This window comes from Curtobacterium sp. Arg-1, from assembly GCF_025643395.1.
Classification (GTDB): Bacteria; Actinomycetota; Actinomycetes; order Actinomycetales; family Microbacteriaceae; genus Curtobacterium; species Curtobacterium poinsettiae.
On the sequence record NZ_CP095731.1, the window covers coordinates 1706372 to 1764042 of the forward strand.

44 protein-coding genes (2 of these 44 running past the window's edge) are annotated in these 57671 nt (G+C 70.2%); 22 read left to right on the top strand and 22 right to left on the bottom strand.

Annotated features, from left to right (window positions below):
* From MXD64_RS08250 to MXD64_RS08265, 4 genes are all read left to right on the top strand, one after another.
* A protein-coding gene (locus MXD64_RS08250; RefSeq protein WP_263137396.1) for a bifunctional [glutamine synthetase] adenylyltransferase/[glutamine synthetase]-adenylyl-L-tyrosine phosphorylase crosses the window boundary here: on the top strand, window positions 1-2576 show its 3' portion. Its footprint begins 376 nt before the window's first position; 2576 of the gene's 2952 nt are visible here — the last part of the coding sequence; its start codon lies beyond the left edge, outside the window; it ends in the stop codon at window positions 2574-2576.
* Window positions 2577-3078: 502 nt separating this feature from the next.
* Complete coding sequence (locus MXD64_RS08255; RefSeq protein WP_263137397.1) at window positions 3079-4725, top strand: glycosyltransferase family 2 protein; 1647 nt, start codon at window positions 3079-3081, stop codon at window positions 4723-4725.
* Window positions 4718-6280, top strand: coding sequence for a glycosyl hydrolase (locus MXD64_RS08260; RefSeq protein WP_017886080.1), 1563 nt, complete (start codon window positions 4718-4720; stop codon window positions 6278-6280). The genes MXD64_RS08255 and MXD64_RS08260 overlap by 8 nt, the downstream gene beginning before the upstream one ends.
* Entirely contained in the window at window positions 6277-7704 is a 1428-nt protein-coding gene (locus MXD64_RS08265; RefSeq protein WP_017886081.1) for a UDP-glucose dehydrogenase family protein, read from the top strand. The genes MXD64_RS08260 and MXD64_RS08265 overlap by 4 nt, the downstream gene beginning before the upstream one ends.
* A 342-nt stretch (window positions 7705-8046) precedes the next feature.
* Here the strand turns inward: MXD64_RS08265 and glnA are convergent, their stop codons facing one another.
* The gene (gene glnA, locus MXD64_RS08270) at window positions 8047-9471 is read right to left on the bottom strand and encodes a type I glutamate--ammonia ligase (protein ID WP_017886082.1); all 1425 of its coding nucleotides are present in this window, start codon (window positions 9469-9471) and stop codon (window positions 8047-8049) included.
* A gap of 142 nt (window positions 9472-9613) precedes the next feature.
* On the opposite strand from glnA, the gene MXD64_RS08275 reads away from it, so the two are divergent.
* Window positions 9614-10069 (top strand): RDD family protein, encoded by a 456-nt coding sequence (locus MXD64_RS08275; protein WP_017886083.1) that lies wholly within the window; start codon window positions 9614-9616, stop codon window positions 10067-10069.
* A 528-nt stretch (window positions 10070-10597) separates the two neighbouring features.
* Here the strand turns inward: MXD64_RS08275 and MXD64_RS08280 are convergent.
* On the bottom strand, window positions 10598-11314 hold the full coding sequence (locus MXD64_RS08280) for a DUF4191 domain-containing protein (RefSeq protein WP_263137398.1): 717 nt from the start codon (window positions 11312-11314) through the stop codon (window positions 10598-10600).
* 128 nt (window positions 11315-11442) lie between these two features.
* Between MXD64_RS08280 and MXD64_RS08285 the strand changes: the two genes are divergently transcribed.
* Window positions 11443-12285, top strand: coding sequence for a hypothetical protein (locus tag MXD64_RS08285; protein ID WP_263137399.1), 843 nt, complete (start codon window positions 11443-11445; stop codon window positions 12283-12285).
* An 87-nt stretch (window positions 12286-12372) separates the two neighbouring features.
* Here the strand turns inward: MXD64_RS08285 and sucB are convergent, their stop codons facing one another.
* The 3 genes from sucB to MXD64_RS08300 all read right to left on the bottom strand — a co-directional run bounded on the left by sucB (window position 12373) and on the right by MXD64_RS08300 (window position 16969).
* Window positions 12373-13875 (bottom strand): 2-oxoglutarate dehydrogenase, E2 component, dihydrolipoamide succinyltransferase, encoded by a 1503-nt coding sequence (gene sucB / locus MXD64_RS08290; RefSeq protein ID WP_263137400.1) that lies wholly within the window; start codon window positions 13873-13875, stop codon window positions 12373-12375.
* A gap of 73 nt (window positions 13876-13948) precedes the next feature.
* Complete coding sequence (gene lpdA, locus MXD64_RS08295) at window positions 13949-15322, bottom strand: dihydrolipoyl dehydrogenase (protein WP_017886086.1); 1374 nt, start codon at window positions 15320-15322, stop codon at window positions 13949-13951.
* A 156-nt stretch (window positions 15323-15478) separates the two neighbouring features.
* On the bottom strand, window positions 15479-16969 hold the full coding sequence (locus MXD64_RS08300) for a leucyl aminopeptidase (protein WP_017886087.1): 1491 nt from the start codon (window positions 16967-16969) through the stop codon (window positions 15479-15481).
* A gap of 76 nt (window positions 16970-17045) precedes the next feature.
* On the opposite strand from MXD64_RS08300, the gene MXD64_RS08305 reads away from it, so the two are divergent.
* The 5 genes from MXD64_RS08305 (at window position 17046) to MXD64_RS08325 (ending at window position 22958) form a co-directional block, all read left to right on the top strand.
* Window positions 17046-17975: a proteasome assembly chaperone family protein gene (locus MXD64_RS08305; protein WP_259495904.1), complete on the top strand. Its 930-nt coding sequence runs from the start codon at window positions 17046-17048 to the stop codon at window positions 17973-17975.
* 159 nt (window positions 17976-18134) lie between these two features.
* Window positions 18135-19454, top strand: a complete 1320-nt coding sequence (locus MXD64_RS08310) for an MFS transporter (protein ID WP_042537033.1) — start codon at window positions 18135-18137, stop codon at window positions 19452-19454.
* A gap of 193 nt (window positions 19455-19647) precedes the next feature.
* Window positions 19648-20922, top strand: coding sequence for an RNA polymerase sigma factor (locus MXD64_RS08315; protein ID WP_017886090.1), 1275 nt, complete (start codon window positions 19648-19650; stop codon window positions 20920-20922).
* A gap of 6 nt (window positions 20923-20928) precedes the next feature.
* Window positions 20929-22188, top strand: a complete 1260-nt coding sequence (locus MXD64_RS08320) for a MurT ligase domain-containing protein (protein ID WP_263137401.1) — start codon at window positions 20929-20931, stop codon at window positions 22186-22188.
* A complete protein-coding gene (locus MXD64_RS08325; protein ID WP_263137402.1) occupies window positions 22185-22958 on the top strand; it encodes a type 1 glutamine amidotransferase in 774 nt (257 codons plus the stop codon). The genes MXD64_RS08320 and MXD64_RS08325 overlap by 4 nt, the downstream gene beginning before the upstream one ends.
* A 133-nt stretch (window positions 22959-23091) precedes the next feature.
* On the opposite strand, the gene MXD64_RS08330 is transcribed toward MXD64_RS08325, so the two are convergent.
* On the bottom strand, window positions 23092-23316 hold the full coding sequence (locus MXD64_RS08330) for a DUF7455 domain-containing protein (RefSeq protein WP_017886093.1): 225 nt from the start codon (window positions 23314-23316) through the stop codon (window positions 23092-23094).
* A 167-nt stretch (window positions 23317-23483) separates the two neighbouring features.
* Here MXD64_RS08330 and MXD64_RS08335 point away from each other — a divergent pair, with 167 nt between their 5' ends.
* Complete coding sequence (locus MXD64_RS08335; protein ID WP_071244557.1) at window positions 23484-25610, top strand: DNA gyrase/topoisomerase IV subunit B; 2127 nt, start codon at window positions 23484-23486, stop codon at window positions 25608-25610.
* Between the two features lie 160 nt (window positions 25611-25770).
* On the opposite strand, the gene MXD64_RS08340 is transcribed toward MXD64_RS08335, so the two are convergent.
* Complete coding sequence (locus MXD64_RS08340) at window positions 25771-28257, bottom strand: DNA gyrase/topoisomerase IV subunit A (protein ID WP_056068470.1); 2487 nt, start codon at window positions 28255-28257, stop codon at window positions 25771-25773.
* Window positions 28258-28300: 43 nt separating this feature from the next.
* Between MXD64_RS08340 and MXD64_RS08345 the strand changes: the two genes are divergently transcribed.
* Entirely contained in the window at window positions 28301-29467 is a 1167-nt protein-coding gene (locus tag MXD64_RS08345; RefSeq protein ID WP_052481613.1) for an alkaline phosphatase family protein, read from the top strand.
* A gap of 31 nt (window positions 29468-29498) precedes the next feature.
* On the opposite strand, the gene sepH is transcribed toward MXD64_RS08345, so the two are convergent.
* Window positions 29499-30527 carry a septation protein SepH gene (sepH, locus tag MXD64_RS08350; RefSeq protein ID WP_263137403.1) on the bottom strand — a complete coding sequence of 343 codons (1029 nt, stop codon included), beginning with the start codon at window positions 30525-30527 and terminating at the stop codon, window positions 29499-29501.
* A 297-nt stretch (window positions 30528-30824) separates the two neighbouring features.
* Between sepH and MXD64_RS08355 the strand changes: the two genes are divergently transcribed.
* The gene (locus MXD64_RS08355) at window positions 30825-31124 is read left to right on the top strand and encodes a DUF4193 domain-containing protein (RefSeq protein WP_017886098.1); all 300 of its coding nucleotides are present in this window, start codon (window positions 30825-30827) and stop codon (window positions 31122-31124) included.
* A 129-nt stretch (window positions 31125-31253) separates the two neighbouring features.
* Here MXD64_RS08355 and MXD64_RS08360 read toward each other — a convergent pair whose 3' ends face one another.
* Window positions 31254-31685, bottom strand: a complete 432-nt coding sequence (locus MXD64_RS08360) for a DUF3093 domain-containing protein (RefSeq protein WP_042537043.1) — start codon at window positions 31683-31685, stop codon at window positions 31254-31256.
* Between the two features lie 63 nt (window positions 31686-31748).
* Here MXD64_RS08360 and dut point away from each other — a divergent pair, with 63 nt between their 5' ends.
* From dut to dxs, 5 genes are all read left to right on the top strand, one after another.
* Window positions 31749-32240 (top strand): dUTP diphosphatase, encoded by a 492-nt coding sequence (dut, locus tag MXD64_RS08365; RefSeq protein WP_017886100.1) that lies wholly within the window; start codon window positions 31749-31751, stop codon window positions 32238-32240.
* Window positions 32237-32959, top strand: coding sequence for a DUF3710 domain-containing protein (locus MXD64_RS08370; RefSeq protein ID WP_017886101.1), 723 nt, complete (start codon window positions 32237-32239; stop codon window positions 32957-32959). The genes dut and MXD64_RS08370 overlap by 4 nt, the downstream gene beginning before the upstream one ends.
* A gap of 32 nt (window positions 32960-32991) precedes the next feature.
* Window positions 32992-33771 (top strand): DUF3159 domain-containing protein, encoded by a 780-nt coding sequence (locus MXD64_RS08375; RefSeq protein WP_259552472.1) that lies wholly within the window; start codon window positions 32992-32994, stop codon window positions 33769-33771.
* Between the two features lie 128 nt (window positions 33772-33899).
* A complete protein-coding gene (locus MXD64_RS08380) occupies window positions 33900-36737 on the top strand; it encodes an aconitate hydratase (protein WP_214532372.1) in 2838 nt (945 codons plus the stop codon).
* Between the two features lie 109 nt (window positions 36738-36846).
* Window positions 36847-38784, top strand: coding sequence for a 1-deoxy-D-xylulose-5-phosphate synthase (gene dxs, locus MXD64_RS08385; RefSeq protein ID WP_159556378.1), 1938 nt, complete (start codon window positions 36847-36849; stop codon window positions 38782-38784).
* A gap of 151 nt (window positions 38785-38935) precedes the next feature.
* Here the strand turns inward: dxs and MXD64_RS08390 are convergent, their stop codons facing one another.
* The 4 genes from MXD64_RS08390 to MXD64_RS08405 form a co-directional block, all read right to left on the bottom strand.
* On the bottom strand, window positions 38936-41074 hold the full coding sequence (locus tag MXD64_RS08390; protein ID WP_259552474.1) for a 3-hydroxyacyl-CoA dehydrogenase NAD-binding domain-containing protein: 2139 nt from the start codon (window positions 41072-41074) through the stop codon (window positions 38936-38938).
* A 2-nt stretch (window positions 41075-41076) separates the two neighbouring features.
* Entirely contained in the window at window positions 41077-42297 is a 1221-nt protein-coding gene (locus tag MXD64_RS08395) for a thiolase family protein (RefSeq protein WP_259552475.1), read from the bottom strand.
* 128 nt (window positions 42298-42425) lie between these two features.
* Window positions 42426-43742, bottom strand: coding sequence for an HRDC domain-containing protein (locus MXD64_RS08400; RefSeq protein WP_371830567.1), 1317 nt, complete (start codon window positions 43740-43742; stop codon window positions 42426-42428).
* Window positions 43739-44320 carry a DUF3000 domain-containing protein gene (locus MXD64_RS08405; protein ID WP_017886108.1) on the bottom strand — a complete coding sequence of 194 codons (582 nt, stop codon included), beginning with the start codon at window positions 44318-44320 and terminating at the stop codon, window positions 43739-43741. The genes MXD64_RS08400 and MXD64_RS08405 overlap by 4 nt, the downstream gene beginning before the upstream one ends.
* Before the next feature lie 23 nt (window positions 44321-44343).
* Between MXD64_RS08405 and MXD64_RS08410 the strand changes: the two genes are divergently transcribed.
* Complete coding sequence (locus MXD64_RS08410; RefSeq protein WP_017886109.1) at window positions 44344-45567, top strand: alpha/beta fold hydrolase; 1224 nt, start codon at window positions 44344-44346, stop codon at window positions 45565-45567.
* Between the two features lie 227 nt (window positions 45568-45794).
* Here MXD64_RS08410 and MXD64_RS08415 read toward each other — a convergent pair whose 3' ends face one another.
* The 9 genes from MXD64_RS08415 to MXD64_RS08455 all read right to left on the bottom strand — a co-directional run bounded on the left by MXD64_RS08415 (window position 45795) and on the right by MXD64_RS08455 (window position 55692).
* Complete coding sequence (locus tag MXD64_RS08415) at window positions 45795-46166, bottom strand: hypothetical protein (RefSeq protein WP_259552476.1); 372 nt, start codon at window positions 46164-46166, stop codon at window positions 45795-45797.
* Between the two features lie 436 nt (window positions 46167-46602).
* Window positions 46603-47319, bottom strand: a complete 717-nt coding sequence (locus tag MXD64_RS08420; RefSeq protein ID WP_263137404.1) for a hypothetical protein — start codon at window positions 47317-47319, stop codon at window positions 46603-46605.
* 5 nt (window positions 47320-47324) lie between these two features.
* Window positions 47325-47741 carry a DUF6188 family protein gene (locus MXD64_RS08425; RefSeq protein WP_017886112.1) on the bottom strand — a complete coding sequence of 139 codons (417 nt, stop codon included), beginning with the start codon at window positions 47739-47741 and terminating at the stop codon, window positions 47325-47327.
* Entirely contained in the window at window positions 47738-48154 is a 417-nt protein-coding gene (locus tag MXD64_RS08430) for a DUF6188 family protein (RefSeq protein WP_259495874.1), read from the bottom strand. The genes MXD64_RS08425 and MXD64_RS08430 overlap by 4 nt, the downstream gene beginning before the upstream one ends.
* A 6-nt stretch (window positions 48155-48160) precedes the next feature.
* Window positions 48161-48313 carry a hypothetical protein gene (locus tag MXD64_RS08435; RefSeq protein WP_263137405.1) on the bottom strand — a complete coding sequence of 51 codons (153 nt, stop codon included), beginning with the start codon at window positions 48311-48313 and terminating at the stop codon, window positions 48161-48163.
* A 6-nt stretch (window positions 48314-48319) separates the two neighbouring features.
* The gene (locus MXD64_RS08440; protein ID WP_017886115.1) at window positions 48320-48844 is read right to left on the bottom strand and encodes an Imm26 family immunity protein; all 525 of its coding nucleotides are present in this window, start codon (window positions 48842-48844) and stop codon (window positions 48320-48322) included.
* Window positions 48841-54189 (bottom strand): DUF6531 domain-containing protein, encoded by a 5349-nt coding sequence (locus tag MXD64_RS08445; RefSeq protein ID WP_263137406.1) that lies wholly within the window; start codon window positions 54187-54189, stop codon window positions 48841-48843. Before MXD64_RS08445 ends, MXD64_RS08440 begins: the two co-directional genes overlap by 4 nt.
* Before the next feature lie 136 nt (window positions 54190-54325).
* Window positions 54326-54784, bottom strand: a complete 459-nt coding sequence (locus MXD64_RS08450) for a SufE family protein (RefSeq protein WP_056068489.1) — start codon at window positions 54782-54784, stop codon at window positions 54326-54328.
* A complete protein-coding gene (locus MXD64_RS08455) occupies window positions 54781-55692 on the bottom strand; it encodes a sulfurtransferase (RefSeq protein ID WP_263137407.1) in 912 nt (303 codons plus the stop codon). Before MXD64_RS08455 ends, MXD64_RS08450 begins: the two co-directional genes overlap by 4 nt.
* Window positions 55693-55832: 140 nt before the next feature.
* Here MXD64_RS08455 and zapE point away from each other — a divergent pair, with 140 nt between their 5' ends.
* Together zapE and MXD64_RS08465 are read left to right on the top strand one after the other, a co-directional pair.
* Entirely contained in the window at window positions 55833-56855 is a 1023-nt protein-coding gene (gene zapE / locus MXD64_RS08460) for a cell division protein ZapE (RefSeq protein WP_411512258.1), read from the top strand.
* Between the two features lie 241 nt (window positions 56856-57096).
* Window positions 57097-57671: the start of an ammonium transporter gene (locus MXD64_RS08465; RefSeq protein WP_017886119.1), read on the top strand. The gene runs 670 nt beyond the window's last position; the window shows 575 of its 1245 coding nt (coding positions 1-575); its start codon is at window positions 57097-57099; its stop codon lies off the right edge, out of view.

Sequence of the window (57671 nt, forward strand, 5' to 3'; positions counted from 1 at the left end):
CGCTGACCGAGGCGGTCGACGGCGCCACGGGTGAGGACGCCCGGATGCGCCTGCGCGTGCGGTACCGCCGGCACCTGGCCCAGATCGCGCTGTTCGACGTGCTGCACGACGTGCCGACCGATGCGTTCCCCGCCGTGGCGGCGGGCCTCGCCGACCTGGCCGGCGCCACCCTCGACGCTGCCGTCGACATCGCCCGGCGCGAGGTGCCGTTCCCCGCGGCCGACGTCGCGGCCACCCCGCTCGCGGTGATCGCGATGGGCAAGGCCGGGGCGCGCGAACTCAACTACGTCAGCGACGTCGACGTCATCTTCGTCACCGAGTCGACCGACGACATCGCCGTCGACCGCGCCGTCCTCGTCTCCACGCGCATCGCGATCGCCGCCATGCACGCGATCACCGACCTCGCCGCCGAACCCGCCCTGTGGGAGGTCGACGCGAACCTGCGCCCCGAGGGCAAGGACGGAGCACTCGTCCGCACCCTCGACTCGCACGTGGCGTACTACGAGCGCTGGGCGAAGGGGTGGGAGTTCCAGGCGCTGCTGAAGGCCCGTCCGATCGCCGGCTCCGCCGACCTGGGCGCCCGCTACGCCGAGGCCGTCGCGTCGTTCGTGTGGAACTCCGCGACCCGGCCGGGGTTCGTCGAGTCGGTGCAGCGGATGCGCGAGCGTGTGACGGAGCACATCCCGGACGCCGACGTCGACCGGCAGCTCAAGCTCGGCCCCGGCGGCCTGCGTGACGTCGAGTTCACGGTGCAGCTCCTGCAGCTCGTGCACGGCCGCGACGACCCGTCCGTCCGGGTCCGGTCGACGCTCGAGGCCATGGACGCGCTGACCGACGCCGGGTACGTCGGCCGTGCCGAGGCCGCGCGGTTCGGGCCGGACTACGCCCTGCTCCGCGTGCTCGAACACCGGATCCAGCTCCGCCGCCTGCAGCGGACGCACCTGATGCCCTCCGACGAGGAGGAGCTGCGGGTGCTCGCCCGGTCGAGCGGTGTCGCGGCATCGGCGCCGGCGCTCGAGGCCCGCTGGCGTGCTGTGAAGCTCGAGGTCCGTGGGCTGCACGAGCGCCTGTTCTACCGTCCGCTGCTGTCCGCCGTGGCTTCGACCGAGGACGAGATCGTCCTGACCAACGACCAGGTCGTCGACCGCCTGGCAGGCGTCGGTTTCGTCGATCCCACCGGCGCGGTCGGTCACATCCGCGCACTCACCCAGGGCACGAGCCGGCGTGCGGCGATCCAGCGGAACCTGCTCCCGGTGCTCCTGCGGTGGATGGCCGAGGGACCGGCACCGGACCGCGCCCTGCTCGCCTTCCGGCGGCTGAGCGACGGCCTGGGGGAGTCGAGCTGGTTCCTCCGGATGCTGCGGGACTCCTCCGGTGCCGCGCACTCGCTCACCACCGTGCTGTCCGAGTCGGCGTTCCTGTCCGGGCTGCTCGAGCGGTTCCCCGAGGCCGTGGCCTGGCTCGACGAACCCGAGGCGCTGCTGCGTCCACGACCGATGGACTCGCTGCTCGCCGAGATGACCGCGACCACCGCCCGGCACGGCAACGACGTCGACGGCGCCGCGGCCCTGCTGCGGTCGGCCCGCCGCCGCGAGACCCTGCGGCTCGGCATGGCCGCCGTCCTCGGCTCGCTCGACGTCGACGGTCTCGGCCCGGCCCTGACCGACGTCACCGAGGCCACCCTCGCCGGAGCCCTCGCACTCGCCCGCCGCGACGCCCCCGAGGGCTTCGAGTTCGGCATCATCGCGATGGGCCGGTACGGCGGACGGGAGCTCGGCTTCGGGTCCGACGCCGACGTGCTGTACGTGTACCGGGCACCCGACCTTGCACCCGAGGTCGCGTCCCGGACCGCCCAGACGATCGTGCGCGAGCTCAACCGGCTCACCGAGGACACGATCCACCCGCTCGACCTGGACATCGACCTGCGGCCCGAGGGCAAGAACGGCCCCGTCGTACGGACCCTCGAGTCGTACGGCGCCTACTACGCCCGCTGGTCGCTCACGTGGGAGGCCCAGGCGCTCCTCCGCGCACGGGGCGCCGTCGGCGACGCGCAGCTCCTCCGCGACTTCGAGCACCTCGCCGACCGCACCCGGTACCCGGAACAGATCGACGACCACCAGGTGCGCGAGGTCCGCCGCATCAAGGCCCGGGTGGAGTCCGAGCGGCTGCCCCGCGGCGCGGACCCGGCCAGGCACCTCAAGCTCGGGCGCGGGTCGCTCAGCGACGTGGAGTGGTTCGTGCAACTCCTGCAGCTGCAGCACGCGCTCGAGATCCCCTCGCTCCGGACCACGTCCACGCTCGAGGCCCTCGACGCCGCGGTCGACGCCGGACTGGTCGGTGCCGAGGACGGCGAGCGGCTCGGAGCCGCCTGGCGTTTCGCGTCGCGCACCCGCAGCGCTCTCGTGCTGTGGTCGGGGAAGACCACCGACGTCCTGCCCGTCGATCGCGTCCAGCTCGAGGGTGTCGCTCGTCTGATGGAGTACCCGCCGGGCTCCGCGAGCCGTCTCGAGGACGACTACCTCGGCATCACGCGGCGAGCCCGACAGGTGTTCGAGCGCGAGTTCTACGGCGCCTGACCCGCCCGCGACACGCCCGGATGTCTTCTGACGGACCCGACCTGAGCACCCGTCGAAGGTGAATTCTCCGCGTCGCGCTGCGTCCCCCGACGACCCGTCCTTCGTACCCCTGCCCGGAGTGCTGTCGGAGCCGTTACCGGGCCGTGACCGAACTCCCACCGGACCGCCAGGGGACCTTTTCCGACGTCCCCCGACACGCCCGGTGACCTCCTGCTGACCTGGGCTTTCCGTCGGAGTCGGCCCGTGCCTCCAGGCCGCACCTGTTGCCCATCCGGACGACGGTCGTCGGAACAGCGGTCCGCAGGAGTGCTGTCAGCACGACGGGGGACTGCTCCGACCGGCCGAGAGGGGGACCGGTGTGTACCCCGTAACACGCCCGTAACGCCCCCGGACGGGGGTCGCGTTGCGGCGGCCCCCAGGTTCTGCATCAATGGCATCACCCGAACCGCCCTGATTCCCCGATGAAGCGGAATCTCCACCTCGAACGTTGAAGCAGGGATCAGTGTTCACCTTCATTCTGCAGATCAGGCAGATGGTCGAAGGCCACCCCGAGTTCTACCTGTTCGCCGTGTACTCCGCGGTGATCTGGTTGCTCTGGTTGCTCAAGGTCGTCATCTCCGCCCGTTACCGCCCCTTCACCGGCACCTTCGTCGGTACCACCAGCGTCGTCGTCCCCGTCGTGGACGAACCGCTCGACCTGTTCCGTGACGTCATCGGCCGCATGGTCGAACAGCGGCCCGGCGAGATCATCGTCGTCATCAACGGAGCCCGCAACGAGGCGCTCGAAGAGGTCTGCGACGAGTTCGCCCCGCTCGTCCGCTGGACCCACACGCCCATCCCGGGCAAGCGGAACGCCGTCAAGGTCGGCACCGAGATGTCCAACGGCGACATCACCGTGCTGGTCGACTCCGACACCGTCTGGACCCCCGGCGCGCTCGAGGAACTCCTCCGGCCGTTCGCCGACGAGTCCGTCGGCGGTGTGACGACCCGCCAGCGCATCCTCGAGCCGGAGCGCAGCTGGATCACCCGCTGGGCCGACTGGCTCGAGAACTCGCGGGCGCTCTACTCGATGCCGGCACAGAGTGTCCTCGGGCAGATCGGCTGCCTGCCCGGGCGCACCATCGCGTTCCGCCGGAGCATCCTCATGCGGGTCATGGACCGGTTCATGCACGAGAAGTTCATGGGCGTGTTCCTCGAGGTCTCCGATGACCGCACGCTGACGAACCTCACGCTCAAGGAGGGGTACCGCACCGTCTACCAGTACACGTCGCTGGTCTACACGGACGCCCCGCTGCAGGTGAAGAAGCTGTTCAAGCAGCAGCTCCGCTGGGCACGTGGATCGCAGTACAACACGCTGCGGATGCTGCCGTGGATGCTCGGCCACGCCCCGATCCTGGCGGCGTTCTTCATCACCGACATCATCCTGCCGTTCATGCTCTTCGGCGTGATCGCGGGCTGGATCTACCGCGCCTTCACCGGCCAGGGCGAGAACCTGTACCAGGGCATCCTGTCGCAGTACGGGTTCTCGACCGGCTTCGTCTACGTCGCGGCGCTCATGGTGATCTCGAGCGTGCTGAGCATGGCCATCCGCCAGATGCGGCACCTGTCCGAGAAGCCGAGCGACTTCTTCCGCCTGCCGATGTTCATCATCGTGTCGACGTTCTTCCTCATGCCGATCCGGCTCATCGGCTTCTTCCGCCTGGCGCACGCGTCCGGCTGGGGGACCCGTGCCGGTGCCTACGCCGGTGGTCCGATGCAAGAGGAGCCTGTGGACGCCGCCCAGCCGCTCTCGTCCACCACGCAGGTGCCGGTCAGCCCGATCGACGCGGAACGTGCCCGGATGGCCGGGGCGGGCGCAGGACCGGCCGGCTCGGGCTCGGGCTCGGGTTCGCCGTCCCCGCTCGAGACCGTCGACCAGGTGGCCGTCGACCGTGCGTTCGACGAGCTCTTCGGCGCCGACGCGGCGACCAACTCCACCACCACCGTGCTCGCCACCCGTCGCGAGGCCGCAGCCGCGGTCGCGCAGCAGGAGGCCCAGCGAGCAGCTGCGCCGGCTCCCGCCCGAGCCCGCCGCTACAACCCGTACGCAGCGATCCCGTACGTGATCGGCATCGCGATCTTCGCCCTGGAGGCGTTCCTCATTGTCTGACTTCATCCGTTCCTCGAGTGCTTGGTGGGCGCAGTCCAGCAAGCACGCCCGCCGGACGGCCATCGGCACGACGGCCATCGTGCTCGCCCTCGGCCTCATCACCTGGTCGGTGTGGATCTCGCCCTCCGGCCCCGTCTCCACCGCCGTGCACCAGGCGCTCGGCGTCGAGGCGCCGAAGGCCAAGAAGGTGTCCGCCGCCGAGCTGCAGACGCAGCTCGACGCCGCCCAGGAGCGCATCTGGTCGCTCGAGGGCAAGCTCGACTCCCGCACGGCTCAGGCCGGGTCGCGCGGTGACCAGATCACGGAGCTCAAGGCGCAGATCGCGTCGCTCCAGTCCCAGCTCGGTGCCGCGAAGAGCTCGGGAGGCTCGTCCAAGGTCGACGCCGCGGGTTCCGGCAACAACGGGTCGGGCTCCGGCGGATCCGGCGCGGGTTCCGCCGGCGGGTCCGGGTCGGGTCCGTCCGACAACGGGTCCGGCAGCGGTTCCGGATCCGGCAACGGATCCGGCTCGGGCAGCGGTTCCAAGCCGAACCCCGGCCCCTCGACCGATCCGGGGGCCACCCCGGTCGTGACGCCGACGAAGGCCGAGATCCTCGGGCAGCAGTCGCGCTGGTACGGCCTCTACACCGCGCAGTCGCCGTTCAACTGGGCCGAGTACGACGAGGTCTCCCAGCAGGTCGGCACCGCGTCGAACATGACCGGCTTCTTCCAGGGCTTCGACCAGGAGTTCAACGCCACCGCGGTGCAGCGCTCCTGGGCCAACGGCCGCGTGCCCCTGATGACGTGGGAGACGGTGCCGGCGCAGACCAGCAACGATCAGAAGTACGTCCCCGGGTACACCAACGAGGACATCTCCGGCGGATCGTTCGACGCCTACCTGACGAAGTACGCCAAGGCGCTGAAGGCCAACGGACAGCCGATGGTCATCCGTCTCGACCACGAGATGAACGGCTCCTGGTACAACTGGTCCGAGGGCGACGCGCAGAAGAACCCGGCCGGCTCCTACGTCAAGATGTGGCAGCACGTGCACGACGTCTTCCAGGCGAACGGTGCGAACAAGTACGTCATCTGGGACTGGTCCCCGAGCCGCATCGACAAGCTCGGCAACCCGAAGTACCAGACGCTCGACTACATGCGGCAGTACTACCCGGGCTCGGACTACGTGGACTGGGTCGGCATGAGCGGCTACTACCGCGACGCCGACGAGCAGCCGTCCTTCGCGAACACGTTCGGAGCGACGCTCGCGCAGCTCCGCCAGATCGCGCCGGGCAAGGGCATCATGCTCAACGAGATCGGGGCGACCGAGACCGGCACCAGCGTCGCGAACCCGCAGAAGACGCAGTGGATCGACTCGCTCTTCGACGCGCTGGCAGACCCCGCCAACAAGGACATCGTCGGCTTCGCGTACTTCAGCGAGACGGCGACCACGATCATCGACGGCAAGCGCACCACGAACGACTGGCGTCTCAACTCCCGCGCCGATTCCCTCAAGGCCTTCGCCGAGGGCATCAAGCGCAACGACATCGACTACGACCTGCAGGAGGTCACGCAATGAGCGAGTCCAAGAAGTCGACCGCATCGGCCGACACCCGTCCCGCACCCGTCATCAGCGTCATCGGCACCGGCTACCTCGGTGCCACCCACGCAGCCGCCATGGCCGAGATGGGCTTCGAGACGATCGGTGTCGACATCGACCCGTCGAAGCTCGCCGCGCTGTCCGCCGGCGAGGTCCCGTTCTTCGAGCCCGGGCTCCCCGAGCTCATCACGAAGCACGTCGCCAGCGGCAAGCTCCGCTTCACCGCCGACATCGCCTCGGCCGTCGCCGCCGCGGACGTCCACTTCGTCTGCGTCGGCACCCCGCAGAAGGCCGGATCGCACGCCGCGAACCTGGCCTACGTCGAGAGCGCCACCCGCGGTGTCGCCGAGAACCTCACCCACCCCGGGCTCATCGTCGGCAAGTCGACGGTCCCGGTCGGCACGGCATCGCGGCTCCGCGGCATCGTCCGCGAGTTCACCCCCGCCGGCATCGACGCGGAACTCATCTGGAACCCCGAGTTCCTGCGCGAGGGCAAGGCCGTCGAGGACACCCTGCACCCGGACCGCCTGGTCTGGGGCGGCGCGTCCGAGGCTGCCGACGCCGTGATCCGCGAGGTCTACGCCGCACCCATCAACGAGGGCACCCCGGTCATCACCACCGACCTCGCCACCGCGGAGCTCGTCAAGGTCAGCGCGAACGCGTTCCTCGCCACGAAGATCTCGTTCATCAACGCGATCTCCGAGATGTGCGCCATCACGGGCGCCGACGTCTCCACGCTCGCCGACGCCCTGGGCCACGACGCCCGCATCGGCCGGAAGTTCCTGAACGCCGGTCTCGGCTTCGGCGGTGGCTGCCTGCCGAAGGACATCCGGGCCCTCATGTACCGCGCCAACGAGATCGGCGCCGGACAGGTCGTCGGGCTCATGCAGCAGGTCGACGAGATCAACATGGGGCAGCGCCAGCGGGTCATCGACATGGCGATCGACTCGGCCGGGGGGTCGGTGCTGAACCGTCGCGTGGCCGTCATCGGCGCCGCGTTCAAGCCCCTGACCGACGACGTCCGCGACTCCCCGGCGCTCAACGTCGCCGCTGCGCTGCACCTCCGCGGCGCCCAGGTGACGCTCTGGGACCCCGAGGCGATGGAGCCCGCGAAGCGCTCGTTCCCGACGCTGAGCTACGCCGAGTCGATGACGGACGCGATCGAGGGCGCCGACGTCGTCCTCGTGCTCACCGAGTGGGACGACATCATCACCGCCGACCCGGTCGCCCTCGGTGACCTCGTCGGCCGCCGCGTCGTCATCGACGCGCGCAACTGCCTCCCGGTCGCCGACTGGGTCAAAGCGGGGTGGACCGTCCGTTCCCTGGGACGTCCCACGCCGGTCACGGGTGCACCCGTGAGCGTCGCAGCGGGGACGAACGACGCGTTGGCCACGAGCCGCTAGTCACCGTTCGCGAGACGGGGTCCGTGCCGGGCGGCTCGGGCCCCGTTCCCGTGCGCCCGGGGGCGCCTGGTCTGTCCGGGCGTCCATGGTCGGAAGTTCTGACCAGGGACGCCCGATTCCTCTTCCCAGTCCAGCTGCGATGGGAAGGAACGTGCGTCGCGACCAGCCTGGAGGCCCGGTGCCCGCCCGCCGGACCGGCACCGGGCCTCCAGGCGGTCGCGTCCGCACCCCGCGCCGAAGCGACACATTCCTGCGGATGGTTCGCGGCACACTGTCGCTGTCGCGGCACAGAGGAAGGGCCCCGCACCTGACGGTGCGGGGCCCTTCCTGTGTCAGCGAGACTCAGACGCCGAAGTACAGCTCGTACTCGAACGGGTGCGGGCGCTGGGCCAGCGGGAGGATCTCGTTCTCACGCTTGTAGTCGATCCAGGTCTGGATGAGGTCCTCGGTGAATACGTTGCCCTTCGTGAGGAACTCGTGGTCGGCCTCGAGCGCGTCGAGCGCTTCGTCGAGGGACCCGGGGACCTGGGGGATGCCCTTTGCCTCTTCCGGCGGGAGCTCGTACAGGTCCTTGTCGACCGGCTCGTGCGGCTCGATGCGGTTCTGGATGCCATCGAGGCCCGCCATCAGCTGCGCGGCGAAGGCGAGGTACGGGTTGCCGGAGGCGTCGGGCGCACGGAACTCGATGCGCTTGGCCTTCGGGTTCGTGCCCGTGATCGGGATGCGGATCGCTGCCGAGCGGTTGCCGGCCGAGTAGACCAGGTTGACCGGGGCCTCGAAGCCCTTGACCAGACGGTGGTACGAGTTGATCGACGGGTTGGTGAAGGCGAGCAGCGCCGGAGCGTGCTTCAGGATGCCGCCGATGTACCAGCGGGCGAGGTCCGACAGACCGCCGTAGCCGTTCTCGTCGTAGAACAGCGGCTTGCCGTCCGACCAGAGCGACTGGTGGGTGTGCATGCCCGAACCGTTGTCGCCGAAGAGCGGCTTCGGCATGAAGGTGGCGACCTTGCCCCACTGGTCGGCCGTGTTCTTGACGATGTACTTGAACTTCAGGATGTCGTCCGCGGCGTGGACCATCGTGTCGAACTTGTAGTTGATCTCCTGCTGACCGCCGGTGCCCACCTCGTGGTGCGAACGCTCGAGCTCGAAGCCCGCATCGATCAGCTTGAGGGTGATGTCGTCGCGCAGGTCGGCCGTCTTGTCGACCGGCGACACGGGGAAGTAGCCGCCCTTGTAGGGGGTCTTGTTGGCGAGGTTGCCGCCCTCTTCGTCACGACCGGTGTTCCAGGCGCCCTCTTCGGAGTCGACCGCGTAGAACGACTCGTTCTGCGTGACCGAGTAGCGGACGTCGTCGAAGATGTAGAACTCGGCCTCGGGGGCGAAGAACGCGGTGTCCGCGATGCCCGTCGACGCGAGGTACTTCTCAGCCTTCTTCGCCACCTGGCGCGGGTCGCGGCCGTAGATCTCGCCGTTCCGCGGGTTGTAGATGTCGAAGATCATGATGAGCGTGCGCTCGGCGCGGAACTGGTCGACGTACGCCGTGGTGACATCGGGGATCAGCTGCATGTCGGACTCGTGGATCGACGCAAAGCCGCGGATGGAGGAGCCGTCGAACAGCTGGCCGACCGAGAAGAAGTCCTCGTCGACGGTGGATGCCGGGATGTTGAAGTGCTGCTGCACACCGGGCAGGTCCGTGAAGCGGATGTCGAGGAACTTGACGTCGGTGTCCTTGATGAAGGCCAGGACCTCGGAGGAATCGCTGAACATGGGGCCGATCTCCAATGGGTTGGGTGATGTCGGAGGCACCGGTCAAGGCACCCTCCGACGAGGCTATTGACACGGGGTTTCCCGGACATGACTGGTTTGTTTCGGGCGTGTTACGCCCAGGTGGTCGCCTACGCTGGGGACCATGGCCCGCAGCACCTCCAGTCCGTCCGCGCCCTCCGAGCACCCGGATGGGTGGCCGGGCAAGGACCTCGGGCTGCCGGAGGAGGGGCCCCGCAGCGTCGGGCGCATCGGCCGCCGCGTCGTGGCGCTCCTGATCGACGGCGCCCTGGCTGACCTCGTCGCCTACGTCACCGGCGTGTGGTCACCGGTGAACGGGTCCGGCGACATCGCACACACCTGGATCCAGCTCGCGATCTTCGCCGTCCTGCAGATCCTGTTCATCTGCCTGCTGTCCGGGTCGTTCGGGCACATCTGCGTCGGCCTGCGGGTCGTCCCGATGCGTGGGGGCTACGTCGGGGTGTGGCGGCCCGTCGTCCGGACCGTGCTGCTCTGCCTGGTGGTGCCGGCGCTCATCATCGACCGTGACAGCCGCGGAGCGCACGACCGCATCGCCGGGACGGTGCTCGTCCGACGCTGATCGCGGGTGCCGCGGGTGCCGCGGGTGCCGCGGGCGTGCGGCGCGAGGACCGTGGCTGTCCGCACGGTGCGAGGTCGATCGTCCGGAGCGAGGCTGCCTACTCCGTGCGCGACCCGTCCCCTCGCACCGAGTAGGCAACCTCGCACGATGCGAGATTGCGCCGGGCCTCCACCGCAGGCCCTCGCACGGTGCGAGTTTGTACGCCGGCCTTCGCACGGTGCGAGGTTGCGCGCCGGGCCTCCGCCGCCGGACGTCGCACCGTGCGAGGTTGCTCATCTGACGTGAGCTTCCCTGCTCCGTGCGCCGCCGGAGACCCGCACCGAGCTGGCAACCTCGCACGGTTCAGCGAAGGTCGCACCGTGCGGACCCGTGCGGACCCGTGCGGACCCATGCGGACCCGTGCGGACCCGTGCGGACCCGCGCGGACCCGCGCGAACGCCGCAGCCCGCACCCGCCGTCACCCCACGTCCACACGAAGACGCCCCCGACCAGGATCGGTCGGGGGCGTCTTCGTGTGTTGCGGCTGGGTCAGCGCGGCCGTCCGGCACGGGCACGCATCGGGTCCATGCCCTTCGGGATCGAGGCCGCGGGGCTCTGCGTCAGCGAGTCGAGACGGTTCGCGACCGCCAGGACCTCGTTGCGGTTGAGCGACTTCTTGAGCTTGTTCATGGCACGGGGCAGCTTGTGCAGCGTCAGGCTCTCGCCGGAGCCGTCACCGACGTGCAGCACGTGCACGGCGACGTTCGGCACGATGCGCTGGACCTTGCGGCGCTCCTCGTCGAGCTGACGGCTGAGGTTGCCGCGCTGGCCCTCGGTGATCAGCACGACACCCGGGCGACCGACCGCGCGGTAGACCGCGGACTGTGAGCGACCGTGCACCGCGACCGGCATCTCGCTCGAGCGCCACTGCCGACGGAGCGAGTTCGACAGCACGGCGCCGACGGCACCGGGCTGGCCTTCGATCTGCGAGTAGGCGGCACGTTCAGCGAGGCGGGTGAGCACGATCAGGAAGAGCAGCACACCGAGCAGCACACCGGCGACGATCCACAGGACGACCGCGAGCCAGTTCTGCCCCGGCAGGAGCAGCGCCAGCAGGACACCGAGGGCGACCGGAACGACGAAGGCGAGGGCGAACCACCAGACCGACGACGGGTCGGCCTTGCGGGTCATCTGGAAGACCTGGAACATCTGCTTGAGACGCCCCGGCTCCTTCGCCTTCTTGTCTGTGGAAGAGCTGCGTGCCATGGGAACAGGATACGGCCTCCGTGCGCCGGGGGAGACCGCCGCATGTCCGGCTGTGTGCGAACACGTCTTGTCCACAGGTGGTGCCGCACAGCCTGGAGGCCCACCACACCCCCGCCACGCTGGTCACCATGGAGACGATGACCGACCACCACCCGGATCGCTGGATCGCGACCGGTGACGACACCGACGTGCTCACCTGGGTCGCCGACCGCTCCGCTGCCGCCGAGCGGCACCTCGTCCCGGTGGCCGCAGTCGGCAGGACCCGGACGGGGTGTCTCGGGGTCGACCTCGACCGGCCGACCGGCACGCCGCTCGTGGCGGCGCTCGATCGGCTCGGCACGCCGACCACCGGCGTCGCGGTCACGCTGTCGGTGCCGCTCCTGGAACTCCTCGTCGCCGTGCACGACGGCGCCGTCCTGCTCGGTTCCGCCGGCATCGACGACGTCTTGGTCGACGACTCGGGCGCTGTCGTGCTCTGCGACCGCCCGACGAACGCGTCGAACGCGTCGAGCCCGACGAGCCCGACGAACGCGACGAACCCGACGAACGCGACGAACGCGACCCCGACGCGCACCGCGCACTCGACGGACGCCACCCGGACCCTCGTCCTCGCAGCCCGGACGGTCTGGGACCGCGTCGACCCGGCCGATCCCGCACAGCGACCGGTGCTCGACGCGCTGCAGGACGCCCTCGACGGCGACGACCGAACCGCGCGGTCGGCTCTCGAGCTGGTCCGCGCAAGTGCAGCACCCCGCCCGTTCCGGTGGACGCCGGTGCCGAGCGACCTCGTCTTCGCCGAGTCGCCGACGGCGACTCGGCAGGACGGGCTGCTCGAGCGCCTCCGCGACGTGGTCGAACACGGCGTCCCGCTCGGAACCGATCGACGACTCCCGCTCCGCCGCGTGCTCGTGGGACTCGTGGTCGCCGTCGGGTCGGTGGTCGCCGCCCTGACCCTGCTCGGGGGCGGGTGACGCGGCTGGTGACGCCGAACCCACCCCGAACGGGAACGGCCCCGGTTCCCACGAAGGGAACCGGGGCCGTCGGCCGTACTGCTGGGATCAGTACCCGAGGTTCGGGGCGAAGTTGCCCTCTTCGAGACGGTTCTTCACCGCGACGAGGTACCGCGAAGCATCCGCACCGTCGATGATCCGGTGGTCGTACGACAGCGCCAGGTAGACGAACGAGCGGATGGCGATGGCCTCCTGCCCGTCGACCTTCACGACCGCCGGACGCTTCGTGACGATGCCGGTCCCCAGGATCGCCGACTGCGGCAGGAACACCACGGGGGTGTCGAACAGCGCGCCGCGCGAACCGGTGTTGGTCAGCGTGAACGTGCCGCCGGCGAGCTCGTCGGGCTTGAGCTGGTTGTTCCGGGTGCGCTCGGCGAGGTCCGCGATGGACTTCGAGAACTGCGCCAGGTCCAGCGAGGCCGCGTCCTTGATGACCGGGGTCAGCAGGCCGCGCTCGGTGTCCACCGCGATGGAGACGTTCTCGGTCTCCGGGTAGACGATCTCGTCGCCCTCGACCGTGGAGTTGATCTTCGGGTGGGCCTTCAGTGACTCGGACGCCGCGAGGGCGAAGAACGGCATGAAGGAGAGCTTCGAGCCGGTCTTCTCGAGGAACTCCGCCTTGTGGGCGTCGCGGAACTGCGCCACCTTCGTGACGTCGACCTCGACGACGCTCGTGAGCTGTGCGGTCGAGGTCATCGACTGCACGGCACGCTCGGCGACGACCTTGCGCAGCCGCGTCATCTTCTCGCGGGTGCCGCGCAGCGGCGACACCTCGGCGACGAACGGGCCGGACGCGGCAGCGGGTGCTGCTGCAGCCGGGGCGGCCGGGGCCTTCTCGGCGGCGGCGAGGACGTCCTCCTTGCGGATGCGCCCTCCGACACCGGAACCGGTGACCGTGGACAGGTCGACGCCCTGCTCGTTGGCGAGCTTGCGCACCAGCGGGGTGACGTAGCCGGAGGCTGCGCCGTCCTGCGTGGGGTTCGGGACCGCGGCGGCGGCCGTGGTGCTCGGCGCGGACGCCGGAGCTGCTGCCGGAGCGGCCTGGGCCGGAACGGCTGCCGGCGGAGCGGCTGCGGGCGGCGGGACGGGTGCGGCGGCCGGGACCGGCGCTGCGGCGGGCGGCGCGGACGGTGCGTGCGGGGCAGCGGGCTGCGTCTGACCGGCGGGGGCGGGCTCGGGCTCGGTGGGCTCCGGCGCGGGGGTCTCGGCCTCCTGCTCGGTGCTCGGAGCGGCCTCGGGCTCTTCGGCTTCGGCAGCGGCGGCGTTGGCGTCGTCGGAGTCGGACGAGTCCGAACCGCCGTCGGACGAACCGGAGCCGTCACCGATCTTCACCAGGGCGGTGCCGACCTCGACGGTCTCGTCCTCTGGCACGAGGATCTCCTCGACGACGCCGGCGATCGGCGACGGGATCTCGGTGTCGACCTTGTCGGTCGAGACCTCGAGCAGCGGCTCGTCGACCTCGACCCGGTCACCGACGTTCTTCAGCCATCGGGTCACCGTGCCCTCGGTGACGCTCTCGCCGAGCGCCGGGAGGTTGACGGATTCGCTCATCGGGTGGACTCCTCTTCGCGGGGGATTGCAGTGGTTGTTGATGTCATTGTCACAGTGCGCTTGCCGGTGCCGGTCACAGCGCGTGCAGCGGCTTGCCCGCGAGGTGCAGGAACGCCTCGCCGAGGGCTTCGTTCTGGGTCGGGTGGCCGTGCACCAGGGGAGCGATGTCCTCGGGGTAGGCCTCCCAGTTGACGGCGAGCTGGGCTTCACCGATGAGCTCACCGACGCGGGCGCCGATCATGCTGACACCGACGACGGGGCCGTCCACGACGCGCACGACCTTGACGGAGCCGGAGGTCCCGATGATGTGGCTCTTGCCGTTGCCGGCCAGGTTGTACTCGTACGAGTCGACCTTGTCGGCGCCGTACTGCTCCTCGGCCTTGGCCTGCGAGAGTCCGACCGACGCGACCTCGGGGTCGGAGTAGGTGATCTTCGGGATGTTCTTGTCCTCGATGACCACCGGGTTGAGGCCGGCGATCTCCTCGGCGACGAAGATGCCCTGCTGGAAGCCGCGGTGCGCGAGCTGCAGGCCGGGGACGATGTCGCCGACGGCGTAGACGTTGGGGATGTTCGTGGCGAGACGCTCGTTCGTGGTGACGAACCCGCGGTCCATCGTCACGCCGACCTCGTCGTAGCCGACGTTCTGCGTGACCGGGCCACGGCCGACGGCGACGAGCAGGACGTCACCGTCGAAGGTCTTGCCGTCCTCCAGCGTGACGACGACGCCGTTCTCGTGCTGCTCGACGCCCTGGAACCGGACACCGAGCGAGAACTCGATGCCGCGCTTGCGGAACGCTCGCTCGAGCTGCTTCGACATCGACTCGTCCTCGGCGGGGACCAGGTGCGGCAGGCCCTCGACGATGGTGACCTCGGCGCCGAAGGACTTCCAGACGCTGGCGAACTCGACGCCGATGACGCCGCCGCCGAGGATGACGACCTTGTTCGGGACGTAGTCCATGCGGAGCGCGGTCTCGGAGGTGATCACGCGGCCGCCGATCTCGAGCCCCGGCAGGGACTTCGAGTAGGAGCCGGTCGCGAGCACGATGTTCTTGCCGGTGACGGTCTGGTCGCCGACCTGCACGGTGTTCTGCGAGGTCAGACGGCCCCAGCCCTCGACCACGGTGATGCCGCGGGCCTTGATCAGACCCTGCAGGCCCTTGTACTTGGAGTTGATGATGCCCTGCTGGTAGTCGATGACCTTGGGCACGTCGACACCGGCGAACTCCGCGACCACGCCGTACTTCTCGGCGTCGCGCGTCGCGTCGGCGACCTCGGCCGCGTGCAGCAGTGCCTTCGTCGGGATGCAGCCGCGGTGCAGGCACGTCCCTCCGAGCTTGTCGCCCTCGATGAGCGCGACGCTCATGCCGAGTTCGGCGGCCCGGAGCGCAGCGGCGTACCCACCACTCCCGCCACCGAGGACAACGACGTCGTAAGTCTGTTCCGTCACCTGGTGCAACTCCCTCGTGCGTGTCGGGCCGATCGGGCCCTACGTGGACACCGCGGAGGGCGGCGTCCGACGGTCGGACCGCGTGGTTCCGGTCCCGTCCCGTGCAGTACCGGTGGGAGGCGCGTCAGTGCGCCGTTCCCACCGGTACCAAACCTACTACTCGGACTGGAGGTCTTCTGCGAGAGCGATGAGCGTCCTGACCATCACACCCGTCGCACCCTTGCCCAACCAGGCGTACCCGCCGCCCTTGTTCTCCGACGGACCCGCGATGTCGAGGTGCGCCCAGGGGACACCCTCGCCCGCGAAGCGCTCGAGGAACTTGCCCGCGAGCAGCATGCCGCCGGCGGGGTTGCCGACCGTGGCGTTGACGATGTCGGCGACGTCGCTGGACAGCCGGGCCTCGAGCTCCTCGGGCAGCGGCATCGGCCAGATCGGCTCGGCGACGCCCTCGGCGACGGCGCGGACCTTCGCGACGAGGTCGTCGCTGCCCATCAGGCCGGTCGTGCGGTCGCCGAGCGCGACGACCTGGGCACCGGTCAGCGTGGCGACGTCGACGAGCGCGTCGGGCTGCTCGAGCGATGCGGCGGCCATCCCGTCGCCGAGCACCAGGCGCCCCTCGGCGTCAGTGTTGGTGACCTCGACCGTGGTGCCGTTCTTGAGCGTCAGGACGTCGCCCGGGCGGGTCGCGGTGCCGGAGGGCATGTTCTCGGCCAGGGCGAGCCATGCGGTCACCCGCACGTCGAGGCCCAGGCGGGCGGCGGCGACGGTCGCGGCGAGCACCGTGGCGGCACCGGTCATGTCGGTCTTCATCCCGAGCATCGACGCCGCGGGCTTGAGCGAGAGGCCGCCCGAGTCGAAGGTGATGCCCTTGCCGACCAGGGCGAGGTGCTTCGTCGCGGACTCCGGTGCGTACCGGACGACGACCAGACGCGGAGGCCGGGCGGAACCGCGGCCGACGCCGAGGATGCCGCCGAAGCCCTGCTCCTCGAGCGCCTGCTCGTCGAGGACCTCGACCGTGAGCGGCAGGTCCGAGGCGAACCCGGTCGCGACGTCGGCGACGTCCTGCGGCCCGAGGTCACCGGCGGCGGTGTTCACCAGGTCGCGCACGAGCGACGCGGCGTCGGCGACGATCGCCGGGCGCACCGCGGCGTCGGCGGCGACGTCGGCGGGGGCGACGACCTCGATGCGCTGGTCGCCACGGGCCGGGGCCTTGGTGCCGGTGCCCTTGTGGCGCGTGAAGGCGTACGCGCCGAGCGCCGCGCCCTCGAGGGCGGCTTCGACGAGCTCGGCGGAGTCGGTGGGCAGTGCCAGCGTGATCGAGTCGACGCGGGGGAGCTGTCGGACCGCGCTGCCGGCGGCTGCACGGATCGCGGCGGCGCCCGTGGCGGAGCCGAGGCCGATCAGCGCGACCGACTTCGCCCCGACACCGGAGGCGGGGAGTCGGACGAGCTGGTCCTTCGCGCCGGTGACCCCGATCGCGGCGAGGTCGAGGTCGGCGAGGGCGTCGACCGCTCCCAGGGCGCTGGGCGCGAGGGAAGCGGCGCTGTCCGCGTCGCCGGAGGATCCCGGACGGACCCCGACGACGAGGACGTCGGCGGTGGTGGTCTCGGGGGGTGAACTGGTGGTGGAGAGCGTCGGTCGGACCATGCCCCAACCCTACCGACGGCCTGTTCGCTGTCGGCGTCGTCGTCGCGCACCGGGGACGTCGGGGGCCCCGCCTAGCATGGGGACGGTGAACCACCCTGAGGAGCTCTACACGTTCGTTGCGGACGCCCCGACCGTCCCGGCGGGGTTGCACCTGGTCGCCGGGCTGACCGGGTTCGCCGATGCCGGTTCCGCCGTCGCACAGGTGACGAACTCGATCCTCGAGGACCTCGACACCGAGCTCGTCGCCGAGTTCGACCCCGACGTGCTGCTCGACTGGCGTGCCCGTCGTCCGGTCATCACCTTCGAGCACGACCACATCAGCGCCGTCGAACCGCCCCGTCTTGCACTGCACCTGGTGCGCGACGAGATCGGCCAGCCGTTCCTGTTCCTGTCGGGCTACGAGCCGGACTTCCAGTGGAACCGCTTCGTCCGCGCCGTCACCGGGCTCGCCGCCGACCTGCAGGTCGCCGACACCACCTGGGTGCAGTCGATCCCGATGCCGGTCCCGCACACCCGTCCGATCAGCCTCACCGTCTCGGGCACCCGGGCCGACCTCGTCGAGCAGATGAGCGTCTGGAAGCCCGAGACCCAGGCACCGGCGAACGTCCTGCACCTGGTCGAGCACCGCCTCGCCGAGACGGGTGCGCAGGTGACGGGGCTCGTGCTGCTCGTGCCGCACTACCTGTCAGACACCGAGTTCCCGGACGCCGCCGTCGCAGCGCTCTCCGGCATCGCCGCCGCGACCGGACTGATCTTCCCGACGGACGCCCTGCGCGAGTCGGGTCGCGAGTTCCTGACGCGCGTCGAGGAACAGGTGGCCGGCAACGCCGAGCTGCAGCGCCTGGTCTCCGTGCTCGAGGAACGGCATGACACCTACATGGAGGGCAACCCCGTCGCGTCGCCGCTCACCGGCGTCGACGGCGAGGTGCCGACCGCCGACGCGATCGCCGCCGAGCTCGAGCGCTTCCTGGCCGACCGGCGCACCCAGGGCGACGCGACCGACTGACCGTCGCGTCGGATCCGGACGCTCCGACAGGACGGCCTGGAGGCTCGGTGCGGGCCCGCACCGCGCCTCCAGGCCGTTCCGTCGTCACCTGCACGACGTGACCCGCGTTCGCGACGGCTGTCGCGTATCGACGTGGGAACGCGTCGGTAGCCTGGTCCGGTGAACTCCCGTCGTGCCTTCCTGATCTGGGGCGTCGCGGTCCTCGCGTACGTCCTCGCTGTCGTGCAACGGTCCTCGCTCGGAGTGTCCGGCGTCGACGCGCAGGACCGGTTCGCCGTCTCGGCGGCCGTCCTGTCGACGCTCGCCGTGGTGCAGATCGCCGTCTACGCGGGGCTGCAGATCCCGGTGGGGATCGCGCTCGACCGCGTCGGACCGCGTCGGCTGGTGCTCCTCGGTGCCGCACTGCTGGTCGTCGGACAGGCGATCGTCGCGGTGTCGCCCTCGATCGGGCCGGCCATCGCTGGGCGGGTGCTCGTCGGGGCCGGTGACGCGATGACCTTCATCTCGGTGATCCGCCTGGTACCGATGTGGTTCAGCGGCCGGATCCTGCCGCAGATCTCGCAGTGGACGGGCAACCTCGGGCAGATCGGCCAGGTCCTGTCGGCGTTCCCGTTCGCCGTGCTCCTGCACTCGGTGGGGTGGACCCCGGCGTTCGGCGTCGCTGCCGCGGCCAGCGCGGTCGGTCTCGTGCTCGCCGCCGTGTTCGTCCGGAACGGTCCGGTGCCGGTGCGGACGGACACGATCCCGCTGCCGCACTCGTGGGGTGCCGCGTTCAGCACCTTCGGGCACGCGCTCCGGCGCCCAGGCACACAGCTCGGGTTCTGGTCGCACTACGTCACGCAGTCCTCGGGCACGGTGTTCTCGCTGCTGTGGGGCGTCCCGATGCTCCGGGGACTCGGGTACTCCCCGGGCGAGGCGGCGGGCTTCCTCACGATCATCGTGGTGGTCGGGTTCGTCGCCGGCCCGGTGCTCGGCGTGCTCTGCGCACGGTTCCCGATGCGCCGGTCGAACCTGGTGCTCGGCGTGGTCGTGCTGCTCGCGGTGCTCTGGACGGCGATCCTGCTCTGGCCCGGGCACCCGCCGACCTGGCTGCTCGTGCTGCTCGTCGTCGCGATGGGCATCGGCGGACCCGGTTCGCTCATCGGCTTCGACTTCGCCCGGACCTTCAACCCGGTCGGCTCGCTCGGCTCGGCGAACGGTGTGGTGAACGTGGGCGGGTTCCTCGCGGCGTTCGTGATGATGTACCTGATCGGCGTCGTCCTCGACGTGGCGGCGCGGGCATCGGGCACCACGGTGTTCGCCTGGGAGAACTTCCGGATCGCCCTCACGGTGCAGTACGTCGTGGTCGGGTTCGGCGTCGGGATGCTCCTGCACGCCCGCCGCCGGACCCGTCGGGTGCTGCACTCGGAAGAGGGAATACGCGTCGGACCACTCTGGGTTGCACTCGTTGCACGCCTGCGGAGGCGGCACGTGCAATAATGATCACGGACCCGTTCGGGACCCCTGTCTGTCGGAGCACTTCGGTGCGCCGGTGAACTCGGGGGACTTGACATGGGTCCTAGTGCTGCCCGGAACGGTAGGACTCGTACGACGCGGGGGACTGCGGCGCGGGACCTGGGCGGCGAGGGAAGCCACGACCCCACGAACGTGGCACGACGAGAGAGGTGATCGCATGGCTGCCCGGAGCACGACGATCGATCCCACGAAGGACACCGAGCCCGAGGGCGCTGTGGCAGAGGACGCCACCGCCACCGAGGGCACCGCAGCGCCGAAGAAGCGCGCCACGAAGGCCCCCGCCACGAAGGCCCCTGCCAAGAAGGCGCCTGCCAAGAAGGCAGCACCCAAGGCGAAGAAGACCGACGCCGTCGACGAGGCCATCGCCTCGGACGAGCCGGTCGAGGAGCCGACCGACGAGGCCGACGACACCGACGACAAGACGGCCAAGCCGGACGCCGCTGCCGCGGTCGCCGCCGGTGCGCTCGTCATCTCGCAGACCGACGACGACGAGGCACCGGTCTACTCCACGACCATCACGGGTGCCACCGCCGACCCGGTGAAGGACTACCTCAAGCAGATCGGCAAGGTCGCCCTGCTCAACGCCGAGCAGGAGGTCGAGCTCGCGATGCGCATCGAGGCCGGCCTGTTCGCCGAGGACAAGCTGCAGCACTCGACGGGGCTGTCGAAGCCCGCCGAGCGTGAGCTGCGCTGGGTCGCCCGTGACGGTCAGCGTGCGAAGTCGCACCTGCTCGGCGCGAACCTCCGTCTGGTCGTCTCGCTGGCCAAGCGCTACACCGGTCGCGGCATGCAGTTCCTGGACCTCATCCAGGAAGGCAACCTGGGCCTGATCCGTGCGGTCGAGAAGTTCGACTACACCAAGGGCTTCAAGTTCTCGACCTACGCGACCTGGTGGATCCGTCAGGCCATCACCCGCGCCATGGCCGACCAGGCCCGCACCATCCGCATCCCGGTGCACATGGTCGAGGTCATCAACAAGCTCGCCCGCGTGCAGCGCCAGATGCTGCAGGACCTCGGTCGCGAACCCACTCCGGAAGAGCTCGCACGCGAGCTCGACATGACCCCGGAGAAGGTCGTCGAGGTGCAGAAGTACGGTCGCGAGCCGATCTCGCTGCACACGCCCCTGGGTGAGGACGGCGACTCCGAGTTCGGTGACCTCATCGAGGACACCGAGGCGGTCGTGCCGGCCGACGCGGTGGGCTTCACGATGCTGCAGAAGCAGCTCGAGAGCCTGCTCGACTCCCTGTCCGAGCGTGAGGCGGGCGTCATCCGCATGCGCTTCGGCCTGGGCGACGGCCAGCCGAAGACCCTCGACCAGATCGGTGACACGTTCGGCGTGACGCGCGAGCGCATCCGTCAGATCGAGTCCAAGACGATGGCGAAGCTCCGCCACCCGTCGCGGTCGCAGTCGCTGCGCGACTACCTCGAGTAAGCCGGCATGCGCTTCTTCATCCCGATCCTGATCGGGCGGATCCTCCGTGCCCTCGCCCGTGCGCGGGGCGGTGGATCCGCCTACCCGGGGTTCATCGTCCTGAAGCTCGTGCCGGACTTCCTGCAGCACGTGACGAAGCAGTTCCCGAACGGCGTCGTCTTCGTGCTCGGTTCGAACGGCAAGTCGACGACGACGCACATGATCTCCGACATCGTCCGGGCCCACGGGCTCCGTGTCTTCACGAACCCGTCGGGCGCGAACCTGCCGCAGGGCATCGCGTCGGCCCTGCTGTCCGAGGTCTCGCTGACCGGACGTCTCAAGGCGGACATCGGCATCCTCGAGGTCGACGAGGCCTTCGCGGTGGAGCTCGCCGGCATCCTGTCGCCCTCGACGGTGACGATGCTCAACGTGCAGGTCGACCAGCTGTACCGGTTCTTCGAGACCGAGCGTGTGGCGACGATGATGCTCGACACCGCCGCACTGTCGACGGCGAACGTCATCACGAACCACGACGACCAGTTCCTCGACGGCTACAGCGGCACCCCGGGGCAGCGCGTCCTGCGGTTCGGTGCGAGCGACGAGGTCATCGCCGCAGCGCCGAACGGCCTGCAGAACGCCGACTCGTTCGACGCCGGTGACCGTGCCCAGCACACCGCCGACGCCGAGGTCGTGGCCCACACGGGCGACGGCGCGACGATCCGCTTCGACGGCGCCGAGGTCCCGGTCCGTCTGCCCGCCCGCGGCCTGCACTACGCGGTCGACGCCGCCGCGGCCACCGCGACGGCGAGTGCGGCCCTCGGTGCGCAGTTCCGCGCCGACGCCGTGACGAAGGCCTTCGGCACGATGAAGCCGGCCTACGGCCGTGGCGAGCGGCTCCCCATCGCGGGCGAGTCCGCCGAGTTCACGATGTTCAAGAACGCCGCGAGCCTGCAGCTCAACCTCGACGCCCTGCCGGACCAGCCCGAGCAGGTCCTCATGGCGATCGACGAGGGCACGCCTGACATCTCCTGGATCTACGACATCGACTTCTCGCAGCTCGACCACGTGGACGTCGTCTCCGGCGACAAGGCGTGGCAGATCGCGATCGCGCTCGAGCATGCCGGTGTCCGCATCGGCCGGGTCGAGCCCGACGTCGAGGCTGCCATCAAGCACATGGAGCAGCTCGGTTCGACGACCCGCGGGACGAAGAACTTCATCGTCAACTACGAGATCATGATGATCGCCCGCAAGGCCCTCGGCCACCCGGACATGGAGAAGACCGCATGACGGCCGACCGGCTGACCATCCTGCACGTCTACCCCCGGCAGATGGGTGTCTCGGGCGACCGCGGCAACGTCGCGGCCCTGGTACGCCGTGCGGCCGCCGCGGACATCGACACGCAGGTGCTGCAGTACGCGCCCGGCGACGACCTGCCGACCACGGCGGACGTCGTCGTGATCGGCAACGGACCGCTCAGCGCCATGCGCTCCCTGGGTGACGACGTCGCACGCATCGGCGGAACGCTCCGTGCGTTCGCGGCCGATGGCGTGCCGGTCGTCGCCGTCGGCGGCGGGTTCGACCTCGCGACGAACGAGGTCGTGCCGACCGAGGGCGCGCCGCTCGCCGGTTTCGGTGTGTTCGACGCCCGTGCCGTGCGCGGTGCCGAGCGCCGCGTGAACTACTTCGTGCTCGAGACCCGGTACCCGCTGCTCCCCGGAGCGCCGAAGCGTCTCGCCGGCTTCGAGGACCACGCCACCCGCATCGAGCTCGCAGCCGGCGTGACGCCCTTCGCCGACGTCGTCTCCGGCGGCGGCAACCAGGCCGGCTCGCCGGTCGAGGGCGCGATCGTCGGGAACTCCTTCGGCACGCACACCCAGGGTCCGGTCCTGCCGCTCAACCCGCAGCTGACCGACGGTGTCCTCGCTGCAGCCACTGCACGGCTGGGCCGCGAGTACGCGCCCGACGCGGAGCAGACGGCGACCATCGACCGCTACGCACGTGAAGCGCGCGCGACGGTCGACCGCTACGTCGACAAGGCGTTCAAGCGCATCGCCTGACACACGACGAAGAAGGCCGGGTCCCGAGGGGGCCCGGCCTTCGTCGTCTCCGCGCGTTCTGAGCCGGGCTGCAGACAGACAGCAGGCGCGGTGCCAGCTGGCACCGCGCCTCCTGTCTGCGTGTCGGTTGCGACTACTTCGACTCGTAGAGTCGGCTGCTCTCGTCGTGCCACTCGATGGCGGTCGCCGCGAGCTTGTCCTTGAACTCGGCGCCGTGGTGGGCGCAGAAGTAGAGCTCGCCGCTCGACATGGTGGCTCGGATGTAGGCCTGCGCCCCGCAGCTGTCGCAACGGTCGGCGGCGGTCAGCTGGTGGTTGCTGACTTCGTCGATGGAGGGGTCCTGCACGGTCTGGGTCATTGCTGTGCTCCTCACGGATCGCAGGTGGTGCCGGGTGGTTGCACCATTTCAACACGTGATGCCTGAGAGCGACGCATTGTCGGGCCCTGTTTCGCTCAGCGCGGATCGCTTGGCCCCAGTGCGAGTGTCCACACGGTGCTGTCGGCGCCGCTCGGTAAACTCCGACGGTGAGCTCCGACTACTCCGCACGCCATCTCTCCGTCCTCGAAGGGCTCGAGGCGGTCCGGAAGCGGCCGGGCATGTACATCGGGTCGACGGACTCCCGCGGCCTCATGCACTGCCTGTGGGAGATCATCGACAACTCGGTCGACGAAGCCCTGGCGGGACACGGTGACGAGATCGGCGTCGTGCTGCACGCCGACGGCTCCGTCGAGGTCCGCGACACCGCCCGCGGCATCCCCGTCGACGTCGAACCGAAGACCGGCCTGACCGGGGTCGAGGTCGTGTTCACCAAGCTGCACGCCGGTGGCAAGTTCGGCTCCGGGTCGTACGCGGCTTCGGGCGGGCTGCACGGCGTCGGGGCCTCGGTCGTGAACGCGCTGTCGGAGCGCCTCGACGTCGAGGTCGACCGTGGCGGCAAGACCTACGCCATGTCGTTCCACCGTGGTGAGCCCGGCATCTTCGACGACAGCAAGGGCATCGGCCCGGACGCCCCGTTCGCGCCCTTCACGTCGGGCAGTGAACTGCGTGTGGTGGGCAAGGTCAAGAAGGGCGTCACCGGTTCCCGGATCCGGTACTGGGCGGACCGCCAGATCTTCACCGCCGACGCCCGGTTCAGCACCGACGACCTGGTCACCCGTGCACGCCAGACTGCGTTCCTCGTGCCCGGGCTCGGCATCACCATCACCGACGAGCGCGCTGCGTCGATCGACGCCGCTGCCGCCCGTGCCGAGGCGACGGGCACCACCGTGGCTGCCGGCCCGGTGGTCGAGCGGTTCCGGTACGAGGGCGGGATCGGCGAGTTCGTCGAGCACCTCGCCGTCGACAGCCCCCTGACCGACGTCTGGCGTGTGCAGGGCACCGGGACCTTCACCGAGACCGTGCCGATGCTCGACGACAAGGGCCACATGGTCTCCACCTCGGTCGAGCGCGAGTGCGAGGTCGACCTGGCACTCCGCTGGGGCAGTGGCTACGAGACCGTGTTCCGCAGCTTCGTCAACATCATCGCGACGCCGAAGGGCGGGACCCACCAGGCCGGGTTCGAGTCCGGTGTCGTGAAGGCCGTCCGCGCCCAGGTCGAGGCGAACGCCCGCAAGCTCAAGGTCGGGCAGGACAAGCTCGACAAGGACGACGTCCTCGCCGGCATGACCGCCGTGCTGACCGTGCGGTTGCCCGAGCCGCAGTTCGAGGGGCAGACGAAGGAGATCCTCGGCACCCCGGCGGTCCGCAAGATCGTCGACCAGGTGGTGTCGAAGCGCATCACCGAGATCCTGACCTCGACGCAGCGCACCGAGAAGGCGCAGTCGGCCGCCCTGCTCGAGAAGGTCGTGTCCGAGATGAAGACCCGTATCTCGGCGCGGGCGCACAAGGAGACCCAGCGGCGCAAGAACGCGCTCGAGAACTCCTCGCTGCCGACGAAGCTCGCGGACTGCCGCTCGCAGGAGACCGAGGGCACCGAGCTCTTCATCGTCGAGGGCGACTCGGCCCTGGGCACCGCGAAGCTCGCGCGCAACAGTGAGTACCAGGCGCTGCTGCCGATCCGCGGCAAGATCCTCAACGTGCAGAAGGCGTCCGTGTCGGACATGCTCTCGAACGTCGAGTGCGCGTCGATCATCCAGGTCATCGGTGCCGGTTCGGGTCGGACGTTCGACATCGACCAGGCCCGCTACGGCAAGATCATCATCATGTCCGACGCCGACGTCGACGGCGCCCACATCCGCACACTGCTGCTGACGCTGTTCTTCCGGTACATGCGGCCGATGATCGAGCAGGGCCGGGTCTTCGCCGCCGTGCCGCCGCTGCACCGGGTCGTCGTGGTGAACCGCGGCAAGCCGAACGACACGCTGTACACGTACTCCGAACAGGAGCTGCAGACGGTGTTGAAGAAGCTCGAGAAGACGGGCAAGAAGTACCAGGAGCCGATCCAGCGGTACAAGGGCCTCGGTGAGATGGACGCGGACCAGCTGGCGGAGACCACGATGGACCGTGCGCACCGAACCCTGCGCCGGGTGAACGTGACCCACGCCGAGGGCGCTGCGAAGGTGTTCGAGCTCCTGATGGGCAACGACGTGGCGCCGCGCAAGGAGTTCATCCTGGCCGGCGAGGGCCTCGACCGCGACCGCATCGACGCGTAGCGGCGCGGCGGCAGGCCGAGTCTCGGTGCCGCCAGAGCGACACCGTGCCGCCACCGTGCGCGGTCCGTGCTGCCGAAGCGACAGTCTCCCGCGAACTGTTCGCGGGACACTGTCGCTCTCGCGAATGCGCGCAGCGGACGGCCGGCCGGCCGGCGCCCGCCTACGCCTCGCCGGCGGTGCCGTCGAGCGTCGCGGCGCTGCCGCCGATCGAGCCGATGACGGCCTCGAGCGGTGCACCCGACCCGTCACGCTTCGACAGCCAGTCGGGCAGGGTACGGGCGGCGCCGTCGGTGCCGACAGCGTGCGGCGGCGCGATGCCCGCCCAGCCGACGGTGAGCCCGTCCTCGCCCTTCAGGAACGCGTGCGCCCGGACACCCTGGGTCGCGCGGCCCTTCGCCGGGAACTCCGACAGCGCGGAGACCTTGGCGCGGCCGGCGTCGGTACCGGGCAGCGCGGTCGAGGTCGTGGACACCGTGGCGACCACGGCGTCGTCGGAGCGTGCGACGGACCCGAACCAGATCACGGCGGCGCCGTCGGCCAGGGCCATGCCGGCCACTCCACCGGCGGGCAGCCCCTGCGCCCGGACGACGGACGCCGGGAACCGCAGCAGCTGCGCGTTCGAGCTGATGAACACCAGGTCGTCGGACTCCGGGGCCTGGGCGGCACCGACCACCGCGTCTCCGGGCTTCAGGCCGATGGCGACGAACTCGGGCTTGTCCGGCCAGGCGCCTGGGACGACGCGCTTCACGACGCCGTGCGCGGTACCGATCGCCAGCGAGTCCGACGATGCCCCACCGAGGTCGACGAGCGCGACGACCGTCTCGCCCTTGGTGAGCGCCAGGAAGTCGGTGACCCGGACGCCGGCGTCGAGCCGGACCGCTGCGGGCGGCACGGCGGGGACGTCGACGGGGGAGAGCCGCAGGACCCGCCCGGTGGAGGTCAGGGCGCCGAGCTGCCCGCGGACTGTGCTCACCACGGCGGAGCGGACGGCGTCGTGCTTCGAGCGCTTCGGCACGCGGACGATGCCGAGTTCCGACGTCGGGATGTCGACGCGGATGAGCCGCCCGGTGGTCGAGAGCAGCACGCGGCAGGGGGAGTCGGCGATCTGCAGGGACTCCGGGTCGACCGCGGCCTTCCGACCGCCCTTGACCGGGGCGTCCGCCTCGGTGAGCAGGGTGCGGCGCGGGGTCGCGAACTTGTCGGAGACCTCGGTCAGCTCGAGGGCGACCTGCGCGCGGAGCCGTTCGTCGGACGCCAGCAGTTCTTCGAGGGCGGCGATGTCGGCGAGCAGCTGGTCACGCTCGGCCTCGAGCTCCATCCGCGAGAACTTCGTCAGGCGACGCAGGCGCAGCTCGAGGATGTACTCGGCCTGCACCTCGGACAGGTCGAAGACGTCGCGCAGGCGGTTGCGCGCCGCCTCGGAGTCGTCGGACGTGCGGATGACCTGGATGACCTCGTCGATGTCGAGGATCGCGATGAGCAGACCCTCGACCAGGTGCAGCCGTTCCTTGCGACGTGCCAGGCGGTACTGCGACCGGCGTGTGACGACGTCGAGCCGGTGCTGCACGTAGACGTCGAGGAGCTCGCGCAGCCCGAGGGTGCGGGGTGACCCGCCGACCAGGGCGACGTTGTTGATGCCGAAGCCGTCCTCGAGCGGGGTGTGCTTGTAGAGCTGCTCGAGCACGGCGGTGGGGTTGAAGCCGCTCTTGATGCCGATGACGAGCCGGAGCCCGTGGTTGCGGTCGGTCAGGTCGTTGACGTCCGAGATGCCGACGAGCTTCTTGGACTGGACGCCGTCCTTGATCTTCTCGATGACGCGCTCGGGGCCGACCAGGTAGGGCAGCTCGGTGACGACGAGGCCGACCTTGCGCGGGGTGAGGTTCTCGACGCTCACCTTGGCTCGGGTGCGGAACGAACCGCGGCCGGTGGCGTAGGCGTCGCGGACCCCGGAGAGCCCGACGATGGTGCCGCCGGACGGCAGGTCAGGCCCGGGCACGAACTCCATGAGCTCTTCGAGGGTGGCCTGCGGGTTCATGAGCAGGTGCTTCGCGGCCTCGACGACCTCGCCCAGGTTGTGCGGTGCCATGTTCGTCGCCATGCCCACCGCGATGCCGGAGGCACCGTTGACGAGCAGGTTCGGGAACGCCGCCGGCAGCACGCCGGGCTGCATGATCTGGTTGTCGTAGTTCGGGACGAAGTCGACGACGTCCTCGCCCAGGCCCTCGGTCATCGCCATCGACGGTTCGGCGAGCCGTGCCTCGGTGTAGCGGGCTGCAGCGGGACCGTCGTCGAGTGAGCCGAAGTTGCCGTGGCCGTCGACGAGCGGCACGCGCATCGTGAACGGCTGGGCCATCCGGACCAGGGCGTCGTAGATCGCGCCGTCGCCGTGCGGGTGCAGCTTGCCCATCACCTCGCCGGTGACGCGGGCGCTCTTGACGTGTCCGCGGTCGGGGCGCAGCCCCATCTCGGCCATCTGGTACAGGATCCGGCGCTGCACCGGCTTCAGGCCGTCGCGGGCGTCGGGCAGTGCCCGCGAGTAGATGACGGAGTACGCGTACTCGAGGAAGGAACCCTGCATCTCCTCGGAGACGTCGACGTCCTCGATGCGCTCACCGTCGGGCAGGCCGACTACATCCGTGCGTGCCATGGCACCTTTCTGGAAGACCAGAGTCGTCTGGAAGACTCGTGGAATGGGAACAAGCGTACCGACGGCCCCCGACGGCGTCGCGAACCTCGCCGACGTCTTCCCGAGTTGCCTCGTCGCGCTCGGTGCTGCGGACGATGCGTGGTTGCGTGGCAACGGCCTGGAGGCCCGGATCACCCTCCGCCCCGCCCGCTCGGCGATCGTCGTGCTGGTCGACGGCCTCGGGTCCGCCGCGCTGTCCGCGCGCGCCGGGCACGCCCGCTGGCTGACCGGCGCGAAGGGCACCGGCACCGCGAAGAAGCTGCGGAGCGGGTTCCCGACCACGACCGCGGCCGCACTGAGCACGCTCACGACGGGCCGTTCGCCCGGCACCCACGGGGTGATCGGGTACAGCGGCTGGAACCCGGACACCGGTGCCGTGATGAACCTGCTCGGAGGCTGGGACACCGAGGTGCCCGCCGACTGGTTCCTGACGCAGACGCTGTTCACCCGGGCGGCTGAGCTCGGACTCGACCCGGTCGTCGTCGGGCCGGACCGGTACCGATCGTCCGGGATGACCGCGAACGTGCTCGGCGGTGCGCGGTACGTGTCGGCGGACTCGATCGCCCAGCGGGTCGACGCCGCCCTGGCCGAGACGGACTCCGGCCGGTCGCTCGTCTACCTGTACGTGCCGGAGCTCGACTCGATCGGCCACAAGTCCGGCTGGCAGTCCGACCGGTGGACGGCCGCGCTCGAGTTGCTCGACGGGGAACTCGCCCGCCTCGATGCCCGCAGCGCCGACGACGTGGGGGTCCTGGTGACGGCGGACCACGGTGTGCTCGACGTGCCGGACCACGCGAACATCGCGATCGACCCGCTGCTGCTCACCGACGTCGTCGGTGTCGCAGGAGACCCGCGCTGCCGACAGCTCACGGTCGCACCGGGCACCGACGTCCGCGCCCTCGTCGGCGCGTTCCGGGCGCGCTACGGCAAGAAGGCGTCCGTCGCCAGCCGTGCCGAGGCGATCGAGGCCGGGTGGTTCGGGCAGGTGTCCGACGAGGTGGTGCCGCGGATCGGTGACGTGCTCGTCGTGGCGCGTGGCTCGTGGGCGTTCAACGACGACCGAGCCCTGCGCGAGGACGAGACACCGAAGCGCATGATCGGCCAGCACGGCGCGATGACCGACGAGGAGACGATCGTCCCGCTCCGGCTCGCCGGTGCCTTCGCCCACTAGGGACGTCAGCGCGGCCGCGCGGTGGTCCGGATCAGGCGGGGTCGTCGTCCGGGCGGGTGCCGAAGACGATCTCGTCCCAGCTCGGCATCGAGCGGCGGCTGCGCTTCTTGCGTTCGCCACGGCTCTCGGGCTCCGGCGCCGAGGCCGGACGGCCGTCGGTCGACTGCGGTGCGGTGTCGTTCGCGCCGCCGTCCTCGAAGCCCTGCAGCGGGATGTCGACGACGCTGATCGAGGTCCCGCGGGCGGGCTCGTCACGCTGTTCGCCGAAGGACGCGGCCTCACGCTCACCACGGCGACGGCGCAGCGCCTCGAGCAGGTCGGCGGTCTCGTTGCCGGGAGCACGTTCTTCCACGGTGGCCTGGCCGATGCGGGGCAGCGGCGCACGGAGCGGTGCGTGCTGGGACGGTTCGGGCTCGGCGGCCGGCTGCTCCGGCTCGTCGACGCGGAAGGCTCCGGAGTCGAAGCGGGTGCCGTCGTCGTCCTGCTGCTCGAACTCGACCGCACGCAGGCGCGGGGCGATGCCCTCGTCGTCGGTGTGCGACAGCCGGTGGGCGTCACCGTTGTCGGGCGCGAGGGTCGAGGTCTTCGGGTCGAAACGCCACTGGGCGTCGTGCTCGACCTCGCCCGCGGTGTAGCGGACGCGGACCTGCCAGCCGCCCTCCGGGTGCTTCCAGGAGCCCCAGGTGATCGCGGTGGCCTCGCCGGCCTCGAGCTTCGCGGTGATCGCGGGGCCGAAGGTGTCGGGGGCCTCGTCGTCGACCGGGGTGACCGGGACGCGGTGCGAGGCGTCGAGGATGAAGGCCCGCTCCGCCAGGACCGGACCCTCGAAGCGACGGACGTACTCGACGTCGACGTCGAGCGCGGCTGCCACGTCGGCGGCGTCGGCGCCACCGCGGATCCGTGCCTGGACGTCCTTGGGGGAGACCCGCTTCTGCGGACCGGCGTCGGGGTTCGCCTGGCGCACCTGACCCGCCAGCGACGACGAGACGGGCAACCGGAACTCGGTGCCGCCGTCGGTCGCCAGGAGGAGTGCGCCGGACTCGACTCCGATGACTCTCACGTCTTGCATGGTTCCGCCTTCCCAGCGTCGCGTACGGTCCTGCTGTCGTACCCCGTGAGTATGCAGGGAGGACGGACGGTTTCCGGGGAGGCGCACGGGCGTGCCGCGCACATCCGCAGGCCGATCCGAGAGCGCGCCGGAGCCCGGCAACGGGTGTCGGGAATGTCCGGTTCGGGTCACCGGTTGCACAGCCAGCACGACCCGCCGCAGCACTCGGTTTGCGCATCGGCGGGGCGTGGTGCAAACTGTCGCCGCCGATCACCCGGCGACGACCTCTCGATACGAGAATGGATGGGCATGGCCACCGATTACGACGCCCCCCGGAAGACCGACGACAACTCTGACTCAGAGTCGATCGAGGCCCTCAAGGAGCGCGTTCCCGACAAGATGTCGGGGGTCGTCGACGATGATTCCGACAACCCCGGCAGCTTCGAACTCGCCGGGCAGGACCTCAGCGACGTCGACCTCGACGTCGTGGTGCTGCCCCCGCAGGTCGATGAGTTCACCTGCGTCGAGTGCTTCCTCGTGAAGCACCGTTCCCAGCTCGACCACGAGTCGAAGCTCGGACCGGTCTGCGCGGAGTGCGCGTCGCTCTAGCGAGCACAGCCGCGTCGTCCTCGACGCAACGATCAGCGAAGGCCCCGCATCCCGATGGGATGCGGGGCCTTCGTCGTGGGCTGCGAGGCGGGGCCGAGCCGCGCCTCCAGGGCCGTTGCCCGTGGTCCGTCAGGACCGCAGCGCCTCGACGACCTTGCCCGGGTGGCGGACGCTGACCAGCCAGTAGGGCGTCGGGTCGGCGTCGTCGCGCACCTCGACCTTGACGACCCCCCGCACGTAGCCGCGGAAGAGGGTCCAGGCGCGGGCGTCGAGTGCCGGGCCGCGCTGCTCGGTGGCCGCCGTGCCCTCGAACGCCTCGGTCGTGCCCACGAGCGTCCGGGGGAGGTGTGCCCTGCCCGCGCGGAACTCGGTGTCGGTGACCTCGATGGTGGGTGCGAGTACCCACAGGAGAACGAGGACCCCGAGCTCCATCCCGATCGCCACGAGGACGCCGGCCAGGACGCTGATGGGGAGGAAGACGAGCAGGGTGGCGGGGATCACGAGCGCCGTCGCCAGGTACAGGGCGGGCGGGGCCCAGAGTCGTTCGCGGTACAGGGTCACGGGTCCATTCGATCACGAGCGGACGAGGTCACGGAACGGTCACGGCTGCACTACCCTCGTCACGTGACCGAACCAGTCGACGTCCTCTGGACCGGGGAGCACGCTCCCGGCCACGCCCACCCCGGCGACGCGGGTGCCGATCTCGTCTCCACCGAGGCCTTCGTGCTGCAGCCGGGCGAGCGACACCTGGCCGCCACCGGACTGCGGATCGCGCTGCCCGAGGGGTACGCCGCGTTCGTGGTCCCGCGCAGCGGCCTGGCGGCGAAGCACGGCATCACGATCGTGAACAGCCCCGGCACCGTCGACTCCGGCTACCGCGGCGAGATCAAGGTCGCGCTGCTCAACACGGACCAGACGGAACCGTACGAGGTCCACGTGGGCGACCGCATCGCCCAGTTGATCGTGATGCCGGTGCCGCAGGTGACCTACACCCGGGTCGACGAGCTGCCGGACAGCGTCCGCGGACAGGGCGGGTTCGGCTCGTCGGGCTACGGTGACCGGAGCGGCGCCGTGCACGGTGCCGCCGCAGACGCTCAGGAAGGGACGCGCGCATGAAGTTCGGCCGACGCAAGCAGGACGAGGTCGAGGTGGCGGACGCCGTCGCCGACGACATCGAGGTCGCGGACACGTCCCCCGAGGTCGACATCGCGACCGATGCAGACGCGGACCACGACGAGGTCGACGCGGTCGCCCCGACGGACAAGTCCGCTCCGGACGACCGGGCCGAGAACGGCCCCCACGACGAGACCGAGGCGAACCTGGTCCGCCCCTACGTCGACCTGGGCGGGGTGAAGGTGCTCCCGCGTGAGGGCCTGCACCTGCGCCTCGAGGTCGAGGAGGGCTCGCAGCGCGTCGTCGCGGTCGGGCTCGACTACGACGACTCCACGCTGCAGGTCCAGCCGTTCGCCGCGCCCCGGTCCACCGGCCTGTGGCACGAGATCCGCGCCCAGATCGCCGAGCAGATCGAGCGCCAGGGCGGTGTCGTGACCGAGGTCGACGGCCCGTTCGGCCCCGAGCTCCGGGCGTCCGTGCCGGTCGCCGTTGACGGTGACGGCGGCACCGCAGGGTCCCGCCCGGCCCGCTTCGTCGGCGTCGACGGCCCGCGCTGGTTCCTGCGCGGCGTGATCGCCGGCAAGGCCGCCGAGCAGCCCGACGACGCGAGCGAGATCGAGGAGCTGTTCCGCAGCGTCGTCGTCGTGCGCGGCACGACGCCGATGCCGCCGCGCGACCTCATCCCGCTGCACATGCCCAAGTCGACGCAGACCGCGATCTGACGGCCTGACGAGCAACCCCGCCTGGAGGCACGGTGCCGGACCACGACGACACCCCACGACCCGAGACGGCTGGCCCCGACCCCGCTGCACCGGCGGGTGAGTCGTCGGTGGCGCCGTCGTTCTCCGCGCAGTTCCGTGACGCGGTGCAGAACGCCGGCATCGCCCGCGTCGCGCCCGGCGAGGCACCGTCCGGTCGGGCCCTGCTGGGCGCGGTCGGCGGGGTTCGTGGGCTCGCCGAGTCGGTGCTGCCCGGGTTCGCGTTCCTGGTCGTCTACGCGATCACGAAGGAGCTCGTGCCCAGCGTCGTGATCCCCGTGGTCGTCGGCCTGGTGTTCGTGGTGCTCCGGCTGGTGCAGCGGCAGTCGGTGACGATGTCGTTCGCGGGCATCCTCGGCGTCGCGGTCTCGGCCGGCCTCGCGCTCATCACCGGCCGCGCGGAGAGCAACTTCATCCCCGGCATCATCATCAACGCGGTCTGGCTCGTCGGGCTGCTGATCACGCTGGCGATCCGCTGGCCGCTCATCGGGCTCGTCGTCGGCTTCCTGCTGCCCGCGAACGAGGACGGCTCGCACGTCGACTGGCGTGCCGACCCGGTCAAGCGGCGGGTCCTGACGGTCGCCACCTGGATCTGGGTCGGCCTGTTCGCCGTCCGGCTCGCGGTGGAGGTCCCGCTCTACCTGACGGCGCAGGTCGAACTGCTCGCCGGGCTGAAGCTCATCCTCGGCGTGCCGCTGTACGCGGCGGTGCTCTGGGTGACGTGGTTGCTGGTCCGCACCGTGTTCGTCCGACGCGACGACGTCGCCGCGGTGTAGAGTTCTCTCGACATCAAGATAGTTCTCGCCGGGCGCGCACGCGTCCGCGGGATTAGGTTTGCCTTGCTGGTGGGACGGTCCACGGCCCGCGAGGATGAGGGCAAACCGATCAGTAGGGAGGCGGCACGGTGGCTGCAGTCAATAGCTTCGGCTCGAAGGACACACTGTCGGTTGGGGGTGTCGACTACGCGATCCACCGGATCGACTCGGTTCCCGGGCACGAGAAGTTGCCCTACAGCCTGAAGGTGCTGCTCGAGAACCTCCTCCGCACCGAGGACGGCAAGAACGTCACCGAGGGGCAGATCCGGGCGCTCGGCTCCTGGCGTCCCGACGCCGAACCCGACACCGAGATCCAGTTCTCGCCGGCGCGCGTCGTCATGCAGGACTTCACGGGTGTGCCGTGCATCGTCGACCTCGCCACCATGCGCGAGGCCATGGCGGACATCGGCGGCGACCCGAACAAGATCAACCCGCTGTCGCCGGCCGAGATGGTCATCGACCACTCCGTCATCGCCGACCTGTTCGGCAGCACGGACGCCCTGCAGCGCAACACCGACCTGGAGTACGAGCGGAACGGTGAGCGCTACCAGTTCCTCCGCTGGGGCCAGACCGCGTTCGAGGACTTCAAGGTCGTCCCACCCGGCACCGGCATCGTGCACCAGGTGAACATCGAGTACCTGGCGAAGGTCACCTACACGCGTGACTTCGACGGTGAGACCTACGCGTACCCGGACACCCTGGTCGGCACCGACTCGCACACCACGATGGTGAACGGCCTCGGTGTGCTCGGCTGGGGCGTCGGCGGCATCGAGGCCGAGGCCGCGATGCTCGGCCAGCCCGTGTCGATGCTCATCCCGAAGGTCGTCGGCTTCAAGCTCTCCGGCGAGATCCCCGCCGGCGTGACCGCGACCGACGTGGTGCTCACCATCACGCAGGAGCTCCGCAAGCACGGCGTCGTCGGCAAGTTCGTCGAGTTCTACGGCGAGGGCGTCAGCGCCGTCCCGCTCGCCAACCGCGCCACCATCGGCAACATGTCGCCCGAGTTCGGTTCCACCGCGGCGATCTTCCCGGTCGACGACGTCACGCTCGACTACCTGCGCCTGACCGGTCGCGACGAGGCGCAGATCGCCCTGGTCGAGGCGTACTCCAAGGCCCAGGGCCTGTGGCACGACGCCTCGGTCGAGCCCAACTACTCCGAGTACATGGAGCTCGACCTGTCCACGGTCGTGCCCTCCATCTCGGGCCCGAAGCGTCCGCAGGACCGCATCGAGCTGTCGAAGGCCAAGGACCAGTTCGAGGTCGACCTCGCCAACTACGCGAGCATCGACCACAGCGAAGAGGACAAGGCCGTCGCCGACACGTTCCCGGCGTCCGACCCGGTGGCCGCGGCCCCCGGTGACGAGCACGCCGTGGACGACCTGCAGGACGCCCCCGGGTCCGAGGTCCCCGTGCACGCTTCGAGCGCGCCCGGCACCGTCTCGAAGCCGACCTCGGTCGCCATCGCCGACGGCGACCCGTTCACGATCGACCACGGTGCCGTGGCGATCGCCGCGATCACGTCGTGCACGAACACGTCGAACCCGTCGGTCATGATGGCCGCCGGCATCCTCGCCCGGAACGCCGCGCAGAAGGGCCTCACCGCGAAGCCCTGGGTGAAGACCACCCTCGCGCCGGGGTCGAAGGTCGTCACCGACTACTACGAGAAGGCCGGTCTCACCACCTACCTCGAGCAGCTCGGCTTCTACACGGTCGGCTACGGCTGCACGACCTGCATCGGCAACTCCGGCCCCCTGCCCGAGGAGATCTCGCAGGCCGTGCAGGACAACGACCTCGCCGTCACCGCGGTGCTCTCGGGCAACCGCAACTTCGAGGGCCGCATCAACCCCGACGTGAAGATGAACTACCTGGCGTCCCCGCCGCTGGTCATCGCGTACGCCCTCGCCGGGTCGATGCACTTCGACTTCGACAAGGACGCCCTGGGTACCGACCAGGACGGCAACGACGTCTACCTGACCGACATCTGGCCCGACGCGGCCGAGGTGCAGCAGGTCATCGACACCTCGATCGACACCGAGATGTTCACCCACGAGTACGGCTCCGTGTTCGAGGGTGACGACCGCTGGAAGAACCTGCCGACCCCGACGGGCGACACCTTCGAGTGGGACCAGGAGTCGACCTACGTCCGGAAGCCCCCGTACTTCGAGGGCATGACGATGCAGCCCGACGCGGTGTCGGACATCTCCGGTGCGCGGGTGCTCGCGAAGCTCGGCGACTCGGTCACGACCGACCACATCTCGCCGGCCGGTTCGATCAAGGCCGACAGCCCCGCCGGTCAGTACCTCGCCGAGCACGGCGTCGACCGCAAGGACTTCAACTCCTACGGCTCGCGTCGCGGCAACCACGAGGTCATGATCCGCGGCACGTTCGCGAACATCCGTCTGCGCAACCAGCTGCTGGACGGCGTCGAGGGCGGGTACACCCGTGACTTCACGACGCCGGACGGCGAGCAGTCGTTCATCTACGACGCCTCGGAGCACTACCAGGCGCAGGGCATCCCGCTCGTCATCTTCGGTGGCAAGGAGTACGGCTCCGGCTCGTCCCGTGACTGGGCGGCGAAGGGCACGAACCTGCTCGGTGTCCGTGCGGTCATCACCGAGAGCTTCGAGCGGATCCACCGCTCGAACCTCATCGGCATGGGCGTCGTCCCGCTGCAGTTCCCGGCGGGCGAGACGGTCGAGTCCCTCGGCCTCGACGGCACCGAGGTCGTGTCGATCTCCGGGCTGACCGAGCTGAACGAGGGCCGCACCCCGAAGACCGTGCACGTCACCGCGACGCCGAGCGAGCACTCGCCCGCCGGCAAGCAGCCGGTGGAGTTCGACGCGGTCGTCCGCATCGACACCCCCGGTGAGGCCGACTACTACCGCAACGGCGGCATCCTGCAGTACGTGCTCCGCTCGCTCGTCTGACGCGACCCAGATACTGCCTGGAGGCGCGGTGCCAGCTGGCACCGCGCCTCCAGTCTGTTCTGTCCCTACGCGCATAGAGTGGGCCGACAGCCCCACGAAAGGAGCGCTCGTGAGCCTGCTCAGCAGCATCACGTCGCCGCGCGACCTGAAGCGTCTCTCCGACGCGCAGATGACCGACCTCGCCGCCGAGATCCGACGCTTCCTGGTCGCCGAGGTCGCGAAGACCGGTGGGCACCTCGGGCCGAACCTGGGTGTCGTCGAGCTGACGCTCGCGATGCACCGCGTGTTCGACTCGCCGAACGACCCCTTCGTCTTCGACACCGGGCACCAGTCGTACGTGCACAAGCTCGTCACCGGGCGGCAGGACTTCTCCAAGCTGCGCGAACGCGGTGGCATCGCCGGCTACCCGCAGCGCAGCGAGTCCGAGCACGACATCGTCGAGTCCTCGCACGCGTCGTCGTCGTTGTCGTGGGCCGACGGCATCTCCCGCGCGTTCGGGCAGACCGGCCAGACCGACCGCACCGTCGTCGCGGTGGTGGGGGACGGCGCCCTCACCGGTGGGATGACGTGGGAGGCGCTCAACAACATCTCTGACGACAACGACCGGCGCCTGGTCATCGTCGTCAACGACAACGGCCGCTCGTACGCCCCGACCATCGGTGGCATGGCGCGGTTCCTGAGCTCCGTGCGCACCCGCCGCGAGTACCGGGCCCTGTACGAGAGCACGCAGGCCGTGGCGGCGCGGTTCGGTGCTCCGGGTCGTGCGGTGTACCGCGGCATGCGCGGGGGCCTGCACGGCTTCCTGTCGCGACTGACGAACAACGAGGCGCTGTACTCGAACCTCGACATCAAGTACATCGGCCCGGTGAACGGGCACGACCAGCAGGCGATGGAGGCTGCGCTCCGGCAGGCCAAGGAGTACGGCGCTCCCGTGATCGTGCACGTCATCACGGAGAAGGGCCACGGCTTCGAGCCCGCCCTGCGCGACCAGGCCGACCAGTTCCACGCCGTCGGCCACATCGACCCGGAGACGGGCGAGTCGCTCGACGCCGCGTCGGGCCCCTCGTGGACCTCGGTGTTCGCGTCCTCCCTGGCCGAGGCCGGCGCCTCGGACCCTCGGATCGTCGCGATCACGGCGGCGATGCTCCGGCCGACCGGGCTGCACCTGTTCCAGGAGCAGCACCCCGACCGCGTGTACGACGTCGGCATCGCCGAGCAGCACGCCGTGACGACCGCCGCGGGCCTGGCGTACGGGGGACTCCACCCGGTCGTGGCGCTCTACGCGACGTTCCTGAACCGGGCGTTCGACCAGGTGCTGATGGACGTCGCCCTGCACAGGGCCGGCGTGACGTTCGTGCTCGACCGTGCCGGCATCACCGGTCCGGACGGCCCGTCTCACCACGGCATGTGGGACCTCGCACTGCTGCAGGTCGTGCCGGGGATCCGGATCGCCGCACCACGCGACGCCGCGACACTGCGTGAGGAGTTCCGCGAGGCGATCGCCGTCGACGATGCCCCCACCGTGCTGCGGTGGTCGAAGGGGCAGGTCGGGCCGGACATCCCCGCGGTCCGTCGTCTCCCCGACGGTGTGGACGTGCTGCACGCCGCCGCGGACGACGTCGAGGACGTCCTCTTCGTCGCCGTCGGGTCCATGGTGCCGGTGGCACTCGAGGCCGCGGCGCTGCTCGAGGCGCAGGGCATCGGCGTCACCGTCGTGGACCCGCGATGGGTGGTCCCGATCCCGGGTTCGCTCATCGAACTGTCGCGCTCACACCGGCTCGTCATCACGATCGAGGACGGTGTGCGCGTCGGCGGCGTCGGGACCCGGCTGCGGCAGGACCTGCGCGCCGCCGGGGTCGACACCGGGGTGAACGAGCTCGGGCTGCCCGACGCGTTCATCGACCACGCGACGCGCTCCCAGATCCTCGCCGACGCGGGGCTGACGGCGCAGGCCATCGCCCGCGACGTCATCGACCAGGTCGTCGGGACGAAGCTGCCGCAGGCGAAGCCCGCGCGCTCCCGCGAGTCCGCCGCGTCCGACCGCTGACCGCTCGGCCCGGGTCCGGGTCCGGTCCGGGTCCGGTCCGGGTCCGGTCCGGGTCCGGTCCGGGTCCGGTCAGCAAAACACCGGTGTTCGCGCTCCACTCCGCGGTTTGCGGGTGTTCGGTGCGCGAACACCGGTGTTTTGCGTACTGGGCCTAGCGGGAAGCGGGGCCGACGATCCGGGGCTCGTGGAACGTGCCGCCGAAGACACGCTCGGAGGCACCGGAGCGGTCCAGGTACGGGCTGATCCCACCGGCCTGGAACGGGTAGCCGGCGCCGAGGATGAGCCCCAGGTCGATCTCCTCGACGTGCTCGACGACCTTGTCCTCGAGCATGCGGTGCAGCTCGTCGGCCAGGGCGTCCTCGAACCGGCGCTGCATCTCGGCGGCGTCGACGGGCTTCGCGTCCTTCTTGGACGGTGCGACGAGCTTCACGGCGGCGGGGTCGTACCCGGTCGCGTTGCCCTTCTTGTCGCGGGTCAGGATCGTCCCGTGCTCAGCGATCTTCTTCAGGCCGTCGCCGGGGTAGAAGCGCTCCGGCCAGGCGGCGTGGTGCGAGTCGAGCACGTGCGCACCGACCGGCAGCCCGACGAGCTCGAGCAGCTCGAACGGCGACATCGGCAGGCCGAGCGGTGCGGCACCCTGGGCGACGGTGTCGAACGAGGTGCCTTCCTCGACGCCGCGCATCGCCTCGCCGAGCACCCGGGCGAGCACCCGGTTGACGACGAAGCCGGGCTGGTCCGCGGTGATGACCGCGGTCTTCTTCAGGGTCTTCGCGACGGCGAGGGCGGTGACGAGGGCCTCGTCCGAGGTCTTCGCCGCGCGCACCACCTCGAGCAGCGGCATGACCGCGACCGGGTTGAAGAAGTGGAAGCCGACGAGCCGCTCCGGGTTCGTCAGGACCGACGCCATCTCGTCGACGGAGAGCGATGACGTGTTCGTGGCGAGGATGGCGTCCGGGGCGATGACCCGCTCGATCTTCCGGAAGACCTCTTGTTTGACGGTCATCTCCTCGAAGACGGCCTCGATCACCCAGTCGGCGTCGGCGAAGTCGTCGTACGACACCGACCCGCTGACGAGTGCGGTGATGCGGTTGGCGTCGTCGGGGGAGATCCGGCCCTTGTCGAGCAGCTTCGTGACCTCGCCGCGGATCCGCTCGACACCGGCGTCCACACGGGACTGGTCGACGTCGGTGATGACCACGGGGACCCCGAGACGGCGGGCGAAGAGCAGTGCGAACTGGGAGGCCATCAGCCCGGCGCCGAGGACACCGACCTTGGTGATCTTCTTCGGTTCGACACCTTCCGGCGCGCCGACGGGCTTCTTCGCGCGCTTCTGCACGAGGTCGAAGGCGTACATCGACGCGGCGAACTGGTCGCCGGACAGCAGGTCGGCGAGGGCGTCGTCTTCGTCGGCGAACCGTTCGTCGAGCGAGCCCGACTTGGCTGTGGCCACCAGGTCGAGTGCTCGGAACGGCGACTTCGGCACGGTGCCGATCTTCGACGCCACCTGGCCACGCGCGACCTTGACGACGGTGCCCCATGCCGCCTTCTCGAGCATGCCCGGCTCGTTCTTCCGCACCACCTTGGTCGCGCCGGTGATGACACGATCGGCCCAGGCAACGGACGAGGGCAGGAACGTGACGGACGGCACCAGGACGTCGCCGATGCCGATCTCGACCGCGGCCGGACCGTCCATCAGGCGGTTGTTCTTGAGCGGGTTCTCGACGATGACGCGGAGCGCGCGCTCCGGGCCGATCAGGCGGGGGAGCAGTGTCGCGCCACCCCAGCCGGGGATGATGCCGAGGAACACCTCGGGCAGGCCGATGCCCTGCGCGGCGGACGAGAAGGCCCGGTACGTGCAGTGCAGGGCGATCTCGAGCCCGCCCCCGAGCGCCAGGGTGTTCACGAACGCGAACGACGGCACTCCGAGGTCGGCGAACTTGCGGAGCGTGGCGTGCCCGAGGGCGGCGAGGTCGTGCGCGGCCTCGCGCGACGGGACCGCTGCGGCCTGGGACAGGTCGGCCCCCGCCGCGAAGCAGTACTCCTTGCCGGTGATCGCGACGCCCTGGATCGTGCCGGCGGCGGCCTCGGTCCGCAGGGTGTCGAGCACCCCGGACAGTTCACGGAGCGTGCGGGGTCCGAGGGTGTTCGGCCGCTTGTAGTCCTTGCCGTTGTCGAGCGTGATGAGTGCCAGCGTGCCGCCCGAGGGCATGGTCACGTGCTTCACGAACGAGTGGGTGACGACCTCGTCCTCGCTGAGTTCGGCCAGTCGGTCGTTGTCGACGATGGTCATGGTCACGCCCCCTTCCGAGCGGAACGCTCGGCCGACTTGCTGTGGTTCGGGTTCTCCCAGATGACGGTGCCGCCCTGGCCGAGCCCGATGCACATCGTGGTGATGCCGTACTTGACGTCCGGTCGCTCGGCGAACTGCGCCGCGAGCTGGTTCATGAGTCGGACACCGCTCGACGCGAGCGGGTGGCCGACGGCGATGGCGCCGCCCCACGCGTTCACGTTCGGGGAGTCCTGGGCGATGCCGTAGTTGTCGAGGAAGGCGAGCACCTGGACGGCGAACGCCTCGTTGATCTCGAACAGGCCGATGTCGTCGATCGACAGCCCGGCCTTCGACAGTGCCTTGTCGGTGGCGGGGACCGGGCCGACGCCCATGACCTCGGGCTCGACGCCGGCGAAGGCGAACGACACCATGCGCATCTTCGTCGACAGGCCGTGCTGCTTCGCACCGTCCTCGGACGCGAGCAGGCTCATGGTCGCGCCGTCGTTGAGTCCGGCTGCGTTGCCGGCGGTGACCCGTCCGTGGGGCCGGAACGGCGTCTTCAAGGCGGCCAGCGCCTCCAGGGTGGTACCCGGCCGGGGCGGCTCGTCGGTGCTGATGACGTCCCAGCCGTCGCCCTTGTTGACCTCGACCGGGATGACGTCGGGGTGCAGCTTGCCGTTCGCCCAGGCGGCGGCGTAGCGCTGCTGGGACTGCACGGCGTAGGCGTCCGTGCGGTCCTTCGTGATCGCGGGGAAGCGGTCGTGCAGGCGCTCGGCGGTGGCGCCCATGACGAGGGCGTCGCTCGACACCATGCGCTCCGCGACGAAACGCGGGTTGGGGTCGGCGTTGAAGCCCATCGGGTGGCGGCCCATGTGCTCGACCCCACCGGCGATCGCGACGTCGGCGGCACCGAAGGCGATGGCACCCGCGAGCGTCGTGACACTCGTCATGGCGCCAGCGCACATGCGGTCGATCGCGTAGCCGGGCACCGACTTCGGCAGGCCTGCGAGCATGCCGACCGTGCGCCCGAGCGTCAGGCCCTGGTCACCCTGCTGCGTGGTCGCGGCGACGGCGACGTCGTCCACCGCTGCGGTGTCGAGGGAGTCGTTCCGGTCGAGCAGTCCGCGCATCGCGTGCACCGCGAGGTCGTCGGACCGCGTCTTCCAGAACACCCCCTTCTCGCCGGCTCGTCCGAACGGTGTGCGAACGCCGTCCACGAACACGACGTCTGATGCCTTTGGCAATCCGGGCCTCCCAGATCCTCTTCGATCGGGCCGGAACGCAGGTCGCTCCGGCCTGGCCGGGCCTCGCCCGGCGACCCTGCCGACGCTATGCCCCCACCCTGGGCGGCCGCATGCCGGTTGGGCAGTTCCTACGACTCGTCGTCGTCCGTCGCGGCGGGCCGCTGTGCAGCAACGACAAAGGCAGACGCGATGATCGACGAGAGTTCCTCGACCTGCCACGGGCGCGCGTCGTGCTCGGCGAGGGCGGCTCCGACCAGTTCGGTCGACACCGGCGACGGCGGTGCCCACGACACGAGCCGGAGCGTCTCCGGCGTGAGCAGGTTCTCGAGCGGGATGTCGAGCTCCTCGGCACGCTTCGTCACCGCGGCGCGCGCGGCCTTGTACCGGCGGTCGGCCGCGGGGTTGCGGTCGGCCCAGGCGCGCGGCGGCGGGAGCGTCGCCTCGCCGGCACCACGCAGGCGGGGGAGGTCCTCGGTGGTGCGGCCCTCGTCGACGGCGGCCCACCAGCGGTCGAGCTCGGAACGGCTGGCGCGGCCCGTGAAGGCCTTCAGCGCCCCCAGCTCGGCGCGCGACTCGGGTGCGGCGGCCGCAGCGGCGACGATCGCGGCGTCGGGGATGGTGCGGCCCGGGGCGATGTCCGCCTGTCGGGCGTACTCGTCACGGGCGAGCCACAGCGACCGGGCGATCGCCAGGGCGCGGGCACCACGGAGCGCGTGCATGCCCGACAACCGACGCCACGGCTCGGCGCGGGCCGGCTTCGGTGCACGGTGCAGCACCGCGTCGAACTCCTCGGCCGCGATGCGGGACTTGCCGGCCTCGTCGAGCTTCTCGGCGAGGGCGTCGCGCAGATCGGGCAACAGCTCGACGTCGAGCGATGCGTAGACGAGCCACGACTGGGGCAGGGGACGGGTGGACCAGTCGGCGGCCGAGTGCGCCTTCGCCAGGGTGATGCCGAGCAACTGCTCGACGACGGCACCGAGGCCGACACGGGGGAACCCGGCGATGCGGGCGCCGAGTTCCGTGTCGAAGATGCGGGTCGGGACGAGGCCGACCTCCTGCAGGCACGGCAGGTCCTGCGAGGCGGCATGGAACAGCCACTCCTCGTCGACGATGGCGTCCTGCAGGGCGGAGAAGTCGCCGATCGGGATCGGGTCGAACAGGAACGCACCGGCACCACGGCGGAACACCTGGATCAGGTACGCGCGCTGCGAGTAGCGGTAGCCGCTGGCGCGTTCGGCGTCGACCGCGACGGGGCCGTGCCCGGCGGCGATGGCGGCGACCGCGTCGAGGTACTCGTCGTGCGTGTCGATGACCTTGACGGCGTCGTGCGACGCCTCGAAGGCGGGGCCGGCAGCGGCGGCCGGAGCAGTCGAACCGGCAGCGGCAGCCGGAGCAGCCGAGCCGGCAGCGGGGCTGGCGGCGTCCTGGGGAGCGGGATCGGTCACTTGGCGAGCCTCCTCGGGGCCAGCAGGGTCACGCCGTCCGATGCGGGAGGCAGACCGGCGAGCATGGCGACGATGTCCTGCCAGGCCCGGACGTGTGCGGTGAGGTCGTCGCCGCGTGGTGTCCACGACGCGCGGAGTTCCAGCTGGGCGCCGTCGCCCTGTGCGGCGAGGTCGCCGTACCCGCGCGAGATGATCTTGGTGGCCGTGCCCGAGGCGTGGTCGTACGTCGCACCGTGCGACTCGAGCGCGTCGACGAGCCAGCTCCACGTCACGTCCGCGACGAACTCGTCGACGCCGATCTCCGGTTCGAGCGGCGCCTGGGCGAACGAGACGACGCGGAACGCGCCACCCCAGCCCTCGGGTTCTTCCGGGTCGTACAGGGCGATGAAGCGCCCGGTGCCCAGGTCCGACTCGACCCCGTGCGCGGTGCCGGACACGTCCGCCGCCAGGGCGATCGAGAACGGTGCGATCCGGGTCGGCGAGGGGATCTCGGTGACGGTGGTCTCGGCACGGCCGCTGCCGCCGGACACGAACGCGCGGAGCCGCGCGAAGGCGTCGGGCTCTCGGGTTTCGGACACACATGCAGACTAGGCTCCGGGCCATGTCCCGATCCGCGCGACCCGCCGAGGACGTCGTCCAGGAGACCGCTCGATCGGCCGGGTTCATCGCACTCGGCGCCGGTCTGGCAGCAGCAGCGGTGGGGACGGCCGTCATCGGTGGCTTCGTCGCCGCCGTCGCCCGCGCCGTCGTCACGCCTGACCGCAAGCGCAACGAGCGCGTGCCGATCCACGCCGTCGACCCGGTCCGGAAGACCGTCACGATCGAGCGCACCGCGGACACGGAACTGCAGGGCCGCTACTCGCTCTGGTTCGGCGGCGGCACCGGACACATGCGCGTCGGCGAAGTGCTCGGCACGACCGACACCACCGTCACACGCCGCATCATCGCCATCGACGCCGGCGACCCGACCGCCGCCCGTCGCGGTCGCTGGGGCGGCTGGTTCTACCTGACACCCGGCGAACTCGACGTGCCCGTCGAGGACGTCGACATCCCCACCCCGAACGGCCCTGCCCCGGCATGGGTCGTCCGCGCCGACGATCCGGACGCCCCGTGGGCCGTGCTGGTGCACGGCCGTGGTGTCACCCGCGCCGAGACCATCCGCGCCGTCCCGGTCTTCCGCGCTGCCGGCTACTCGGTCGTCCTCGCCTCGTGGCGGAACGACGGCGTCGCCCCGCCCAGTGTCGACGGTCGCTACGGCCTCGGCAGCACCGAGTGGGAGGACGTCGACTCCGTGCTCCGCTGGCTCACCGCGCAGGACGCCCAGAGCGTCGTGCTGATGGGCTGGTCGATGGGTGGCGCCGTCGTGTTGCAGACCCTGCTCCGCTCGCGGTTCGCCGGGCTGGTCGACGGGGTCGTGCTCGAGTCACCCGTGGTCGACTGGCACGCCGTCCTGAAGTCGCAGAGCCAGCTCCTGCGCCTGCCGCGGCCGGTCCGCAAGGTCGCACAGCGCCTGCTCCGCACGCCCGTGCTCTACCGGTTGGCCGGGCTGCAGCGGCCAGTGGACCTGCGCGAGCTCGACATGGTCACCCGTGCCGACGAACTCACGGTGCCGATCCTGCTGCTGCACAGCGACGACGACGGCTTCGTGCCGTCCTCGGCCTCGCACGACCTGGCGCGCGCGCGGCCCGACCTGGTCCGGCTCGAGATCCAGACCACGGCCCGGCACACGAAGCTCTGGAACCACGACGCCGACTGGTTCGACGCCCGGATCCTCGCGTGGCTCACCGAGGTGGTCCAGCGGCGCGGCGCGGCCAGCGCGCGGTAGACACGACCGGACGACGGACGGGAGGCGCGGTGCCAGCTGGTACCGCGCCTCCCGTCCGTCGTTGCGCCCGTTCGGTCGCTTGGTGACCAGGAATGGTCGGGTCACCGTCCGACACCCGACCATTCCGGCTCACGAAGCGGGTGGTCCGGCGATCGCTCCGTTCGAGGCGCTTCCTGCTGCCTCGTCGGGCGGTTCGCGAGTCTGCCGGAGCTTGCCGACCAGATCGATCACTTCGTCGAGGAGCGCGGGCGAGCGCTCATCTCGTGGGCGTTCGCGTCTGCCTCGGTCTTGTAGATCTCGCCCCATGCGATGCTCGGAGGCATGGCATGGACAGGCAGATCGACGTCAGGGAGACAGATCTGGACGAAGTGCGGGAAAGCGGGGAACGTCCAGAGGTCTTCGTCTTCGAAGCGACTCCAGAGCAACAGCTCCCCGACGCCCAGCGGGTGGCCGAGCTCCTGACCGTTCAGCGGCGGATCGCAGCTGACCATCAGCGCATGGTGACCGTTCGGGAGCTCGATCGGTCGTTCCACTTCGCACCGGAAGACGGACGAGAACCGCTTGCTGTCCATGGACGAGAGAAAGAAGACTTCTTGCATGTCAGTTCTCCGGATCGATGCCGTTGCCGTTGGGGAGGGAGTCGCGCAACGTTGCTTCGAGCAGGAACTGCCCCGAGTTCACGCTGTGACCGGGCTCAGTCTTCCCTGACGGTAGCCCTGCGACGTCGCGGTGGTTGGCAACAGAACCAGGGTGGGAAGGTGTCCATGAGGCACCGGTCGCCTGAGCATCTCCGCCGGAGACACGGCAGATCTTCTGAGCTTCGAAGGCCGTCGGGAGCTCGTCGCCGAGCTTGTTCACCGCTGTCGGCAGGTGGACCTGGTTGAGCAGGGGACGTGATGGCGTACAGCGTCGTGAGGACCCAGACGAGCCCGGGTGAATCGAGCTCTGAGGAGAACTGGACCAGATCGGGCAGCACGATGTGATCAGCGGGGATCGTGTACGTGACCATCTCGAGGTCGTTCGGCAATGTCGTGGTCATCCGGTCTCCTCTGTCGTCTCGACCTGTGGCGAGAAGCCACCCACGCTCATGGCAGCGAGGACGTCGGTCCTGCCTGGCGTGAACGCGATGATCGCGACCGCGGTGTCAGCCTGCACGGTGCACAACCCCGGCTGCTCGTCGCCGAGCGGCACGAGCGCACTGGCGAACTCGTCGAGCCCGCGGACGTCGGAGCCACTCTTGGCCGCCATTGTGTACTTCGTCAGGAAGGTCCGTGCCGTCGAAAGGGCGCCCTGTTCGAAGACGCGGACCCGTTGTTCGGCCGGACACTGCGATGCCACCGTGAGCGCCAGTTCCGCCCCCGGGGCGTCTGATGCGCGCAGGCGCGTGCGCAGTTCCTGGACGGTGATGTGGACGAGTCCGACGGAGCGGTCGATCGTCGTGGCTGCCACGAGCGTTCGGTCCGTCGCGCGCAACACGACCGTCACGAGTTCATCGCCGTGCTCGATCTGACAGATCAGGACGAGCTCGTCCCCGAGAGCTTCGAGTGGGTCGATGAACGGTACGAGGTTCGGCTCCTGCTTCGAGTAGGACCGCCGGATGACCGCTGCGAACGAGCGTGCGGACACGTCGGAGACGAGCACTTGCGCGTCCGATCCCACTGCGGCGAGGACCTCGACGACACGATCCGGCAGGTCCACAGTCGTTCCGTTGGTGACCGCTCGGAGATGGTGGATCGAGATGGCCGGGGGCACGTCCGTCACCGTCTGATCTCCGCGGACGACGGGCTGTGTCGGTACCGGACCTCGCCGTCGGGCAGAACGTCGATGTCCACTCGTGCGCGCCCCGGTTCGCTGTAGTGCCAGGACGGACCTCGGCGGTTCGACCAGCCCTCGAGCAACTCACCCGAGGCGAACCGGATGGCGATCCGCGCGCCCGTGACTGCACCGTCCGAGACGACCTTGTTGTGCAGGGCAAGGAGGTCGAGCAGGGACGGTTTGTCGCCGGGATCGAGGAACGCGTGTTCCCCGTCAGAGCCTGTCAGCGCGAAGTCGGTCTCGAACCGGAGCGAAGCACCGCTCGAGAAGCGGATCGTCACGTCTGGTCCGATGCTGATGAGGTCGACGGTGTCGCCGGCGATGTCCAGCGCGAAGGGCTGGCGCGGAACGCCGCTCATCCTCGATCTCCTTCCGTGCCGGTGCCCGTGCTCGTGCTCCCGGTCGGCGGCTCGGTGCGGGCCGGGCGACTCTTCGGCCCGGAGACCTGCCAGGACTCGAACTCGGCATCGGGACCGGCGACGAGGGTGTCCCCGCCGTCGAAGATCAGCGTCAGTACGCCGTTCTCGGTCGAACTCCGAACGAGCTCGGCACCGAACAGCCGCAGAACCGGGAGCAGTGAGTCCTTGCGGTCGGGATCGACGACCGCGGTGCTTCCGGACCGGTCGGTGACGGTGCACTCGGATTCGAGCTGGACGCGGTAGCCGTTGCCGAACCCCAGCTCAAGCCGGAAGTCGACGCCTATGAGGTCGAGCGTGCCCGCGCGCTCGAGGGTCATCGCGCCCCCGGTGGAGTCTGCCGTGTCACGGGTCACGATCGTTCACTCGTCCGAAATCTGCGCGGAGCCGACGACAGAGGGCCGGCGGAGTTCACCCCGCGTCGCATCTGTGAACCCCGGAAGTTCAAGACTGTCGACGTTCCTCTTCCTCATCCAGATCATGATCTCCCTGGTTGATTCAGGATCGTCGTTCACGGACTGCTAGTCGCCGAACAATTCGGACGACGTAGGAGTTGGACGATATCGAACTTCGTCGTAGGCCGGGAGCCACGGTTCCAGACCGAAGTGAGCACGAACCGCCTTCTCGAGGACGATCGGGGAATCGATCGTGAGCCGCGGGACCTGGGTAGCCTCCTGTCCCGTTGCCCGGCGCATTCTCGTTCCGTCGAAGTTCGTCACCCGGACTCCGTCGTAGTCGTCTGATCCGAAGCTGTAGGCGGGCAGGAAACGTGCCTGATCCGGAGCGCGGTGGCCCACTATCTGCCACATCCCCGGTCGGAATCGGGCGTCGAACGTCATCCGGGCCAGGAGTGGCGGAGTTGCGGCCACCTCGCTGAGGTCGAGGCTCTGAACTGCATCTTCAGGAACGACCAGATCGAAGACGACGACGTAGAACGAACTCTTGTACTTGCCGATCACTTGTCCGAGGGCAGCCCTGCCGTCGCCGAGGGGCACTGTGAAGATGTCGCCGATCGAGACCCTGTAGACCTGCTGTTTCGTACTCAATACGGGCTTCCTCCTGCCGCGTCGTAACGCTTTTCGCTCATCTGGTGGCGCTTGTTGGACAGGCCGCCATCCGGGTTGCCCTTGTTCGTGGGTCCGCCTTCGTTGCGAATGTGGAACTCTTCTCGACGGTCCAGGTCGACTCCTGGGTGCCCCCTGTCGATCCTCTCAAATCTGAACGCCGCATCCGGGTGTTCTCGTGCGTGAGCGGCCTGGCGCAGGAGGAAGTGGTCTTCACTCTTGGTCTGTCCGATGTAGGGCTTCAGGCCGTCGGTGATGTCCGTGCGCCGGTAGATGATGCCCGGTGGTACCGGCGTCTCTTCGCCGAGCTTCGCCACGGACGTCGGCAGATGCACCTTCGACATCGTGCCGCCGGTGGCCGCCGACGTCGCCGCACCCTCGGCAGCGTTCCGGAGCAGGCCGCCGGGGGTCACGGGCTGGCCACTCACCGCGTAGTTCGCGACGTTCTCCGCCGCACCTTCTGCTGCGTTCTTGACCAGCTGCTTGCCGATCAGGGCACCGGCACCACCCCCGACGGCGCCGAAGGCCCCGCTGACGGCGACCTGGCCCCAGTTCACCTCGCCGGTCGTGGCCTTCTGGATGATTGTGTCGGCACCGGCGCTGATGAGCATCATGCCGACCGGACCGCCGACGCCGGTGGCGACGAGCACACCGCCGGCGACGACCATCGCGCCACCGGCGACGTACTCCCAGTTGTCCGCGAACCAGTCACCGGTCGCGGCTGCGGCACGTGCGAGCGGCCCCTGTTCGGCTGCCGCGTAGGCCTCGAGCTCGGCGTCGGTGACCGGCGCGAGTCCGAGCGGGTCGATGGCGTGCAGCGGATCATTGCCGGCGAACGAGTACGGGTTGCCGGCCCAGGCTGCTCCCGCGGGCGCGGTGACCGGGTCGACGGACAGGAAGCCGCGCGACGACGGGTCGTAGGCGCGGGCGCCCATCCACTCCAGGCCGGCGACCTGCAGCGAACCGTCGGCGCCGAGTGCGATGCCGCCGGGCAGGCCGGAGCCGCCGAGGTCGACGAGCGTCTGCCACGGGTCGGCGTCGTCGGCTGCTCTCGTGGTGCGCCGACCGCTGGCGATCCAGCGGTCGTCCACCGCGATCAGGCCGCCGGGAGCGCGGAGCACCGGCTCGTCACCGACGGCCAGGAGCGTCGGTGCGAACGCGGCGGTGTCCCAGTCGATCGGGACGCCGTCGACATGCGCGAGTTCGCCGAGGGCGTCGACGTGCAGGTCGGTCGTGGTGCTGCCAGCCGCGGTGGTCTCCGCCACCCCGGTGAGGTGACTCTGCGGGGTCCAGCCGTACGTGGTCGTCACGCCGTCGGCTCGGAGCGCCTGCACCCGACGACCAGCGCCGTCGTAGGCGTACTCCACCTCGGGCGACCCGTCCACGGCGTCGACGCCGATCAGCTGACCGGCGGCGTCGTGCCGGAACCGTCGGGCCACGGAGTCCGTCCGTTCCTCGACCAGACGACCAGCAACGTCGTAGACCCAGTCGGTGCGACGGGCTTCCTGGACGGACGCCACCAGCTGCGCGGCATCGTCGTGCTCGTAGGTGGTGCTCCCACCGGGTCCGTCGACCCGGGTGATGCGCCCGTCGGCGTCGCGTTCGATCGTGCTGGCGTGCGTGCCGTCCGCGTCGATGCGCGTGTGCCGGACCACCTGTCCGTTCGCGTACTCCCAGGTCTGCAGCTGATCGCCGGCGCGGGCCTGCAGGAGCCGCCCCGCCGCGTCGTGCTCGTACCGGACCTCGCCGAAGGCCGAGTGGTCGACCCGGACGACCCGTCCGGTGGCGTCGTGCTCGTACCGGGTCGTGGACCCGTCAGGGGACTGCACCGAGGTGCGGAGTCCGTCGGCATCGTGGGTCCACCGGGTCTCGCGCGCGCCGGTCGCACGACGGACGAGCTGGCCCAGTCGGCTGAACTCGAGGACGTGGGTGGCGGGGGAGTCGGGACGGGTCTCGTCGGTGATCGTCACCGTGCGAGCACGCGCATCGCGGTCGATGCGGCCGACCAACCGGTCACCGGCGTACTGCACGGATTCACGACCGGCCGCGTCGTACTCCCACCGCAGGACGCTGCCGTCCGGGTCCGTCTGGGTGAGCTGGCGCCCGGCCGCGTCGTAGGTCGCCGTCGTCGTGCGACCGAGCTGATCGGTGGACGAGGCCACCTTGTCGAGCTGCGTGTACGTGCGGACGGTCACCCCACCCAGCGGATCGACGGTGCGGACGAGGCGCCCACGCTGGTCGTACTCGTACCGGGTGGTGCCGCCGAGCCCGTTCACCGCGGCGACGAGTTGCCCGGCGGCGTCGTAGCGGAAGGTCCGCTGGCCGAAACGGGTGTCCCGCGCCGACACGACCCGACCCACGCGGTCGTACCGGTACCGGGCGGTGCCGACCCCGGGCACGTCGGCGTGGACGACCCGACCCTGGCGGTCGTACTCGGTCCGGGCGACCTCGCCGGTCGGCAGGGTGCGCGCGACGACCCGTGAATCGGCGTCGTAGGTCAGCGTGGTGCGTGCGCCGGCGGGGTCGATCGCGCTGACCGGGCGGCCGCACGCGTCGTACTCGTACCGGGTGGTGCGGCCCGCCGGAGTGGTCACACCGACGACTCGTCCGGCCAGGTCACGCTCGATCCGGGTGAGTCCACCGTCCGCGTCGACGAGTTCGACCGGTCGGCCGCAGGCGTCGTACGTCGTGAGTTCGGCGGAGGCGTCTGTGTGCTCGAGCCGGGTCGGGCGCCCGAACTCGTCGGTCGTGACGGACACGGCGTCGAAGGCGTCCCGGACCGTGGAGACGCCGTCAGCGCGCGAGCGCCCCACCTCGGTGCGGACACCGGTGGGGTCGACCGTCGCGCCGAGGGCTCCGACCACGTCGTGCTCGCGTGTCCAGGTGCCACCGGCCGGGTCGACCACGGCTTCGAGTCGGGAGAGCGCGTCGTGCACGAACGCCCACTCGGCACCGTCGGGCAGGGTCATCGACGAGACGTTGCCGAAGGCGTCGAAGTCCTTCGTCACGACGCGACCGAGGGGATCCGTGGTGGACACGATCTCGCCGTGCTGGCCGTAGGCGACCTCGGTGCGGGCACCGGTCGGATCGATCGTCGCCGTGACCCGACCGCCGTCGCCGTGCTCGAACCGCCACAGCCCGCCGTCCGGGTCCTCACGCGCGGTGAGCAGGCCGGCGGCGTCGTAGCGGTACCGGGTCCGGTTGCCGAGCGGTGTGACGGCCTCGATGATCCGGCCTCCGGGGTCGCGGACCAACTGCGCGGTGTCGCCGACGGCGTTCTCGACCCCGGTGAGCTCACCGGACGCATCGTGGTGAAAGGAGACGACGACGCCCATCGGATCGGTCGTCCCCACGAGCAGGCCGTCCCGCCACTCGAGCAGCGTGCGACCGCCGACAGGGTCGATGACGACGGAGGGGTTCCGGTCGTCGCCCGCGTACTCGTACTCGACGACCCCGCCGTTCGCGGTGACCACCGTGGTCATGCGGTCCTGCTCGTCGTACCCGAAGGTCAGGTCGGCGCCCTCCGGTGTCACGGTCCGGACGCGCCGTCCCCGCTCGTCGTACCCGTGGACGGTCACCTGCCCGTCGCGCTCGGTCACCGAGACGAGGTTGCCGTGCGGGTCGTACGACATCGACTGACGCCGCCCGTCGGTGTCGATGATCCCGACGACCCGGCCCTTGCGGTCGGCGATCCACGTGTTGGTGTGGTCGCCGTCGACGTCGGAGACCGAGGTGACGCGGCCCGGCAGGTACGCGAACCGCACGCGCCGTCCGAACGGCGTGCGCTGCTCGACGACACGGCCACGGGCGTCGTAGGTGTTCTCGCACTCGACCACACCCGTGGCAGCGGTCACGCGGTCGATCAGCCCGTCGTCGTTCCAGCGGTACCGACGGCTGCCGACGGCGTCCGTCGCACGGACGAGTCGGCGAGCATCGTCGTAGTGGTACTCCACGCGGCGTCCGTCGGAGGCGCTCGTCGACGCCACGCGGTCGCCCGCGTACTCGACGTCGATGAACCGTCCGAACACGTGCGACAGGCGGGTGATGCGGTCCTGCTCGTCACGCCGAACGGTCACGGTGGTGCCGGCTCCACGGCCGCTGAGCAACCACAGTCCGGACGGCGTGAACGCCCAGTGACCGCCGGCGTTGTCCTGGACGACGAGGGCGTCCCCCTCGGCCCGGAGCCACAGGTCCTCGCCGACCGCGCGGTCCCAGCCGTCGCCCTGCCGCAGGAAGTCGACCTGCCGGCCGTCGTCGAGCACGACCGACGCGGCGTCGTCGGTGATCTCCAGCCGGGTGTCGAGGATCGAGGACCACCCGAGCCCGAACACCCCGGCACGGCCGTCGAGCGAGTTGTACATCCGGGTGAGCCGGAGCGACGCGGCCTGCCCCGCGAAGGACAGGTCGGTCTCGGGCTCGAGGAAGTTGCCCGTGGCGGTGTTCACGGGATCGTCGGCGAACCCGTTGGTCGGGGGCGTCCCCATCGCCGAGAACGGTCCGATGGTGAAGTCGTCACGTCCGGCGTCGATCCCCGCCGCGGACAGGGCGGCCGCGATCGCCGCGTCCGACAGCGTCGCGGGCCCGGCACCACCACCGGCGGCTTCGAACTGCGCGGCGACGGTGCCCGCCCAGTCGGCGTCATGCCCGTTCGCGGTGAGCCAGTCGTTCACCGCGGTCAGCAGCGACTGGGCGTTCAGGGTGCCCCAGCAGGGGTTGCACTCGGCCTCGTAGTCGCTCAGGGCGTTGCGGAACGTGGAGACGGCGCTCGACAGGTCCGAGTCGAGCGTCCGGGTGTTCGCCTCGAAGGAGCGGAGGTCTTCGGGGACGGCCGACGACGTCCCACCGCTGGTCCCACCACCCGCGGGGATCTCGCGGCCCTTGACGCTGACCTCCTCCGCCTGCAGTCGCGGCTCCGGCTCGGGCTCCGGCGGCTTCGGGTCGTCGCCCCCGCCGAACCACGTCGAGACCTCGTGCCCGGCAGCGACGAGGAGGTTCTCCTCGCGTTCACGCTTGCGGGCGTCCCACGCCTTCGCCTGCTTCCGCCGGTCGTCCTCGTCCTTCGCGGCGTCGCGGAGCTCCTGCACGAACCCCGACAGGCTCTGCAACGACTCGACGAGCTTCGTCGCGCTGCGCGCACCGATGTCGGCGTTGTCCGCGAAGACCTCGGAGAAGTACCCCCGGAACTCTGCACTCGCGGTCGTCACCGACGACGACCGCGACCCGGACTGGCCGCCGATCGACGACGCGAGCGCCGTCGAAGCCGATTTGAGCGTGTCCGCCGCGCTGTACGAGTAGCCGGTCGGATCGTTCCCGTGGATCTTCGCCATCGTCAATTCCCCCCAGATGCTGACGGGCTCATCCTGTCACGCCCCGCGACTGAAATGCCAGAGAACCGGCTGAACCGACGGACGGGAGGCCCGTGGCGGTGTCGCCACGGGCCTCCCGTCCGTCATTGGGTCGCGTCTACGCGACCGCAGCCTGCACCTGCCGCTGGACGCGACCGAGCATGCCCACCATGCCGCGGATCCGCAGCGGGCTGACCGCCTCGGACAGGCCGATGGTCAACGGGTAGTCCGTCGGGACGGCGAGTACCTGCTCGACGGTCAGGCCGGACAGGCCCTGCGCCAGGATCGAGGCGAAGCCGCGGGTGGTCGGTGCTTCGCGCGGTGCGGTGGCGTGCATCCGGACGACGTCCGGGTCGTCGCCGTCCTCGCCCACGGTCACGGTGATGAAGACGGGGGACTGGCACTCCTCGACGCGTTCGAGCTCGTCCTCGTGCCCCTGCAGGCGTTCGGGCAGTGCGGGCAGCTCGTTCGAGAACTCGAGCAGGAGCTGCAGGCGGTCCTTCTGGCCCAGGGCGAGGAAGTCGTCGCGGATCTCGGCGAGGGTGGCGGGGAGCGTGGCGTCGGTGCTGGCGTTCATCGGTTCGGAACCGTACCCGGCTCGGATCCCTGCACGATGGGGACGCGGACGGCGCTGCCCCACTCGGTCCACGAACCGTCGTAGTTGCGGACGTCGGCGTAGCCGAGCAGGTGCTGCAGGACGAACCAGGTGTGGCTCGAACGCTCACCGATGCGGCAGTACGCGATGACCTGGTCGGCGTCACCGATGCCGGCGCCCTCGCGGTAGATCGCGTCGAGTTCAGCGCGCGACCGGAAGGTGCCGTCGGGCGCCGCCGCCGCGGCCCAGGGGATGTTCACCGCGGTGGGGACGTGCCCGCCGCGCAGCGCGCCCTCTTCCGGGTAGTCGGGCGCGGTCGTGCGCTCCCCGCTGTACTCCGGGGCGCTCCGGACGTCGATGAGCGGCTTGCCGAGGTGCGCGAGGACGTCGTCCTTGAAGGCACGGACGGGCTCGTCGTGGCGCTCGACGACGGGGTAGTCGACGGGAGTCACGGGGGTCTCCTCGGTGGTCAGTGCGCGGTCCTCGGCGATCCACTTGGCGCGGCCGCCGTCGAGCAGGCGGACGTCCTGGTGGCCGAACAGGGTGAACACCCAGAGGGCGTACGCGGCCCACCAGTTGTTCTTGTCGCCGTAGATCACGACGGTGGTGTCGCGGCCGATGCCCTTGCCGCCGAGGAGCTCGGCGAACGCGGCGCCGTCGATGTAGTCGCGCTGCACCGGGTCGTTGAGGTCGGTGTGCCAGTCGACCTTCACAGCGCCGGGGATGTGTCCGGTCTCGTAGAGCAGGACGTCCTCGTCGGACTCGACGACCACCAGGTCGGGCGCGCCGGCACCGGAGTCCAGTTGCTCCTGCAGCCACTCGGTGGAGACGAGGCGCTCCGGGTGCGCGTAGGCGGCGAACTGCTCGGACGGGTCGACCGGTGCGGTCATCGGGGGTACCTCCAGGGGGTGCGGGGGAGCGTGGTGCTGGGGAGCGTGCTGCTGGCGTCGGACTAGGATCGGGCGTCGGTGCCTGTGGGCAACGGTACGCGGACGTACCGTGCCCCTGACGCAACGTGACACCCCACGACATGCTTCCCGGAAGGGTCCCCCGATTGCCCGCTCACCTCGTCGACCGTGATCCCCGGGTGACCCCGCAGCAGATGGCCGCGGCGCTCGTGCCCCCGCCGCAGTTCACGGACGCGTCGTTCGACTCGTACCGGCCGGACCCGGACTACGCCTCGCAGGCCTCGGTCCGCGATGCCGTCGCCGCCTTCGTGACCGCAGGGCCCGCCGAGGCCCCACGGCGCGGGCTGTTCGGGAGGCGCAAGCAGTCGGCGGAACCGTCGGCCAAGTCCGGGGTCTACCTGGACGGCGGCTTCGGTGTCGGCAAGACCCACCTGCTCGCCGCCGCGTACCACGCGGCCACCGGGCGGAAGACCTTCGGCACCTTCATCGAGTACACCGCGCTCGTCGGGGCACTGGGGTTCCAGGGGACGGTCGACCTGCTCCGCGGCACCGACCTGGTGTGCATCGACGAGTTCGAGCTCGACGACCCGGGCGACACGATGGTGATGACCCGGCTCATCAAGGAACTGACCGAGACGGGCACCCGCTTCGCCGCGACGTCGAACACGCCGCCGGGGGCGCTCGGCGAAGGACGCTTCGCCGCCCAGGACTTCCTGCGCGAGATCCAGGCGATGTCCGACCGCTTCGACACCATGCGCATCGACGGCCTCGACTACCGCCGACGTGCGGTGGACGAGTCCGCTGCCGTCGTCGACGACGTCGCCGGGTTGCTGCCCACGGGCGCGGTCACGCTCGACGACTTCGCAGCGGTGGTCGCACACCTGGGTTCCGTGCACCCCTCGAAGTACGTCGCGCTGGTCGAGGACCTGGACGCCGTCGGACTGACCGACGTCCGGGCGTTCACCGACCAGACCGACGCGCTGCGCTGGGTCGCCCTGGTGGACCGGCTGTACGACGCGCAGGTGCGGATCGTCGCCTCGGGGACCCCGCTCGACCAGGTGTACCCCGACGTGATGCTCGAGGGCGGCTACCGCAAGAAGTACCTGCGCGCGGCGTCCCGCGTCGTGGCGCTCACTCGCGCCTGAACGTCGCTCCCTGCCCGGACCGATCTGTCCACGGCGGTCTCCTGCCCCTCGCGCAGGGGACATCGGGCCGCTGGAAACACGACGTTTACAAACGGCGCGGTCGCGTTACATCCGCGAAACAGTTCGTGCTCCCTCGTGAAACCTCGCCTCGCCAGACTCGGTGACACCCGAGGCGGTCCAAGAGCCGCTCGTGCAATCGAGAGGTGAACAGATGCTTGATCAGGGCCAGACAGGCTTCATCATGATCATGGCTGCGCTGGTGTTGTTCATGACACCCGGCCTGGCCTTCTTCTACGGCGGTTTGGTGAAGGCGAAGTCCGTCATCTCCATGATGATGATGTCCTTCGGTGCGATCGCGCTCGTCGGCGTCCTCTGGGTGCTGTACGGCTACGCGATCGCCTTCGCCAACACGGGGCCGCACACGGCCGTCAGCGGCGTCGTCGGGTTCTTCAGCATCGACTGGAACCAGATCGGCCTCGGCCAGGCGTTCGAACAGTCCCAGGCCACCACGCTCGCCGCCACCTACCCCGACCTCGCCTTCGTCGGCTTCCAGGCCACCTTCGCGATCATCACCGTCGCGCTCATCTCCGGCGCCATCGCCGACCGCGCCAAGTTCGGCGCGTGGATGGTCTTCGCCGGCATCTGGGTCACGGTCGTCTACTTCCCGGTCGCCTCGTGGGTCTTCAACCTGACCTCCGGTTGGGCCGCCACGTGGGGCGTCATCGACTTCGCCGGTGGCACCGCGGTGCACATCAACGCCGGTGCGGCGGGTCTCGCCCTGGCGATCGTCCTCGGCAAGCGCGTCGGCTTCGCCAA

Excerpts from the sequence above, each read along its gene's own strand:
- MXD64_RS08330 (WP_017886093.1), bottom strand. The coding sequence starts at position 23,316 with ATGACCCAGACCGTGCAGGACCCCTCCATCGACGAAGTCAGCAACCAC.
- MXD64_RS08345 (WP_052481613.1), top strand. The coding sequence starts at position 28,301 with ATGGGAACAAGCGTACCGACGGCCCCCGACGGCGTCGCGAACCTCGCC.
- MXD64_RS08425 (WP_017886112.1), bottom strand. The coding sequence starts at position 47,741 with ATGAGCGGCGTTCCGCGCCAGCCCTTCGCGCTGGACATCGCCGGCGAC.
- MXD64_RS08325 (WP_263137402.1), top strand. The coding sequence starts at position 22,185 with ATGACGGCCGACCGGCTGACCATCCTGCACGTCTACCCCCGGCAGATG.
- MXD64_RS08450 (WP_056068489.1), bottom strand. The coding sequence starts at position 54,784 with ATGAACGCCAGCACCGACGCCACGCTCCCCGCCACCCTCGCCGAGATC.
- MXD64_RS08445 (WP_263137406.1), bottom strand. The coding sequence starts at position 54,189 with ATGGCGAAGATCCACGGGAACGATCCGACCGGCTACTCGTACAGCGCG.
- MXD64_RS08340 (WP_056068470.1), bottom strand. The coding sequence starts at position 28,257 with ATGGCACGCACGGATGTAGTCGGCCTGCCCGACGGTGAGCGCATCGAG.
- MXD64_RS08320 (WP_263137401.1), top strand. The coding sequence starts at position 20,929 with ATGCGCTTCTTCATCCCGATCCTGATCGGGCGGATCCTCCGTGCCCTC.
- sucB (WP_263137400.1), bottom strand. The coding sequence starts at position 13,875 with ATGAGCGAATCCGTCAACCTCCCGGCGCTCGGCGAGAGCGTCACCGAG.
- MXD64_RS08390 (WP_259552474.1), bottom strand. The coding sequence starts at position 41,074 with ATGACCATCGTCGACAACGACCGACTGGCCGAACTCAGCGAGGACGAG.
- MXD64_RS08355 (WP_017886098.1), top strand. The coding sequence starts at position 30,825 with ATGGCCACCGATTACGACGCCCCCCGGAAGACCGACGACAACTCTGAC.
- MXD64_RS08455 (WP_263137407.1), bottom strand. The coding sequence starts at position 55,692 with ATGACCGCACCGGTCGACCCGTCCGAGCAGTTCGCCGCCTACGCGCAC.
- MXD64_RS08305 (WP_259495904.1), top strand. The coding sequence starts at position 17,046 with ATGGGGACGGTGAACCACCCTGAGGAGCTCTACACGTTCGTTGCGGAC.
- MXD64_RS08370 (WP_017886101.1), top strand. The coding sequence starts at position 32,237 with ATGAAGTTCGGCCGACGCAAGCAGGACGAGGTCGAGGTGGCGGACGCC.
- MXD64_RS08275 (WP_017886083.1), top strand. The coding sequence starts at position 9,614 with ATGGCCCGCAGCACCTCCAGTCCGTCCGCGCCCTCCGAGCACCCGGAT.
- MXD64_RS08285 (WP_263137399.1), top strand. The coding sequence starts at position 11,443 with ATGGAGACGATGACCGACCACCACCCGGATCGCTGGATCGCGACCGGT.
- MXD64_RS08410 (WP_017886109.1), top strand. The coding sequence starts at position 44,344 with ATGTCCCGATCCGCGCGACCCGCCGAGGACGTCGTCCAGGAGACCGCT.
- MXD64_RS08265 (WP_017886081.1), top strand. The coding sequence starts at position 6,277 with ATGAGCGAGTCCAAGAAGTCGACCGCATCGGCCGACACCCGTCCCGCA.
- MXD64_RS08415 (WP_259552476.1), bottom strand. The coding sequence starts at position 46,166 with ATGCAAGAAGTCTTCTTTCTCTCGTCCATGGACAGCAAGCGGTTCTCG.
- zapE (WP_411512258.1), top strand. The coding sequence starts at position 55,833 with ATGCTTCCCGGAAGGGTCCCCCGATTGCCCGCTCACCTCGTCGACCGT.
- glnA (WP_017886082.1), bottom strand. The coding sequence starts at position 9,471 with ATGTTCAGCGATTCCTCCGAGGTCCTGGCCTTCATCAAGGACACCGAC.
- MXD64_RS08300 (WP_017886087.1), bottom strand. The coding sequence starts at position 16,969 with ATGGTCCGACCGACGCTCTCCACCACCAGTTCACCCCCCGAGACCACC.
- MXD64_RS08315 (WP_017886090.1), top strand. The coding sequence starts at position 19,648 with ATGGCTGCCCGGAGCACGACGATCGATCCCACGAAGGACACCGAGCCC.
- MXD64_RS08280 (WP_263137398.1), bottom strand. The coding sequence starts at position 11,314 with ATGGCACGCAGCTCTTCCACAGACAAGAAGGCGAAGGAGCCGGGGCGT.